Origin of the sequence: Streptomyces sp. NPDC059895 (assembly GCF_042731035.1) — a bacterium.
Classification (GTDB): domain Bacteria; phylum Actinomycetota; class Actinomycetes; order Streptomycetales; family Streptomycetaceae; genus Streptomyces.
Genome location: NZ_JBHWKO010000008.1, coordinates 1 through 57671, shown reverse-complemented (window position 1 = coordinate 57671; position 57671 = coordinate 1). Strand labels below are relative to the sequence as shown.

The following is a 57671-nucleotide window of genomic DNA, read 5'->3' as shown; positions in this document are numbered from 1 at the left end:
CGTTCCTGCTCTTCCTGCCGCTGCGCTTCCCGGCGTGGGTGGTGCTGCCCTTCTGGGCGGCCCTGCAGTGGCTGGCGGCGGGGCGGGCGGGCCCGGGGCCGGGCGTGGCCTACCTGGCCCACCTGCTGGGCTTCGGCCTGGGCTTCGGCTGCGCGTGGGCCGGGCGCAACGGGACGACTAGAGTGAAAGCCGCCCGAGCCCCGGCCCCCGAGGGAGAGAACCAGCCGTGATCACCGCGATCGTCCTGATCAAGACCAGCGTGGACCGGATCCCCGAGATCGCCGAGTCGATCGCCTCGCTGGAGTCCGTGAGCGAGGTCTTCTCCGTCACGGGGACCTACGACCTGATCGCCATGGTTCGGGTGCGGCAGCACGAGGAGCTCGCGGAGGTCATCCCGGGGCGGATCAGCAAGATCCCCGGCGTCGAGGCGACGGACACGCATGTCGCCTTTCGTACGTACTCGCAGCATGATCTCGAGGCTGCGTTCGCCATCGGGCTGGACTCTTAGCGCAGGAGCGCCTGGGGGGCGCGGAGCGTGTGCGCGACCACCGGTCGGTGGTGGCTGGTCGCGCCCACGCGGCGGAGCCGCATGTCGACACGGCCCCGCGCCCCTCAGGTCGCCGGCCCTGACGTCGGCCGCATCACACCGCCGGGACGCAGCGGCCGTCCTCCGTGCGGTACTGCCACTGGGCGCCGCTGCGGACCAGGTCCTTCACGGCGTTCACGAAACGCTCCACGTGCTCGTCCGGCGTTCCCGCACCGAAGCTGACCCGGATCGCGTTGAGGGACTTCTCGCCCGGCGCGGCCTCGGGGGCGCCGCACTCGCCCTGGCTGCGCGGATCACTGCCGAGGAGGGTGCGCACCAGGGGGTGGGCGCAGAAGAGGCCGTCGCGGACGCCGATGCCGTACTCGGCGGAGAGGGCGGCGGCGAAGTGAGAGCTGTTCCAGCCCTCGACGACGAAGGAGATCACGCCGACGCGGGGGGCGTCGTCGCCGAACAGGGACAGCACGCGCACCTCGGGCACCTCGGCCAGACCCGCCCGCACCTTCTCGATGAGGTACCGCTCCCGGGCGACCAGCGTGTCGAAGCCCGCCTCCGTCAGGGCCTTGCAGGCGGAGGCGATGGAGTAGGCGCCGATGACGTTCGGGGAGCCCGCCTCGTGCCGGGCGGCGCTCTCGTGCCACTCCACGTCCACTCCCCCGTCCTCGCGCCGGGTGACCTTGCGGCTGGCGCCGCCGCCGGCCAGGTACGGCTCGGCCGCGCGCAGCCAGTCGGCGCGGCCGGCCAGGACGCCGGAGCCGAACGGGGCGTACAGCTTGTGCCCGGAGAAGGCGACCCAGTCGACGTCGAGGTCGCGCACGGACACCGGGTGGTGGGGGGCCAGCTGGGCCGCGTCCAGGACGATGCGGGCGCCGTGGGCGTGGGCCGCGGCGGCCAGCTCGCGCACCGGCCACAGCTCGCCGGTGACGTTCGAGGCGCCGGTCACGCAGACCAGGGCCGGGCCGTACGGGTCGCGGTCGGCGAGGGCGCGCTCCAGGGTCTCGACGGCCTGGCGCGGGGTGCGCGGGGCGTCGAGGTAGGTGACCCGGGCGTCCTTCCAGGGCAGCAGCGAGGCGTGGTGCTCGGTCTCGAAGACGAAGACCTGGCAGTCGGCGGGGAGGGCGGCGGCGAGCAGGTTCAGGGAGTCCGTGGTGGAGCGGGTGAAGACCAGCTGGTCGTCGTCGCGGCAGTCGAGGAACTCCGCGACCGTCCGGCGGGCGTTCTCGAAGAGGTCCGTGGACAGCTGGGAGAGGTAGCCGGCGCCGCGGTGGACGCTGCCGTAGTACGGGGCGTAGGCCGCCACGTCGTCCCAGACCCGCTGGAGGGCGGGGGCGCTGGCCGCGTAGTCGAGCGCGGCGTAGGTGACCTCTCCGCCGGTGACGAGCGGCACGGTGACATCCCGGCCCAGAACGGGCAGCGGGGCACAAACGGACTGGGCGGAGGCAGCGGTGGAGACGGACATGGCGGAACTCCCGTGAGGACGCGTCGAACCGCCGTGCCGGACAGCGCGTCGACGGCACGGAGGGAAGAGAAAAAGGGGATGCGGAGGCGGGGCTCTGCGGCCCTATCGCATTCGCTTGCTCACGGAAGACTCCTCGACGACCAGGACCCCTGGTGACGCGAGGGGTCCGCGCTTGCCGTGGGCCTTGCTGCCCACGACCTGGTCTTCACCCGGGGCACCCCGCCACGGACGGAGGGTTGCCGGACAGTCGGCCGGGGCCTCATGACTGTCACTCATGACCTGGAGAGGAAAGTACGGGAAATGATCGCGGTCCCGCAACTCCTGTCCGGATCGCGGGACCGCTTCCTCGGCCGTGTCAGGCGTTGCTGGCCGCCACCCAGCGCTCCAGCACCCGCGCGGCCGCACCGGAGTCGACGGACAGCGCCGCCTTCTCCATGCCGGCGCGGATCTGCTCGGCCAGCGGCGCGTCCGTCGGCTCCAGCGCCATCAGCGCCGCCGCGGCGTTCAGCAGGACGGCGTCCCGCACCGGCCCCCGCTCGCCCTCCAGCAGCCGGCGCGCGACCCGCGCGTTGTAGGAGGGGTCGGCGCCCCGCAGCGCCTCGACGGACACCAGCTCGATGCCGACGTGCCGCGGGTCGAAGGTCTCCTCGGTCACCTTGCCGTCGCGGACGATCCACACCCGGGAGGTGGAGGTGGTCGTCAGCTCGTCGAAGCCGTCGTCGCCCCGGAACACCAGCGACGAGTGGCCGCGCTCGGCGAAGACGCCGGCGACGATCGGCGCCATGCGCGGGTCGGCGACCCCGACCGCCTGGGCGCGTACCCGGGCGGGGTTGGTGAGCGGGCCGAGGGCGTTGAACACCGTACGGACGCCCAGCTGCTTGCGGGCGGCGCCCGCGTGACGCAGCGCCGGGTGGAACTTGACCGCGAAGCAGAAGGTGATCCCGGCCTCCTCGGCCACCTCGGCCACCCGCTGCGGCGTCAGGTCCAGGTTGACGCCCAGCTGCTCCAGGACGTCCGAGGCCCCGGACGCGGAGGAGGCGGCCCGGTTGCCGTGCTTGACGACCTTCGCACCGGTGCCGGCGACGACGATCGACGCCATGGTGGAGATGTTCACCGTCTTCGCGCCGTCGCCGCCGGTGCCGACGATGTCGACGGTGGGACCGGGCACCTCGATCAGGTTGGCGTGCTCGTACATCGTGCGCACCAGACCGTTGATCTCCGCCACGGTCTCGCCCTTGGCCCGCAGCGCCACCACGAAGCCGGCGATCTGGGCGTCGGTCGCCTCACCGCGCATGATCAGGTCCATGGCCCAGGCGGTCTCCTCCGAGGAGAGGTCCCGGCCGTCCAGCAGACCGTTCAGCAGGACGGGCCAGGAACGGCCCGCCGCGGTGTCGCCTCCAGCGGGGGTCACAGCGCTCATAAGCCGCTCCTGGGTGTCATGGGGTCCCGCTCTGCCGGGACACGCGTCTCAACGGGTCCACCCTATCCAGCCACGAGGAACGGCGAAGGGCCCCGTCCGAACACCGGACGGGGCCCCTCAGCGGTTGCGTGGCGACGCAGTGATCAGTGGTGGCCGTGGCCGCTCGTGATCTCCCTGTACTCCTCGACGGTCGGCTTGGCGATCTGGCTCTCCTCGCCGTAGTACGCCTTGCTCAGCTTGGCGCGGACCTTCTCGGTGCCCTTCACCTTGCGCTCGACGCCGTTCTCGTCGACCGTCGGGCCGATCTCGGCCGGCGCGTACTGCTCGTGCGCGGTGAGCGTGTAGAGCTGCTCCTGGCTGAGCGGCTCGTGCACCTCGATGAACTCACCGTGCGGCAGGCGCTTGATGGTGCCGGTCTCACGACCGTGCAGCACCTTGTCCTTGTCGCGGCGCTGGAGGCCGAGGCAGATCCGCTTGGTCACGACGAAGGCGACGACCGGTCCGACGAAGAAGCCGATCCGGACGAACCAGGTGACCGCGTTGATCGACAGGTGGAAGTGGGTGGCGACGATGTCGTTGCCACCGCCGATCAGCATGATCATGTAGCCGGTGACCCAGGCGACACCGAAGGCCGTACGGGTCGGGGCGTTGCGCGGCCGGTCCAGGATGTGGTGCTCGCGCTTGTCGCCGGTGACCCAGGACTCGATGAACGGGTAGAGGGCGATCACACCGAGGAACAGACCGAAGAGCACCAGCGGGATGAACACACCGAGGACCAGCGTGTGACCCCAGAAGTTGATCTCCCAGCCCGGCATGGCGCGGACCAGACCCTCGGCGAAGCCCATGTACCAGTCGGGCTGGGCGCCGGTGGACACCTGGTCCGGACGGTACGGGCCCAGGGCCCAGATCGGGTTGACGGACGCGATGCCGGCGAGGGCCGCGATCAGACCGAAGACCAGGAAGAAGAAGCCTCCGGCCTTGGCCATGTAGACCGGCAGCAGCGGCATGCCGACGACGTTCTTGTTGGTCCGGCCGGGACCCGCGAACTGCGTGTGCTTGTGGTAGAAGACCAGGATCAGGTGGCCGACCACCAGACCGAGCATGATGCCCGGCAGCAGCAGGATGTGGATCGAGTAGAACCGCGCGACGAAGTCGCCGCCCGGGAACTCCCCGCCGAACAGGAACATCGAGATGTACGTGCCGACGATCGGCACGGACAGGATCGCGCCCTGGGTGAAGCGGACACCGGTGCCGGAGAGCAGGTCGTCCGGGAGCGAGTAGCCGGTGAACCCGGTGAACATGCCGAGGACGAACAGCAGGAAGCCGAACAGCCAGTTGATCTCACGCGGCTTGCGGAACGCGCCCGTGAAGAACACGCGCATCATGTGCACGAACATGCCGGCGAGGAAGATGATCGCCGCCCAGTGGTGGATCTGCCGGATGAGCAGACCACCGCGGACGTCGAAGGAGATCTCCAGCGTCGAGCTGAACGCCTCCGACATCAGCTGGCCCTGGAGCGGGACGTAGCTGCCGTGGTACTCCACCTCGTTCATCGACGGGTGGAAGAACAGCGTCAGGTACACACCCGTGAGGATGATGATGATGAAGCTGTACAGGCAGATCTCACCGAGCATGAAGGACCAGTGGTCCGGGAAGATCTTGCGCATGTTGGCCTTGGCCAGGGAGTAGATCCCCAGCCGGCCGTCGGCCCAGTCGGCGACCCGCTCGCCCGCGGGTGCCTTGCGGCGGTCGTCGTTGTTACTCATCCGCGCTCCCAGAAGGCAGGACCGACGGGCTCTTCGAAGTCGCCGAGCGCCTCGAGGTACCCCTCGTCGTTCACGCCGATGCGCAGCTGCGGAAGGGCGTGGCCGGCCGGGCCGAAGATCACTCGGGCACCGTCGGACAGGTCGAAGGTGGACTGGTGGCAGGGGCACAGCACGTGGTGCGTCTGCTGCTCGTAGAGCGAGATCGGGCAACCGACGTGGGTGCAGATCTTCGAGTACGCCACGATGCCCTCGTGCGACCACTCGAGCTCCTGCTTGTCCTTGATGTCGTCCGGCTCGATCCGGACGATCATCAGGGCGGCCTTGGCGATCTCGTTCTGGAAGTCGTGGTCGGTCTCCTCCAGGCCCTCCGGCTTGGCGAAGGTGAGGGAGCCGACCGCGACGTCCGAGGGACGCAGCGGCTCGTTGGTGTTCATGTTGACGAGCAGCTTGCCCTTGGACCACAGCGTGTGGCGCAGCTTGTCCTCGGGCAGCGGGCCGAGGTCGCGCAGCAGCACGACGCCGGAGAGCGGGAACAGGGCCAGCGCACCGAACATCGTGTTGCGGATCAGCTTGCGGCGGCCCAGCGCGGACTCCTGCGCGCCGTCCCTGAAGTCGGCCATGACCTTGGCCTTGACCTCGGGCGACGCCTCGATCGCGTGCCGCTCGTCGGCGACCTCCACGTCGGACATCAGGGTGCGGGCCCAGTGGACCGCGCCGGCACCGATGCAGAACAGGGCGGCGCCCAGCGTGAGGCCGAGCGCGAAGTTCAGCGCGTTGATGTGCCCGAGCGGGAAGATGTAGACCGACTCGTCGTGCGGGATCGCCACGTACGCGGCGATGAAGCCGACGGTGGCCAGCATCGACAGCGTGAACAGGAAGGCGACCGTGCGCTCGGACCGCTTGGCGGCCCGCTCGTCGATGTCCTGGATCCGGTGCTCGTGGGGCGGCATCCCCGGGTCGGCGAACGGGTGCTGCTCGTCCGCCACGTCCACCGCACCGTGCGCGCGGCCCTGCTCAGCGGGCAGGTTCTCTTCTGGAATGTCTTGGCTACTCATGACTTCTTGGCCTTTGCGGTCCGGGCGGCGACCCACACGGCGACGGCGATCAGTCCGCCGAGACCGAAGATCCAGCCGAACAGACCCTCGCTGACCGGCCCGAGGCCGCCCAGCTCGAGGCCGCCGGGGCTCTCCGTCTCATCACCGTTGACCGCGTTCAGGTACGCGATGATGTCCTTCTTGTTCTGCTCCGACAGCGTGGTGTCGGGGAAGGAGGGCATGTTCTGCGGGCCGGTCTGCATGGCCTCGTAGATGTGCTTCGGGTCCACGCCCTCGAGGGACGGCGCGAACTTGCCCTTGGTCAGGGCACCGCCCTTGCCGGTGAAGTTGTGGCACTGCGCGCAGTTGGTGCGGAACAGCTCACCGCCCTTGGCGATGTCCGCTCCCTCGTCGCCGTACTCGGACTCGGTCGGGATGGACGGGCCGGCGCCGAGCGAGGCGATGTACGCGGCGAGCTGGTCGATCTCGGCCTGCGTGTAGACGACCTTCTTCCGCGGGATCTGGGCCATCTGGGAGGTCGAGGCCGGCATGCGGCCGGTGCCGACCTGGAAGTCGACGGCCGCGGCGCCCACGCCCACGAGGCTGGGACCGTCGGAGGTGCCCTGACCGCCGGTGCCGTGGCAGCTGGCGCAGCCGACGGCGTAGAGCTTCTTGCCCTCGTCGATGGCGAGGGACTGGGCGGTTTCGTCTGCCTGCGCCTTGCTCGCGGGTGCGAACGCGGCGTACAGCCCCCCGGTGCATGCCAGCGCGAGGAGTAGGACGACGAGCGCCGCCATCGGATGGCGTCGTCGTGCGGAGAGCTTTTTCACGGATTACCCCGGTGTCAGGATCTTCTGCGTCGATGCTTCTGGGATGGGTGCGGGAGCGGGCCCGGCTACTTGATCATGTAGATCGTGGCGAAGAGGCCGATCCAGACGACATCGACGAAGTGCCAGTAGTAGGACACGACGATCGCGGCGGTCGCCTGCTCGTGGGTGAACCTCCTGGCCGCGTAGGTGCGCCCGAGGACCAGCAGGAAGGCGATGAGGCCGCCCGTCACATGCAGGCCGTGGAAGCCGGTGGTCAGGTAGAAGACCGACCCGTAGGGGTCGGAGGAGAGCGAGAGCCCGTCCTTCTTGACCAGCTCGGTGTACTCGTACACCTGACCGCCGATGAAGATCGCACCCATGATGAAGGTGACGATGAACCAGCCCCGGAGCTTCTTGACGTCACCGCGCTCGGCGGCGAACACGCCGAGCTGGCAGGTGAGGGAGGAGAGCACCAGGATCGTGGTGTTCGTCGCCGAGAACGGGAAGTTCAGGGCGTGCGCCATTTCCTTCCAGTGCTCGGGACCCGTCACCGATCGCAGGGTGAAGTACATCGCGAAGAGGGCCGCGAAGAACATCAGCTCGGAACTCAGCCAGATGATGGTTCCGACGCTGGTGAGGTTCGGCCGGTTGACCGACGGGTGCGCGTGCCCGGTTTCTACTGTCGTTGCTGTCGCCACGACCGACATTATGTCGGTCGCTTATCCCGCCCTCACTCCCGGGGGTGCCGTTCGGGGTGTCCGCACCCCGTGGACTGCCCGTATGGCCCATCGCGGCCGTGTTCCGACAGGTGTTGACAGGGTGTCCGGGGGAGTAGCATCCGCACCGTCGGTACCCGGAAGTTCCCGAGCAGTGCTGTGTCTTCTGAGGAGCGTGGAGGAACCATGCAGGCGACCGCGACGGTGCTGGTCTACAGCGATGACGCCAACACCCGCGAGCAGGTGCGGCTGGCCTCCGGCCGGCGGCCGGCGCCCGACGCGCCCCTGGTCGAGTTCGTGGAGTGCGCGACGCCGGCCGCCGTGCTGACGGAGCTGGACAGGGGCGGCATCGACGTCTGCGTCCTGGACGGCGAGGCCGTGCCCATGGGGGGCATGGGGATGTGCCGGCAGATCAAGGACGAGGTGTTCCGGTGCCCGCCGGTGCTGCTCCTCATCGCGCGGCCCCAGGACGCGTGGCTGGCGACCTGGTCCCGGGCCGACGCGGCGGTGACGCTGCCGGTGGAGCCGGTGGAGTTCGCGGGCGCGCTGGCCGCCCTGCTGCGGGACAGGCAGGCTCTGAGCGTCTGACCCGCCCGGGGAGCCGGGGACCGCGCGGAAGGGCTCCCCCGGTGGCTGCTCACGCGGCCGTCGGCCACAGCCTCGACGGGTCCTGCTCGGGCCGCTGCTGCCCGGTGGTCAGCGCGCTGCCCGTGCGCCATGCCGTCCAGTCGATGTTCCAGTCGCCGAAGCCGTTGCCGAAGGTCTCCATCGTGTGGCCGTAGCTGTTGACGACCTGGACGACGTCGCCCTCCCGGACGTTCTGGAAGAACCACGCCGCGTTCTGGGTGCTCATGCCGGTGCAGCCGTGGCTGACGTTGGCGTACCCCTGGGAGCCGACGGACCAGGGGGCGGCGTGGACGTACTCACCGCTCCAGGTCACCCGGGTGGCGTAGTAGACCGGCAGGTCGTAGGACTCCGAGGAGCCCTCGGCGATGCCGATGCTGGTGCCGCGCATCCGTACGAAGTACTCCTTGCCCAGGACGACCTTGACGCCGTTGCGGGTCTCGAAGCCGGGCTTGCCGGTGGTGACGGGTATCCGTTTGATCTCCTCACCGTTCTTGAAGACGGTCAGGGAGTGCGCCGAGGCGTCGGTGACGGCGATGACGCGGTCGCCGATGGTGAGGGCGACGTCCTTCGCCGGCCCGCCCCAGAGGCGGTCGCCGACCTTGATGCCGTCCAGGGTGCTGTGCATGCGGACCGCGGTGCGGGCCGGCCAGTAGTCCTTGGGCCGGTAGTGGAGCGACTTGTCGTCGACCCAGTGCCAGGCGCCCTCGACGGAGGGCTTGGAGTCGACCTTGAGGGAGCGCTCGACGACCGCGCGCTGGGCGGGGTCCTTGACGGGCCGGTTCAGTTCGGCCGTGAGCGGCTGGCCGACACCGTAGGTGCCCGCCTTGGGGCCGAACGTCACCGTCAGCAGCGTCTTGGTGGTGGGCTTGCCGGTGTCGACGGTGAGGACCCGGCGGCCGGGGGCGCCGTCCTTGTCCTCGGTGCTCACGCGGACCGTGTAGTGGGCGTTGGCGGCGAGCGGCTCGGTGCTGCGCCAGCGACTGCCGTCGGCGGAGAGTTCGCCGGCCACGTGGCGGCCCGTGGCGTCCACGGCGGTGACGTCCGTGATGCGGTCGTCGGAGTCCTCCGCGGTGATCTCCAGGGGCTTGTCCGGGTCGGCCTTCGCACCGTCGCCGCGCTGGCCGTTGAAGGAGATCCGGTCGGTGGCGTCGTAGGGGCGTGCGGAGAGGGGGTGGCCGTCCGAGCCGCAGGCGATCGCGCCCTCGGCCAGGGCGATCACCAGCAGGGTGCAGCCGACGACGGTGCGGGGGCGCAGGCGCGGCGGGGCCGCGGGGGTGAGCGCGCGCAGGCCCGAGGGGCGGGGTGCGGTCACCCCCTCGGCACCGGTTCGGGCGCCGCGGGAAGGCTCGGAGCGGTTCATGGCTTCACGCTAGGGAGCCCTGTCAACGGCGGCGCGCCGGGAGACACGGATGGACGACCGGTTTTGCGGCGAAAGCGTGAGCCCGGACCCTCCTGACGGAGTGTCCGGGCTCGTGCCGTGCTCGGTGCGTGCTACTGGGTGCGGTTCTCACCGCGGTAGTACTCGAAGACCCAGCCCCACAGGCCGATCATGACCAGCGGTGCGGAGAAGTACAGCAGCCACCAGCCGACCGCGACGGACAGGAAGGACAGGGCGCCGCCGATGGCCAGGGAGAGCGGCTGCCAGCTGTGCGGGCTGAAGAAGCCCAGCTCGCCGGCGTCGTCCGCGACGTCCGCCTCCTTGTTGTCCTGGGCACCGGTGTCGACCCGCCGGGCGGTGAAGCCCAGGTAGAAGCCGACCATGATGCACAGGCCGAAGGCCAGGAAGAGGGCCGTGGTACCGGCCGGCTCCTTCGACCACACGCCATAGACGACCGCCATGGCGAGGACGAAGACGCTCAGCCAGATGAACATCTTGCCCTGGATCTTCACTTGCCGGCCTCCTTGCTGCCCGCGATGGCACCGGCGCCGTGGCCGGCGTGCTCCAGCTGCTCGAGCGCGGCGATCTCCGGGTGGTGCAGGTCGAACGCCGGGGATTCGCTGCGGATCCGCGGCAGGGTGAGGAAGTTGTGCCGCGGCGGCGGGCAGGAGGTCGCCCACTCCAGGGAGCGGCCGTAGCCCCACGGGTCGTCGACGCCGACCGGCTTGCCGTACTTGGCCGTCTTCCACACGTTGTACATGAACGGCAGGATCGACAGGCCGAGCACGAACGAGCTGATCGTGGAGATCGTGTTCAGGGCGGTGAAGCCGTCGGCGGCCAGGTAGTCGGCGTACCGGCGGGGCATGCCCTCGGCGCCCAGCCAGTGCTGGACCAGGAAGGTGCCGTGGAAGCCGATGAACAGCGTCCAGAAGGTGACCTTGCCGAGGCGCTCGTCCAGCATCTTGCCGGTCCACTTCGGCCACCAGAAGTGGAAGCCGGAGAACATCGCGAAGACGACAGTGCCGAAGACGACGTAGTGGAAGTGCGCGACCACGAAGTACGAGTCGGAGACGTGGAAGTCCATCGGCGGCGAGGCCAGGATGACACCGGTCAGACCACCGAAGGTGAAGGTGATCAGGAAGCCGGTCGCCCAGAGCATCGGGGTCTCGAAACTCAGTGACCCCTTCCACATCGTGCCGATCCAGTTGAAGAACTTCACACCGGTCGGGACGGCGATGAGGAACGTCATGAAGGAGAAGAACGGCAGCAGCACACCGCCGGTGACGTACATGTGGTGGGCCCACACGGTCACGGAGAGGCCGGCGATCGCGATGGTCGCGGCGATCAGGCCGAAGTAGCCGAACATCGGCTTGCGGCTGAAGACCGGGATGACCTCGCTGATGATGCCGAAGAACGGCAGCGCGATGATGTACACCTCTGGGTGTCCGAAGAACCAGAAGAGGTGCTGCCACAGCAGCGAGCCGCCGTTGGCGGCGTCGAAGACGTGGGCGCCGAACTTGCGGTCCGCCTCCAGGGCGAACAGCGCGGCCGCGAGGACCGGGAAGGCCAGCAGGACCAGCACACCGGTCAGCAGCACGTTCCACACGAAGATCGGCATGCGGAACATGGTCATGCCGGGGGCGCGCATGCAGATGATCGTGGTGATGAAGTTGACCGAGCCGAGGATCGTGCCGAAGCCGGAGAAGGCCAGACCCATGATCCACATGTCGGCGCCGATGCCCGGGCTGCGGACCGCGTCCGACAGCGGGGAGTAGGCGAACCAGCCGAAGTCGGCCGCACCCTGCGGGGTGAGGAAGCCGGCCACCGCGATCAGCGAGCCGAACAGGTACAGCCAGTAGGCGAACATGTTCAGCCGCGGGAACGCCACGTCGGGCGCGCCGATCTGCAGCGGCATGATCCAGTTCGCGAATCCGGCGAACAGCGGAGTCGCGAACATCAGCAGCATGATCGTGCCGTGCATCGTGAACGCCTGGTTGAACTGCTCGTTCGAGACGATCTGCAGGCCCGGCCGGGCCAGCTCGGCGCGCATGAGGAGCGCCATCACGCCGCCGATGAGGAAGAACGCGAACGACGTGACGAGGTAGAGCGTGCCGATCGTCTTGTGGTCCGTGGTGGTCAGCCACTTGATGACGACCTCACCGCGGCGCTGGCGCCGGACCGGCAGCTCGTCCTCGTAGTGGGACCCGGCCGCCGCGGCACCCTGGGGTTCGTTGAGGATGCTCACAGGTTGTTCGTCTCCCGGTTCTTCTCATGGGCGGTCTGCTCGATGCCCGCGGGAACGTAACCGGTCTGCCCCTTCTTGGCGAGGTCCTTGAGGTGCTGCTCGTAGCGCTCGGGGGAGACGACCTTCACGTTGAACAGCATGCGCGAGTGGTCGACGCCGCAGAGCTCGGCGCACTTGCCCAGGAAGGTGCCCTCCTTGTTGGGGGTCACCTGGAAGGCATTGGTGTGGCCCGGGATGACGTCCTGCTTCATCAGGAACGGCACCACCCAGAAGGAGTGGATGACGTCACGCGAGGTGAGGACGAAGCGGACCGTCTTGCCCTCGGGGAGCCAGAGGGTCGGGCCGGGGTTGTTGGTCTGCGGGTTCCGCTCACCGGGGGTGCCGCAGGTGTAGACGCCGCCCGCGTTGTCCGGGAACTCGTCCTTGTAGCGGTCCGGGATCGCGTCCAGGTTCTCGTCGGTCTTCGCGTCCCCGCTGGAACCGTCGACGTCCTCGATGTAGTTGAAGCACCAGCTCCACTGGAAGCCGACCACGTTGACCGTGACGTCGGGCTTCTTCTCCAGGTCGAGGAGCTTGGACTCGTCGCGGGCCGTGAAGTAGAAGAGGACCGACACGATGATGATGGGGACCACCGTGTACAGCGCCTCGATCGGCATGTTGTACCGGGTCTGCGGAGGGACCTCCACCTTGGTGCGGCTGCGCCGGTGGAAGAAAGCACTCCACAGGATCAGGCCCCACACCAGCACGCCGACGGCGAGCGCGGCAGCCCAGGATCCCTGCCACAGGGAGAGGATCCGCGGAGCCTCTTCCGTGGTGGGGGTGGGCATACCAAGGCGGGGGAAGTCCTCCCATGTGCAACCGGTGGCGGTCGCCAGGACCAGGCCCGCGGTCATTGCCTGCAGCAGCTTCCGCCGCATCGGGCGCCGCGGCGAGCGGTCGGAGCCGTTGGGACTCACGTAGCGCCTTCCCGAGAGTCTCGCCCGCGCGGATCGGCTGCGGCCTTCTCGCTGGTCGGTCGCCGCCCTGCGTCGGGCAGGGGTTTGGATGTTTATGCGGACCAAACCCTAGCCGACGCCCTCCGGGGGTTCGCGGGGAGGGTGGCATACGCGCCGCGGGTCACCCCGAAGGGGTGGGAACGTGCCGGGTTCAGGCCTCATGAGGCGGGTGTCCGCGACGCGTTCGCGACTGCGGACGCGCGGGGGGCCGGTCGCGCGGTTCCCCGCTCTCGGCAGGGCGCTTAGCGTTGCCGTGTGCCCTACTTCGACGCGGCCTCCGCCGCTCCCCTTCATCCTGTGGCCCGGCAGGCGCTGTTGGCCTCGCTCGACGAGGGCTGGGCCGATCCGGCCCGGCTCTACCGCGAGGGGCGGCGGGCCCGGATGCTGCTCGACGCCGCCCGGGAGACCGCCGCCGACGCCGTCGGGTGCCGGGCCGACGAGCTGGTGTTCACGTCGTCCGGGACGCGGGCCGTGCACAGCGGGATCGCCGGGGCGCTGGCCGGCCGGCGGCGGACCGGACGCCACCTGATCGTGTCATCGGTCGAACACTCCTCGGTGCTCCATTCGGCGGAGGTGTTCGAGGCCGAGGGCGGGACGGTGACGCGGGTGCCGGTCCGGCGGACGGGCGCGGTGACGGTCGAGGCGTACGGGGACGCGCTGCGGGCGGACACCGCGCTGGCCTGTCTGCAGTCCGCCAACCACGAGGTGGGGACCGAGCAGCCGGTGGCGGCGGTGGCCGAGGTGTGCCGGGCGGCCGGGGTGCCGCTGCTGGTGGACGCCGCCCAGTCGCTGGGGTGGGGGCCGGTGGAGGGGCCCTGGTCGCTGCTGACGGCGAGTGCCCACAAGTGGGGCGGGCCGTCGGGGGTGGGGCTGCTGGTGGTGCGCAAGGGCGTGCGGTTCTCCGTCCGGGGCCCCGCGGACGAGCGGGAGTCGGGGCGGGCGGCCGGCTTCGAGAACCTTCCGGCGATCGTGGCGGCGGCGGCCTCGCTGCGGGCGGTGCGCGCGGAGGCGGCGGCCGAGGCGGCGCGGCTGCGGGAGCTGACGCGGCGGATCCGGGCGCGGGTGCCGGAGCTGGTGCCGGACGTGGAGGTGGTCGGGGATCCGGAGCGCCGGCTGCCCGGGACGGTCACCTTCTCGTGTCTCTATGTCGACGGGGAGACCCTGCTGCACGAGCTGGACCGGGCGGGCTTCTCCGTGTCGTCCGGGTCGTCCTGCACGAGCAGCACGCTGACGCCGAGTCATGTGCTGCGGGCGATGGGGGTGCTCAGCGAGGGCAATGTGCGGGTGTCGCTGCCGCCGGGGGCGGCGGAGGAGGACGTGGAGCGGTTCCTCGCGCTGCTGCCGGGCACGGTGGCGGGGGTGCGGGAGAAACTGGGGGCGCCGGTCCCGGTGGCGGACGTGCGGGACGACGTCCTCGTGGTGGACGCCCTCGGCAAGCGCTGCCCGATCCCCGTGATCGAGCTGGCGAAGGTCATCGGGGACGTGCCGGTGGGCGGCACGGTCCGGGTGCTGTCCGACGACGAGGCGGCCCGGCTCGACATCCCCGCGTGGTGCGCGATGCGGGAGCAGGAGTACGTGGGCGAGGCGCCGGCGGACCGCGGCTCGGCCTACCTGGTCCGCCGGCTCGTCTAGGGCGCTTCTGACGGATCTCCGTGGGAGAAGGAGCGGCGTTCGGTGCGTGCCCTCGGCGTGCGGTGTGCGGGGTCGTGTGGCGGAGCCACCTGGCCCTGCACACCGTGCGGTGAGGGTGCGTGCCGGGCGTCGCGACGCCGCGGAGATCCGTCAGCAGCGCCCTGGGGCCTGTCGTTCGGATCAGGTCGCGGGGACCCGACGGTGCCCGCCCTGAGTCAGCTGAGGTGCTTCTTCACCTCGGCGGCGGCCTCGTCGCCGTAGGCCTGGGCGAAGCGGTCCATGAAGTGGCCGCGGCGCAGCTGGTACTCCTGGGTGCCGACGGTCTCGATGACGAGGGTGGCGAGCATGCAGCCGATCTGGGCGGCCCGCTCCAGGGAGACGTCCCAGGCCAGGCCGGAGAGGAAGCCGGCCCGGAAGGCGTCGCCGACACCGGTCGGGTCGGACTTGCGTTCCTCCTGGGGGCAGCCGACCTCGATGGGGTCCTCGCCGGCCCGCTCGATGCGGACGCCGCGCGAGCCGAGGGTGGTGACGCGGTGGCCGACCCGGGAGAGGATCTCCTCGTCGCTCCAGCCGGTCTTGGACTCGATGAGGCCCTTCTCGTACTCGTTGGAGAAGAGGTAGGTCGCCCCGTCCATCAGGATGCGGATCTCCTCGCCGTCCATCCGGGCGATCTGCTGGGAGAAGTCGGCGGCGAAGGGGATGGCGCGGGAGCGGCACTCCTCCGTGTGGCGGAGCATCGCCTCGGGGTCGTCGGCGCCGATCGTGACCAGGTCGAGGCCGCCGACGCGGTCGGCGACGGTCTTCAGCTCGATGAGGCGGGCCTCGCTCATCGCTCCGGTGTAGAAGGAGCCGATCTGGTTGTGGTCGGCGTCCGTCGTGCAGACGAAGCGGGCGGTGTGCAGCGTCTCGGAGATGCGGACGGACTCGGTGTCCACGCCGTGCCGGTCCAGCCAGGCGCGGTACTCGTCGAAGTCGGCGCCCGCGGCGCCGACCAGGATGGGACGGGTGCCGAGCTGTCCCATGCCGAAGGCGATGTTCGCGGCGACCCCGCCACGCCGTACGTCCAGCTGGTCGACCAGGAAGGACAGCGAGACCGTGTGGAGCTGGTCCGCGACGAGCTGGTCGGCGAAGCGGCCCGGGAACGTCATGAGGTGGTCGGTCGCGATGGAGCCGGTGACTGCGATGCGCACGGCGGGGACTCTCCTGTGGGAGGGGGGATTGACAGTTCACGCTACCCGGAAGACGGACGCCACTGAAGCAGTCGAAACTACCCGATAGTAGATCTTTCTTCGCGCGGCCGGACCTGCCTACGGTGCCGCTATGACGAACCTGGACCACGCCCCCGCCCCCGCCCCGGCCGATCCCGACGGAGACCTCGCGTCGCTGCGGGGCGACTGCGCCCGGATGGCTCCGCACTGGGCGGCCCCCGAGCGGGAGCCCGCCCGTCCCGTGCCGCCGTCCCGGATCCACGGCGTGACCGTCCCGGCGGCCTCGGCCCGGATGCTGGAGGAGATGCCGGACTACGGCAACTGAGCGTCCGCCGCTCCGCCGGTCCCGTCCGCCCTCCCTGCCCGCTCTCCCGGCGGGGCGCCCGGCGTGGAACCGTGCGCTCCCCCGCCGCGTCCCATCGCTGTCCCCCGTCGGGGGGATGGGGGGTACGACAGCAGGGCGGCCGAAGGAGCGATGCGGTGAACACCGAGCGACCCGACGACGACACCGCGCGCGGACCCGAGGACCGGGGCGCGCGGGAGGAGACGCGGTCGGAGCAGACCCGGCCGGGGGATCTCGTACGGGAACAGACGCTTCGGGAGGAACCCGTAGGGGAGTCCCCCCGGGAGGCCGTGCGGGAGGAATCCCCTCCGGAGGAGCCCGTGCAGCAGGAGTCCCCCAGGGAGAAACCTCTACGGGAGCGGCCCGACGGTGATGCCGGCGGCGGGGCCGACCGTGGCGGGACCGACCGCGGCAGGGCCGACGGCAGCGGGGCGGACGGCGGCGGGGCGGACGGCGGCGGGGCCGACCGCAGCCAGGCCGACGACGGCAGGGCCGACCGCAGCCAGGCCGACGACGGCAGGGCCGACCGCAGCCAGGCCGACGACGGCAGGGCCGACGGCGGCGAGGCCGACGGCGGCGAGGCCGACGGCGGTCGGTTCGTCGGTGAGGTGACGGGCGACGGTTCGTCCGGTGGCCGTCGCCGCTCCCACCTGTTCGTCGCCTCCGTCGCCGCCGCCGTGCTGCTGGTGGGCGGTGGGGGCGCCTACCTCGCGGCCAGCACGACGGGCGGCGCGGGCGGCGGGTCCGGGGCGGGGGCGCCCTCGGGGGACGGCACTCCCCCGGTCCTCGTCCTCGACGACTACGCCGGCGGCGGCTCCGGCGGGGCCGTGAACGGCATCGCGCCCGGCGAGCCGAACCCCTACGGGGTCACCTACCGGGCCGAGGGCACCCTCCCTGACGGTCCCGGCTCGGCGGCCGTGTACTGGGCGCGGGGCGAGGTCACCGCCGACGAGGTGACGCGGCTGGCGGCGGCGCTGGGCGTCGACGGCACGCCGGTGAGCCAGGGGCAGGAGTGGCGGGTCGGCTCCGTGACGGACGGTTCGGGACCGGTGCTGCGGGTGAACCGGCAGGCGCCCGGCCCGTGGACGTTCAACCGCTACACGCCCGGCACCGACACCTGCGCAAGCGCCACCGGCTGCGACAAGGACAGCGCGGATCCGTCCGCCACCCCGGTGAGCGAGGCGGCCGCGAAGAAGGCGGCGGCGCCGGTCCTGAAGGCGCTCGGCCAGGACGACGCCAAGATCGACGCGAGCCAGGTCGTGGGCGCCCAGCGGGTGGTGAACGCCGACCCCGAGATCGGCGGCCTGCCCACCCACGGGTGGACGACCGGCGTCACCGTCAACGTCCGGGCGGAGGTCGTCGCCGGGGGCGGTCAGGTGAGGACGCCGGTGAAGGGGGACACGTACCCGGTGCTGAGCGCGCGGGAGACGCTGGACCGGATGAACGCGGCACCGGGGACGGACCCGCGGACGGGCATCGGCGGCTGCGCCGACCCGGTGCCCCTGGAAGAGGGTCCGGCGGACCCGTGCGGGACCTCGACGGCCGCCCCGCACCAGCAGTCGCCGACCGTCGCGGACGCGGTGTTCGGGCTCGCCCCGCACGCCTCGGGCGGACGCCAGGTGCTGGTGCCGTCGTGGCTGTTCGAGGTGCGGGACGCCGGGGGCGAGCACACGGTGACGCATCCCGCCGTGGAGCCGGAGTACCTGAGCGCGCCCCCGGCGTCGACCCCGCCGGCGGAGCCGTCCCCGGGCGGGAAGACCAGTGACGTGTCCGTCGACGGCTACACCGCGCAGGGCGACGAACTGACCGTGGCCTTCACGGGCGGGGTGTGCTCCGACTACGCGGCGACGGCGGTGGAGAGCGGGGACGAGGTGAGGGTCACGGTGACGGCCACGTCCTGGCCGGAGCAGGTCTGCATCGCGATCGCCCAGCTCCACCACCGGACCGTCGAGCTGGAGGAGCCGCTGGGCGGCAGGACCGTGGTCGGCTCGGACGGCGGGGAGATCCCGTTGGAGAAGCCCGGGGCGCGACTGCCGTAGGAGCCCCCGCGTCCGTGTGGACACGCCGAAGGCGGCGGCCCCGGGGAGGGGCCGCCGCCTTCACGCCGTCGGGACGGCTCAGCTGAAGGAGTCGCCGCAGGCGCAGGAGCCGGTCGCGTTCGGGTTGTCGATCGTGAAGCCCTGCTTCTCGATCGTGTCCACGAAGTCGATCGTGGCGCCGCCCAGGTAGGGGGCGCTCATGCGGTCGGTGACGACCTTGACTCCGCCGAAGTCCTTCACCACGTCGCCGTCGAGGGAACGCTCGTCGAAGAAGAGCTGGTAGCGCAGGCCGGAGCAGCCGCCGGGCTGGACGGCGACGCGCAGGGCGAGGTCGTCACGGCCTTCCTGGTCGAGCAGGGTCTTGACCTTCGACGCCGCGGCGTCGGTCAGGATGATGCCGTCGGTGACGGTGGTGGTCTCGTCCGATACGGACATCTACATCTCTCCCGGGTTGTACGGAGACTGCTTGCCGACGGTTGCAACCGACGGGGCCGCGGATTCATTCCGGGCCGGGCACGTGTCTTTTCGCCTGTTCCCTTCATGCTCGCACATGCGCCGTGCAGCGGACAGCGGCTCACGACGGCGCGCGGGGCGGGCCGGCAGGGCGCCATCGGGATTCACGTCACATCGACACGATGACCATCGTCAAAGTGACGTGAAGCGGGATATGATAGATAACGTCAGTTCGACGAAAAGTAGAAAGGGTGCGTGCCGTGACCACCGCCCAGACCACGGAGCTCGACGTACAGCCGACTCCGCTCGCCCTGTTGCTGCTCGGCCGCGAGGCCGACCCGAGGAGCGAGCGGGGCGTCGAGTGCCCCGGCGACCTGCCCTCCCCGTCCGACCCGGACCTGGTGGAGCGGGCCCGCGCGGCCAAGGAGAGGCTCGGCGACAAGGTCTTCGTCCTGGGGCACCACTACCAGCGCGACGAGGTCATCCAGTTCGCCGACGTCACGGGCGACTCCTTCAAGCTGGCCCGGGACGCGGCCGCGCGCCCGGAGGCCGAGTACATCGTGTTCTGCGGTGTGCACTTCATGGCCGAGTCCGCGGACATCCTGACCTCCGAGGACCAGAAGGTCGTCCTGCCCGACCTCGCCGCCGGCTGCTCGATGGCCGACATGGCGACGGCCGAGCAGGTCGCCGAGTGCTGGGACGTGCTGACCGAGGCCGGTGTGGCCGAGCAGGTCGTGCCGGTGTCGTACATGAACTCCTCGGCGGACATCAAGGCGTTCACCGGCAAGCACGGCGGCACCATCTGCACCTCGTCGAACGCGCAGCGGGCGCTGGAGTGGGCCTTCCAGCAGGGCGAGAAGGTGCTGTTCCTGCCCGACCAGCACCTGGGCCGCAACACCGCCGTCCGCGACATGGGCATGTCCCTGGAGGACTGCGTCCTCTACAACCCGCACAAGCCGAACGGCGGGCTCACCGCCGAGCAGCTGCGCGACGCGAAGATGATCCTGTGGCGGGGCCACTGCTCGGTGCACGGCCGCTTCAGCCTGGAGTCGGTCGAGGACGTGCGCGCCCGCATCCCCGGGGTGAACGTCCTGGTGCACCCCGAGTGCCGGCACGAGGTCGTGGCCGCGGCGGACTACGTCGGGTCGACCGAGTACATCATCAAGGCCCTGGAGGCCGCCCCGGCCGGCTCGAAGTGGGCCATCGGCACCGAGCTGAACCTCGTGCGCCGGCTGGCGAACCGTTTCGCCCCCGAGGGCAAGGAGATCGTGTTCCTCGACCGCACGGTCTGCTTCTGCTCGACCATGAACCGCATCGACCTGCCCCACCTGGTCTGGGCCCTGGAGTCCCTCGCCGACGGCAAGCTGGTCAACCGGATCGAGGTCGACCAGGAGACCGAGGCGTTCGCGAAACTCGCGCTGGAGCGGATGCTGGCCCTGCCGTAGGGGACGGCCCCGATCTTCCGGGTACGGCGTCGGAGTGCCGGTCACTCCGACGCCGGCCCCCGGTCGGGATGGGCCGGGTCGACGCTGAAGACCGTGCCGTCCGGGGTCGACACCAGCAGCGCGCCCTCATGGACGAACACCCCGGGCGAGGGGAAGCCGCCGCTCGCCACGTGGTCGGCGCGCGGGAAGGACTCCCACAGCAGCGTGCCCGCACGGGCGTCGAGGGCCGCCACCCGCCCGCTGGCGCTGGCCAGGTAGACGGTGCGGCCCCGGCCGTCGGCCACCGGCTCGCCCGGCTGCTCCAGGCTCGTCCGGGTCTGCCACAGCCGCTTGCCCGTGGTGGGCGACACGGCCGTCACCTGGCCGCTGGAGGTGACGAACCAGAGCGTGCCGTTCACCATGGCCGCCGTCCCGCGGAACACCTGGGCCAGCCCGGTCGCCGTACGGGCGCCGGTGTCGGGGTCGACGAGCTGGAGGCGCTCGTACGCCATCTCCATCGCGCCCTCCTCGTCCAGCCACTCCACGAAGACCAGGCGGTCGCCGAGGGAACCCGCGTAGCCCGCGTTCTGCGGCAGGGACGGCAGGCGCCGCTGGGTGCCGTCGGCCGGGTCGAGCGCGAGGAGCCGGGGGTCGCCCGAGTCGTAGGCGGTGCAGTCCGCGTAGGGGCGGCCGCCGATGTCGTGGACGCCGCAGTAGTACCCGGCGGGCAGGGTCGTCGTCCAGCGCTCGGCGCCGTCGCGCGGGGCGCGGGCGGTCACCGAGCGGCCGTCGCCGTCCGGGGTCAGGACCAGCTCCCCGACGACCGCGGGTTCGGCGTTCTCGCCGTTCATCTCGCGGGACCACAGCCGCTTCCCGGTCGCCGCGTCGAGGGCGATCAGACGGTCGCTCTCGGTCTCGCCGGTGGGAGGGTCGGTGAGGGTCTGCCGGACGAGCACCGTGCCGTCCCGCACGCCGAGGATCCAGGAGGCGTACGCGTCGGGCTCCACCGTGGCCGGCACGGACGCGGCCCGCCAGACCGTCGCGCCGGTCAGGGCGTCCACGCGGACCGGGAGGACGGTGTCGCCGCCGCAGAACAGGGCGCCCTCGCCGAATCGGCAGGCCGGTAATCCGTCGGAGGAGTCGCGCAGCGGTTCCCCGCCGCGGGCCGCGGGCTCGAACAGCGTCGTCCGCCAGGGCCGCCAGCCGGCCGGGAGCGCCTCCCAGCGGGAGGCCGGGGACGCCGAGGGGCTCGCCGGCCCCTCCGCCTCCGCGGCCCCGCCGCCCCGCAGCGGGCCGAGGAAGAGGTACGCCGTGAGCGCGACGGCCAGGACGCCGGCCGCGACGGCCACGGCCGGCAGGCGGCGCGGGCGGGTCCGGGGGGCGGGACGGCCCGACGCCCCGTCCACCTCGGTCGGTGTGCGGGACACCCCGGCCGCCGCCGGGGGCAGCCGCAACGTCACCGTGTGCGCGTCCCCCGGCGCGGGTTCGGGCAGGGCGGCCGCGAACTCCCGCGCCAGCTCGTCGAGTCCGGGCCGGTCGGCGATGTCCTTGGCCAGACAGCGGGCCAGGACCGCGCGCAGCGGCTCGGCCACCGACTCCAGCGCCGGCTGTTCGTTCATCACCCGGTACGCCGTGAGGTAGGGGCTGTCGGCGTCGAACGGGCCGCGTCCCGTCGCGGCGAACACCAGCAGCGCCCCGAGCGAGAAGACGTCCGACGCGGGGCCCACCGAGCGGGCGTCGGTGAACTGCTCCGGGGACATGAACGGCGGGGTGCCGATCGCCTTCCCGGTCTCCGTCAGCGTCTGGTTCTCGGCCGCCCGGGAGATGCCGAAGTCGATGACGCGCAGGCCGTCCTCGGCCACCAGCACGTTCGCGGGCTTGAGATCGCGGTGGACGACCCCCGCCCGGTGGATGTCCCGCAGCGCCTCCACGAGCCCCAGCGCGAGCCGCCGCAGCTCCGCGCCCCGCAGCGGGCCGTCGGCCCGGATCCGGGCGGCGAGCGTGGGCGCCGGGACGTACTGGGTGGCCATCCAGGGCCGTACGGCGTCGGGGTCCGCGTCGACCACCGGGGCGGTGAAGGCGCCGCTCACCTTGCGGACGGCCTCGATCTCCTGGCGGAAACGGGTGCGGAAGACCGGGTCCTCGGCGTACTGGGCGTGGACCACCTTGACGGCGACCTCCCGGCCGGATCTCGACCTGCCCCGGTAGACGACCCCCATCCCGCCGGAGCCCAACCGGTCCACGACCCGGTACCCGCCGACCGACCGCGGATCGTCCCTGTGCAGTGGCACCGCCCCGATCCCCCTCCCCCGCAGAGCAGTTCGAGCTCACAGGATAGGTACACCCAGCGGGAGGAGAAGTGCCGAACAGGCCGCCTTGCCCCGACGGCGGTACGACGACGGCCCGGCGCCCTGCCGGGGGGAGGCACACCCGCCAACGCCCTGGGGGCCACCCAGGGGCGCGGGGAACTGCGCGACCAGCCACCGACGGCCCGCGGCCGACCGTCGACGCGCAGCCCCCGCCCCCCGGGGCACCGTACGGGGGCGTCCCCGGGCTACACGCCCGCCGGCTCCGGCGCCCTCTCCGGCTCCGGCCGCCCCTTGGCCGCCCGCTTCGCCGCCCGGCGCTCCTTGCGCAGTTCCAGCATCGCGTAGAGCGTCGGGACGAGGAGGAGGGTGAGGAGCGTCGAGGTGATCAGTCCGCCGATGACGACCACCGCCAGGGGCTGGGCGATGAAGCCGCCCTCCCCCGTGACCCCCAGGGCCATCGGCAGCAGGGCGAACACGGTCGCGAGGGCCGTCATGAGGATGGGGCGCAGACGGTGGCGGCCGCCCTCGACCACGGCCTCGACGACGCCGTACCCCTGGCGGCGGTACTGGTTGATGAGGTCGATCAGCACGATCGCGTTGGTCACCACGATGCCGATCAGCATCAGCATGCCGATCATCGCCGGGACACCCATCGGGGTGCCGGTGACGAGCAGCAGACCGATCGCGCCCGTCGCCGCGAACGGGATGGAGACCAGCAGGATCAGCGGCTGGGCCAGCGACCGGAAGGTCGCCACCAGCAGCATGAAGACGATCGCGATCGCCGCGAGCATGGCCAGGGCGAGGTTGGCGAACGCGTCGTCCTGGTCCTGCGAGACGCCGCCGATCTCGGCCGTCGCGCCCGCCGGGAGCTTCAGCCCGTCGATCCGCGACTGGAGGTCGGCGCTCACCGCGCCCGTGTTGTCGCCGGTGGGCCGGGCGGTGACGGTGGCCGCGCGCTGACCGTCGATACGGGTCATCGAGACGGGGCCGTCGACCAGCTGCACGGTCGCGATGTCACCCAGCTTCACCTTGCCCAGCGGCAGGGCCTTCAGCTGCGCCAGCGTCCGCGCCGGCTTCGCCGACGTGATGACCACGTCCCGCTCGGTGTCGTCCAGGACCGCCTTCGCCGCCGTCGTGCCGCGGACCGCGTGCGCGACCGCCGCGCCGAGCGTCTGCTGGTCGAAACCGGCCGCCGCGGCACGGGCGTTCGCCCGGACGGAGATGCGCGGCACGCTCCGCGACAGGTCGCTGGTGACATCGGTGACGTCGTCCAGCCCGGCCACCGCCTCGCGGACCTGCTCCGCCGCCTTCCGCAGCACGTCGCCGTCGGCCGCCTTCACGACGACGCTCAGGTCCTGGCTGCCGAAGCCGTCACCGGCGGCGACGGTGGTCGAGCCGATGCCGTCGAGCTTCTTGAGCCCCGCCTCGATGCGGTCCCGCACGTCCTCGAACGACGCCGAGTCCTCCAGCATCACCTGGTACGACGCCTGGTTGGTGTCCGTGCCGCCGCCGAAGGCCGCGAGGAAGCCGGAGGAGCCCACGGTGACCTGGTAGTCCTTCACCCCTTCGACGCCGGCGAGCAGGTGTTCGACCTTCGCGGCTTGGGCGTCGGTCGCCGCCAGGCCGGTGCCCGGCGCCAGCTCCTGCTTGACCGTCAGGACCTGCTGCTCGCCCTGGTCGAAGAAGTTGGTCTTCAGCAGGGGCGCCATGCCGAAGGTGCCGATCAGGACGACGACGGCGATGGCCACGCTGGTCAGCCGGCGCCGGGTGGCGAACCGCAGGACGGGGACGTAGAAGCGCTGGAGGCGGCTCTTCGCCTCCTTCTCCTCGGCGGCGCGGCGGGCCTCCTCGGCGTCCTCGGGGGTGCCCTTGGGGGCGCGCAGGAACCAGTACGACAGGACCGGGACGACCGTCAGCGACACCAGGAGGGAGGCCAGCAGGGCCGCCGTCACGGTGAGGCTGAACGAGCCGAACAGCGCGCCCACCATGCCGCCGACCAGGCCGATCGGCAGGAACACGGCGACCGTGGTCAGGGTGGAGGAGGTGACCGCGCCGGCCACCTCGCGCACCGCGGTGAGGATCGCGGCCTGCCGCTCCTCGCCGTAGCCCAGGTGGCGCTTGATGTTCTCCAGGACGACGATCGAGTCGTCGACGACCCGGCCGATGGCGATGGTCAGGGCGCCCAGCGTCAACATGTTCAGCGACAGGTCGCGCGTCCACAGCACGATCAGCGCCAGCACGACCGACAGCGGGATCGACACGGCGGTCACCAGCGTCGAGCGGACCGACGCCAGGAAGACCAGGATGACGAGCACCGCGAAGAGCAGGCCGAGCGCGCCCTCCGTCGTCAGTCCCTCGATGGACTTCGACACCGCCGGGCCCTGGTCGCTGACGACCGTGATCGACGCGCCGGAGCCGAGGTCCTCGCGCAGCCCGGGCAGCTTGTCCTCGACGGCGTCCGAGATCGCGACCGCGCTGCCGTCGTGGTCCATGGTGACGGAGACGGCGAGGCTGGGCCTGCCGTCGGTACGGGTGATCGAGTCGGCCGGGGCCTCCTCCTGCTTCACCGTCGCCACGTCACCGAGCCGCACCGGCTTCGCGCCGGCCGTGCCCGCGATCATCAGGTCCTGGATCTGCTCGATCGAGGTGAAGCCGCCGCCGACCTGGACGGTGCGGTTGGATCCGGCCTCGTCGAAGGAGCCCGCCGGGACGGTCGCGCCGCCCGCCTGGAGCGCCAGGGCGAGGGACTGCGGCGTCAGGGCGGCCCGCGCCAGCTTCGCGTCGTCGGGGGTGACGGAGACCTGGAGGTCGCGCACACCGTCGACGGTGACCTGGCCGACGCCGTCGATGTCCTCCAGCGCCGGGACGACGGTCCGGTCGAGCTGGTCGGCGAGCGCCTGCTGGTCCCGGTCGGAGGTGACGGCGAGGACCACGGTCGGTATGTCGTCCGTGGAACCGGCGACGACCTGCGGGTCCACGGAGTCCGGGAGCTGGGTCCGGGCCCGGTTGACGGCCTGCTGGACATCGGCCACGAGCCGGTCGGTGTCGCTGCCGTAGTCGAAGGACGCCATGACCACGGCATTGCCCTCGCTCGCCGTGGAGGTGACGCCGGTGATGCCGTCGACGGCTTCGAGGGCGGCCTCGACCGGCTCGACGACCTGCTTCTCGACGACGTCCGGGGAGGCGCCCTGGTAGGGGGCCAGCACGGACACCACCGGCAGTTCGATGGTCGGCAGCAGCTGCTGCTTGAGCTGGGGGATCGCGATCGCGCCGAACACGATCGCGATGATGGACATCAGGCCGATCAGGGCCCGTTGCGCGAGGCTGAATCTCGACAGCCAGGACATGGGTGGAGGTTCTCTCTTCTGGGAGCGACAGAAGTGGCCCCTTCACCCTGTGCCATCGGGGCGGGTGGTTCCGTAGGCCCCAGGTCGGTTTCCTTATACGGCGCATACTCCGGGCGCAGTACGGCCGGCGCGGGTCACTCCACCCTCGGACGGACCAGTCCGGACTCGTACGCGATCACCACGAGCTGGGCGCGGTCGCGGGCGCCCAGCTTGGCCATGGCCCGGTTGACGTGCGTCTTCACGGTCAGCGGGCTGACCTGGAGGCGTTCGGCGATCTCGTCGTTGGAGTGGCCGCCGGCGACCTGGACGAGGACCTCGCGCTCACGCCCGGTGAGCGCGTCCAGGCGCCGCGCTCGGGCCGGGTCGCGGTCGCCGTCGGCGTCGCCCTGGGCGAGGAAGCGGGCGATCAGGCCCTTGGTGGCGGCCGGTGAGAGCAGGGCGTCGCCGGCCGCGGCGACCCGGATGGCGTTGAGGAGCTCCTCCGGCTCGCTGCCCTTGCCGAGGAAACCGGAGGCGCCCGCGCGCAGCGACCGCACGACGTAGTCGTCGACCTCGAAGGTCGTCAGGATCACCACGCGGACCCGGGCGAGCGCCGGGTCGGCGCTGATCAGCCGGGTCGCGGCGAGTCCGTCGGTGCCGGGCATGCGGATGTCCATCAGGACGACGTCCGCCTGCCGCTCCTTGGCCAGCCGCACCGCCTGCGCGCCGTCGGACGCCTCGCCGACGACCTCCATGTCGGGCTCGGACTCGACGAGCACGCGGAAGGCGCTGCGCAGCAGCGCCTGGTCGTCGGCGAGCAGGACGCGAATGGTCATGCGGAGTCCTCGGAGGCGCTGGGGGTGTCGACCGGAAGGATGGCATGGACGCGGAAGCCGCCCCCGTAGCGGGGCCCGGTGGTGAGGGTGCCGCGCAGTGCGGTGACGCGTTCCCGCATGCCGAGCAGGCCGTGACCGCCGCCGTCCGGGGGGCCGGTGGCCTCGCCGGTGCCGTCGTCGAGGACGGTGACCTCGATACGGGGTCCCACCCGGACGACGCTGACCTCGGCCCTGGCGTCCGGTCCCGCGTGCTTGCGCACGTTGGTCAGGGCCTCCTGGATGACGCGGTAGGCGGCCAGGTCGACGGCGGCCGGAAGCCGGGTGCCGCGGTCGGCGCGGGCGACCACGACCGGGAGTCCGGCGCTGCGGAAGGTGCCGGCGAGGTCGTCGAGGCGGTCCAGGCCGGGGGCCGGTTCGGTGGGGGCCTCGGGATCGCCGGACTGGCGCAGCAGACCGACGGTGGCCCGCAGTTCGTCGAGCGCGGAGCGGCCGGCCTCGCGGACGTGCGCCAGGGCCTCCTTGGCCTGGTCGGGGCGTCTGTCCATCACGTGGGCGGCGACTCCGGCCTGGACGTTGACCAGGGCGATGTGGTGGGCGACCACGTCGTGCAGGTCGCGGGCGATGCGCAGACGCTCCTCGGCGACCCGGCGGCGGGCCTCCTCCTCACGGGTGCGTTCCGCCCGCTCGGCACGGTCCCGGATGGCCTGGACGACGGCGCGGCGGCTGCGGACTGCGTCGCCCGCGGTGGCGCCGATGCCGGTCCAGGCGAGCAGGGCGAGGTTGTCCTGGGCGTACCAGGGCAGGGGGCCGGCGAGCATCGCCGTGCCGGTGAGGACGGTCATGGTGAGCAGGCCCGCCCGCAGGGTCGTGGGGCGGTCGGTGGTGGAGGCGACCGTGTAGAGGGCGATGACGGCGGCCATCGCGACGGGGGCGCGGGGGTCGCCGGTGACGGACTCCACCACGGAGAGGACGCCGGTGACGGCGAGGACCGTCCGGGGAGCGCGACGGCGCAGGACGAGGGCCGCGGCGCCGAGGACGATCAGCAGCAGGCTGAGCGGGTCCGGGGTGCGCAGTTCCCAGCTGACGTCCTGCTCGTGCGGGTCCACGAAGGAGCCGGCCAGCATGCACAGCAGGACGCCGGCGGCGAGGGTGGCGTCGAGGGCGAGGGGGTGCGCGGTGAGCCGGCGATGGGCTCGGGCCAGGGGGGGTCAAGGTGCCTGCCGTACCTTCTCGGGGTGACCGTCGCTCGGTGCGGGCGCGTGGCCGGGGACTGCGGCGGTGCGGGCGCGTCGCAGGGGGTTGCCGCGGTGCGGGCGCTTCGCCGGGGGAGGGTACCGCGGTGCGGGCGCTTCGCCAGGGGGTTGCCGCGGTGCGGGCGCTTCGCCGGGGCTGCCGCCCCGGGCCCCCGCGTCGGCCCTGGACGGGCCTCGTCCTCAAGCGCCGGACGGGCTGGAATGCCGTGGCCGGAACGGGAGACCCGCCGGCGGACGGCGCCGAACCGCTGCCGGGGACGGAGATCCGCCCGGGGCCCCGCGGCGACGGGGTCTCACCCCGGGATCAGCCCGTCGTCGCCGAGCATCTCCCGAACCTCCTCCAGGCTCGCGTCGGGGGCCGGGAGGATCAGCTCCGAGGGTTCCAGGGAGGCGTCCGGCAGGGGAACACCGAGGCGGCGGACGGCGTCCAGCAGGGCGCCCAGGGTGCGGTGGAAGCCCTCGTCGTCGCCGCCCTCCATCTCCTCGAGCAGTTCGTCGTCGAGCTTGTTCAGCTCGGCGAAGTGGGAGTCGGCCACCGTCCACTGGCCCTCCCCCATGATCCGCACGATCATGTCGCCCTCCTCGGCTCCGGTCCCCGGCGCCGGGCTACTGCTTGTCGAAGCGCGGGGTGTCCTGTGGCTGCTGCTGGGGCTGCGACTGGCTCGTGCCACCTTCGATGGCCTGCTGCCCGGCGGAGCCGCCTCCGGCGAGCTCGGCCTTCATGCGCTGCAGCTCCAGCTCTACATCCGTACCACCGGAGAGCCGGTCCAGCTCGGCCTGGATGTCGTCCTTGGCCAGGCCGGTGGGGTCGTCCAGGGCGCCGGAGGCGAGGAGCTCGTCGAGGGCGCCGGCGCGGGCCTGGAGCTGGGCGGTCTTGTCCTCGGCGCGCTGGACGGCCAGGCCGACGTCGCCCATCTCCTCGGAGATGCCGGAGAAGGCCTCCCCGATGCGGGTCTGGGCCTGGGCCGCGGTGTAGGTGGCCTTGATGGTCTCCTTCTTCGTCCGGAAGGCGTCGACCTTGGCCTGGAGCCGCTGGGCCGCGAGGGTGAGCTTCTCCTCCTCGCCCTGGAGCGTCGCGTGCTGTGTCTCCAGGTCGGTGACCTGCTGCTGGAGGGCCGCGCGGCGGGAGAGGGCCTCGCGGGCGAGATCCTCGCGGCCGAGGGCGAGCGCCTTGCGGCCCTGGTCCTCCAGCTTGGAGGACTGCGACTGGAGCTGGTTCAGCTGGAGTTCCAGGCGCTTGCGGGAGGTGGCGACGTCGGCGACGCCGCGGCGGACCTTCTGGAGGAGCTCCAGCTGCTTCTGGTACGAGTAATCAAGGGTCTCGCGAGGGTCCTCGGCCCGGTCAAGGGCTTTGTTCGCCTTCGCGCGGAAGATCATCCCCATACGCTTCATGACACCGCTCATGGGCTTCGCGCGCCCCCTTCTGACGGACTCCAGCTCACCGGTCTGCGACAGAACCCACAGTACGGGCCCTGCTTCCATTGACGCACTGTTCGGGGGCGGATGCGCTCCTCCCCAAGGACGACTGACCAAGGCCCTGCTCCGGCGTGAGGAGTAGGTGACCTTCCGGGTGGCGTCAGGTCACCGGGTGTCCCCTCTCCCCCGGTCTGTCCCAGGTCCTTCCCCAGTTCCGACGACCGGTGTTGCCGGATCGTTCCCCTTCGGGCTGGGGTCCATGCGGGGGGAGCGCTTACCCTTGGGTTTTGTGTTCCGTAGCCGTGCCAAGGAAGAGAAGGCACCGGTCGCCGACAAGGCGACGGTGACCGACTCCAGGCAATCCCGAGACCCGCAGGCCCCCAAGGGCCGGCCGACGCCCAAGCGCAGTCAGGCCCAGTCCCAGCGCCGCAGCGTGGCCAACACGCCGGTGACGCGGAAGGAGGCCGCCAAGCGGCAGCGCGACGAGCGCCGAGCCCAGCTGGAGCGTCAGCGCCTGGCGCTGGCCGGCGGCGACGAGCGGTATCTGCCGGCCCGTGACAAGGGCCCGGTCCGCAAGTTCGCGCGCGACTTCATCGACTCGCGGTTCAACGTGGCGGAGTTCTTCCTGCCCATGGCCGTGGTCATCCTCGTGCTGAGCATGATCCAGGTGGCGTCGCTGCAGAGCATCGCGCTGCTGCTGTGGCTCGTGGTGATCGTGCTGATCGTGCTGGACTCGATCGTCACCGGGTTCCGCCTGAAGAAGCGGCTGGCCGAGCGCTTCCCCGACCACAACCGCCGGGGCGCGGTGGCCTACGCGCTCATGCGCTCCCTCCAGATGCGCCGGCTCCGGCTGCCCAAGCCGCTGGTCAAGCGCGGGGAGCGGCCCTGAGCACTGCTGCGTTCTCCGGGGGGGCGGCCGAGGCCTGGCTGAACAAGCTGGGCGGGCTGCGTGACGTCGTACGGCAGGAGCTGGTGGCCCGGCAGCTCGACGAGCAGATAGCCGGGCGGTTTCCGGTCGGGCAGCGGCTGCGGGTGCTCGACGTGGGGATGGGCCAGGGCACGCAGGCGCTGCGGCTGGCCCGGCTCGGTCATCAGGTGACCGGCCTGGAGCGGGACGCGACGATGATCGCGGCGGCCCGCGAGGCGCTGTCCGGGGAGCCGGAGGGCATCCGGGAGCGGATGCGGATCTTCGAGGGCGACGGCCGCGACACGGGCGTGCACTTCCTGCCCGGCAGTTTCGACGTGGTGCTCTGCCACGGCGTGCTCATGTACGTGGAGGAACCGGACCCGCTGCTGGCGGGTCTCGCCCGTGTCCTCGCCCCGGGCGGGCTGCTGTCGCTGCTGGTCCGCAACGCCGACGGGCTGGCCATGCGGCCCGGTCTGTCCGGCGACTGGGCGGGCGCGCTGGCCGCCTTCGACAGCGTCGCCTACCTCCCCCATGCTCGAATTCCCTCGAACGGGGGGACCCCCACCCGGCTGGGCCCGGACGTGCGCGCGGACCGGCGCGAGACGCTGACCGCGACGCTCGCCGGTATCGGCGCGCCCCTTCAGGCCTGGTACGGCGTGCGGGTCTTCACCGACACGGCGGCCGACGATGTGCGGCCCCCGGACGACATGGAGACGCTGCTGGCCGTGGAGGAGCGGGCGGGGCGGACGGATCCCTACCGGGGTGTGGCGGCGCTGCTGCACCTGTGCGGGGTACGGGGCTGAGGGCCGGCTGCCTGCGGCGGGGCGGCGCGCACGCCGTTCCGCGCGCTGCGGGGCGCCGGCCGCCGAGGCGCACCGGGCACGGTCGAGGCAGGCCGCGGCAGGTCGAGGCAGGCCGCGGCCCAGGTCGCGGCGCGGTGGTCGGAGGCCGGTGCCGGACACGGTCGGCGGCGCTCGTTCGGGTGAGCAGGACGAGCCGGGCGTCCGCCCCGCGGGAAGACTCGGGGCATGGATTCCTCCCTTCCGTGTGTCCTTCGGCGGGCCCCGGCCGTGTGGGTGTGCGCCCTCGCGCTGGTCGCCGGCTGTTCCGTCGCCGGGTCCTCGGGCGGGGAGACGGTGCCCCGGCAGGCCGTACGGCGTGAGGTCGTCACGCGGGCGGACGACCTGGAGGACGCCTACCAGAAGGTGATCAAGGACGTTCTGCCGTCGGTCGTGCAGTTGCGGACCGGCGGCGGTCTGGGCTCGGGCGTCGTCTACGACGACCGGGGACACATCGTCACCAACGCGCACGTGGTCGGCGACGCGCGCACGCTGGAGGTGACCACCGCCAACAGCCGGGCGGCGCTCACCGCGACCGTCGTCTACTCGTACCCGGAGCAGGACCTCGCCGTCGTCAGGCTCGACCGGGCGCCCGACGGGCTGCGGCCGGCGGTCTTCGGGGACTCCGCGAAGGTCGAGGTCGGGCAGATCGTCCTCGCGATGGGTTCGCCGCTGGGACTGTCGTCGAGCGTGACGCAGGGCATCGTCTCGGCGACCGGACGGACCGTCACCGAGGGCGGCGCCGAGGGGGGTACGGGGGCGACGCTCACCAACATGGTGCAGACGTCCGCGGCCATCAACCCCGGCAACAGCGGGGGCGCGCTGGTCGGTCTGGACGGGCAGGTCATCGGCATCCCCACGCTCGCGGCGGTCGACCCGGGGTTCGGCGACAGCGCGGCGCCCGGCATCGGGTTCGCGATCCCTGCGTCGACGGTGCGCTCGCTCGCCGACCAGATCGTCAAGGACGGCAGGGTGACCGCGTCCGGCCGGGCGGCGCTCGGCATCGTCGGACGGACCTACGTGGACGCGGAGTTCCGGCCCGCCGGGGTGGCCGTCGTGGAGGTGAGCGGCGGGGGCGCGGCCGACCGGGCCGGCCTCCGGGCCGGGGACGTCATCACCGCGCTGGGGGACACCGGCATCACCACCATCACCTCGCTGTCCGAGGCGCTGGCCGCGCAGCGGCCCGGACAGCGCACGACGGTGACGTTCACGCGCGACGGCCGGGAGCGGACCGTGGAGGTCACGCTGGGCGAGCAGCAGGGGCCGCCGGACTGACGGGACGTGGCGGAACACCGGACCGGGGTGTGGCCGCCCCGGTCCGGTCCGCCCCGGTCCGGTGCTAGGACGCCTCGGCCGCGCGCAGGCTCATCGGGCCGTAGATCTCGGTGGAGTCCTCGAACAGCCGCACCTGGTCCGCGCCGCCTTCGAGCAGGTCCTTCCAGTGCTCCCCGATCCAGGACTCGGCGTCCCCCTGCGTGGTGAACTCCTCGGGCTGCACCGCGGGCTCGACCTCCGTCCCGTCGGCCTTCTCGAAACGCCACGTCCATGCCGCCATGTACGCCTCCAACGCGTCGGCACCAGCAGAGCGGAAGCCGGATCTCGGTCCGGCTCCTGCTCAGAGCCTATGCGCTCGGGCGGTGCGCCGTGCGGGAACGGGCCGCCATGATCGGGGGTACCGGGCGCGCGGGGTGGAGGGCGAGCGGCGAAAATCGGTTCGTGGAAGTGACGCTGCTCGGTACCGGTGCCCCCGCGGGTCTGCCCCGCCCCGACTGTCCCTGCGCGGCCTGTGCGGCCTCGCTCGGCGTGGACGCGCGGGCGGCGACCGCCGTGCTCGTGGACGGCTCGCTGCTGCTGGACCTGACGCCGGGTGCGGCGTTCGCCGCCGCGCGCGCCGGGCGTTCGCTGGCCGGTGTACGGCAGGCGCTGCTGTCGCATCCGCACGACGGGCCGCCCGTCGAGGTGCCGGCCGGGCTGCCGCAGCCCGGGCGGGTGCCGGACGGGCGGGAGTTGGCACCCCTGACGGGGCATCGGGTGCGGGCGGTGGCGATGGACGCACCGGGCACGGGGTACGCGGTGACGGGGCCCGACGGGCAACGGCTGCTGTATCTGCCGCCGGGGGGCGCGCCGGCCGGTCTGGAGGACGGTACGGAGCCGGCCGAGCGGTACGACATGGTCCTCCTGGACGTCGTGGGGCGGCCGGACGCGCTGGCGAAGCTGCGGGCGGTGGGCGCGGTGGGGCCGACGACCGACGTCCTCGCCGTGCACCTGGACCACGACGTGCCGCCGGGGCCGGAGTCGCGGCGCCGGCTCGCGGCGGCGGGGGCCCGGGCGGTGCCGGACGGGTCGACGCTGGCGGTGGGGGCGTACGAGGACGTGCCGGACGTGCCCCGGCGGACGCTGGTGCTGGGCGGGGCCCGGTCGGGCAAGTCGGTGGAGGCGGAACGGCGGCTGGAGTCCTTCCCCGGCGTGCTGTACGTCGCGACGGGCGGTTCGCGCGGCGGGGACACCGAGTGGGCGGTACGGGTCCTGGCGCACCGGGAGCGGCGGCCGGGCTCGTGGCGCACGGCCGAGACGTGCGACCTGGTGCCGCTGCTGGGGACGGACGGGCCCGCGCTGCTGATCGACTGCCTGTCGCTGTGGCTGACGGACGCGATGGACGCCGTGGGGGCGTGGGACGACGCGCTGTGGGCGGACGGGGGCGAGCGCGCGCTGCGCTCCCGGATCGCGGAGCTGACGGCCGCCGTGCGGGCGACCCGGCGGACGGTCGTGCTGGTCTCCAACGAGGTCGGCTCGGGCATCGTCCCGGCCACGGCGTCGGGGCGGCGGTACCGCGACGAGCTGGGGCGGTTGAACGCGGCGGTCGCGGCGGAGTGCGAGCAGGTGGTGCTGGTGGTGGCGGGGCAGGCGGTGGTGCTGCGGGGGTGACACGGGCGGGCCGGGGGGTGGGTGGTCGCGGGGTGGGGTGTGCCGCGGTGTTCCGTCGCGCGCTCACCGCTTCCGGGCGATGAGCCGGTACGCGTTCGAGAAGCGGGTGCGGCACAGGACCGGGGCCAGGGTGTGGTCGAGCACGGTCGCCGTCCTCACCAGGGCGGTCGCCGCGCGCAGGAGGCCGGGGCGGCCCGGCGGGAGGGCGCGGGCCAGGGACAGGGAGAGCGCCGCCGACAGGTCGTAGGGCAGGTGCGGGGCGCGGCGGTCCGCGGCGAGGACGGTGCAGCCCTGGCCCTCCAGTTCGGTGCGGAGGTTGGACAGCGGCATCAGGTGGAGGTGGCGGGGCTGGCCGTGCGGCAGCCACCACTTTCCGAGGAGCGCGGCGAACGCGCTGCACGGGTCGGGGACTTCGAGGAGGAGGTGGCCGCCGGGGCGCAGGGCGGTGAGGGCGGCGCGGAGTTCCTCGCGGGGGTCGTGGGTGTGCTCCAGATGGTGGAGCATGCTGACGACGTCGTAGCGGGCGCGCAGGCGCGCGGTGACGCCCGGGGTGGTGAGGTGCCCGACGTGGGCCTCCTCGACGCGGCCCGCCAGCCGCGCCCGTTCCACCCTCGGGGTGGGGTCCAGGCCGTCGAACGCCGTGTACGGGAACGTCTTCCGCGCGGCCTCCGGGAACAGGGCGTGGCCCGTGCCCACGTCCAGCCAGCTCTCCGGCTCCCCGAACGGCAGCATCGTCCGGGCGACGGCCCGCAGACGGCGGCGGCGGGTGCGGACCGCGAGGACGCGGTCGGTGAGGGCGCGGTGGGTGAGGACCGACGGGAACTCCTCGTCCGGGCCGCGCCGGTAGAGGGCGAGCCCCTCCGGGGTCAGGCGGGGGTTCTGGAAGGCGTGGGCGCAGTCCCGGCACTCGTCGACGATGAAGGTGCCCGGTCTGTGGTGCAGCAGGTCCGGGGCGCGCAGCCGGGTGCGCAGGCGTTTCGAGCCGCACCAGGGGCAGTCGTCGCGGCGCGGCTCGTGGATGGGCCTGGGGGGCATGAGCGGCTCCGGTGGGAGGGCGGGAGAACCGTGCGGCAATCCGTAGCAAAACGGAACGTATGGGATCCCGATTGTGGGTGCAAAGACGCCGTGCGGACGGGGTGGCGATGTGGCGCGGAACCGTTCGTTCGGTGCCGGTACTGTTCGGCGAATGAGCTCGCTTAATCTCGACGACTTCACCGATCTGATCGAGCGCCCCGACGGCGGGGTGCGGCGCGACGCGGAGGCGTACCGGGAACGTCGGATCGTCCCGACCGGGGCGCTGGGGCGCCTCGACGACCTGGGTGAGTGGCTGGCGGCGGCGCAGGGCGCGGTGCCGGTGCGCCCGGTGGAGCGGCCGCGGGTGGTGCTGTTCGCCGGCGACCACGGCATCGCCGCGCTCGGCGTCTCGGCCCGGCCCGCGGGCGGCGCCGGGCAGCTGGTGCGGGAGGTGCTGGAGGGCGGCCGTCCGGCGGCGGTGCTGGCGCGCCGGCTCGGGGTTCCGGTGCGGGTCGTGGACATGGCGCTGGACTGCGAGCCGGACGCGTTCCCCGAGGACGTCGTACGGCACCGGGTACGGCGCGGCAGCGGCCGTATCGACGTCGAGGACGCGCTGACCGCGCAGGAGGCCGAGGCCGCCTTCCTGGCCGGGGTCGCCGTCGCCGACGAGGAGGCGGACTCCGGTACGGATCTGGTCGTGCTCGGCGATGTGAGCGTGGGCGGCACCACGGTGGCGGGCGTGCTGGTCGCCGCGCTGTGCGGGACCGACGCGTCCGTGGTGACCGGGCGGGGCGGGGAGGCGATCGACGACCTGGCCTGGATGCGCAAGTGCGCGGCGATCCGCGACGCGCTACGGCGGGCCCGGCCGGTGCTCGGGGACCAGTTGCAGCTGCTGGCGACCGTCGGGGGCGCCGACCTCGCCGCGATGACGGGCTTCCTGCTCCAGTGCGCCGTGCGGAAGGTGCCCGTGGTCCTGGACGGGGTCGTCACGGCGGCCTGCGCGCTGGTCGGGCAGCGGATCGCCTTCCGGGCGCCCGACTGGTGGCTGGCGGGGCAGCGCAGCGGCGAGCCGGGGCAGGTCAAGGCGCTGGACCGGATGGCGCTGGAGCCGTTGCTGGACCAGGGCGTGACCGTGGGCGAGGGCGCGGGCGCCCTGCTGGCGCTGCCGCTGGTACAGGCCGCGGCGGCGCTGGCCGCCGAGCTGCCGGAGAGGCGGGCCGAGCCCGGGACACCGGACGAGCCCGAGGAGTCGGAGAAGTCGGAGAAGTCGGAGGCGTCGGAGGAGACGGAGAAGTCGGAGGAGACGGAGGAGACGGAGAAGTCGGAGAAGTCGGAGGCGTCGCAGGAGTCGGGGGCGTCCTGACCGGAGCGGTGCGGGGCGTGGGCCGGACGGCCGACGGGGCGGCACCGACGGAGGCGACAAAAGGGCTTTTTACCGTATTGACGCCCATATGATCACCTGTCATGGGAGATGTCCGGATCACTTCCCGTCGGGCCGCCGCCTTCACCGTCTGGTACCTGCGGTCCGTCGCCTTCGTCAACCTGCTCAGCGCGGTGTGGGTCTCCCTGGGGCAGGACGTGCGCCGGCACAACCAGGCCGACTTCTTCACCCCCTACCTGCTGACGGCCGGGTTCGCCCCCGGTGTCTTCGCCGCGTTCCTGGCCGTCACCATGCGGCGCCGCAAACGGGCCGCGTGGATCCTGAACCTGGGGCTGAGCGGCGCGTTCCTCGCACTGCTCGGACCCGCCATGGCGTTCCCGGAGATCCGGCGGTATCCCCAGAACTGGGTCTCCCTCGCCCTGACCGCCGCCTTCGTCGCCGCGCTGCTCGCCGGACGCGCGGAGTTCTACGCCAAGGGCGACCGCGCCAATCCGAGGCTCGCGGCCGCCGTCGGCGCGGGCGGGCTGCTCGGCGCCTCGCTGCTGGCCGCGCTGCTGGTGACCGTCACCGACCGGGCCCCCGGCCCGTCCACGTTCCTCGACCGGTGGCGCTACGGCGCGCTGCGGCTGGTCTCGGTCGCCGACGACCACCTGTTCCCCGGTATCTCCCCGCCCACCTGGGTCGACGTCGCCGTGAACGTCCTCAGCACGGTCCTCGTCCTCGCCGTCCTGTACGCCGCCTTCCGCTCCCGGCGGGCCGTCGACCCCCTCACCGCGGACGACGAGAAACGGCTGCGGGAGCTGCTCGACCGGCACGGGGAGCGGGACTCGCTCGGCTACTTCGCGCTGCGCCGGGAGAAGAGCGTGCGCTGGTCGCCGACCGGGAAGGCCGCCGTCGCCTACCGGGTGGTCGGCGGGGTGTCGCTGGCGTCCGGGGACCCGCTCGGGGACCCCGAGGCCTGGCCGGGGGCGATCGAGCCGTGGCTCGCCGAGGCACGCTCGCACGGCTGGATCCCGGCGGTGATGGGGGCGAGCGAGGAGGCCGGGACGGTCTACGCCCGGCACGGGCTGGACGCCCTCGAGCTCGGTGACGAGGCGGTCGTGGAGGTCGCCGAGTTCACCCTGGAGGGGCGGGCCATGCGCACCGTCCGGCAGGCCCACAACCGGGTGCGGCGGGCCGGGTACGCCGTGCGGATCCGGCGGCACGGGGACATCGCCGCCGACGAGATGGCGTCCCTGGTGCGGCGCGCCGACGACTGGCGGGACGGGGCCACCGAGCGCGGGTTCAGCATGGCGCTGGGGCGGCTCGGGGACCCGGAGGACGGGCGGTGCGTGATGGTCGAGTGCACCGACGCCGAGGGCCGGCTCAGGGCCCTGCTGTCCTTCGTGCCGTGGGGGCCGCACGGGCTGTCCCTCGATCTGATGCGGCGGGACCGGGACTGCGACAACGGGCTGATGGAGTTCATGGTCATCGAGCTGCTGCGGCGCGCCCGTGGCCTCGGCATCACCCAGGTATCGCTGAACTTCGCGATGTTCCGGTCGGTGTTCGAGCGCGGCTCCCGCCTGGGCGCCGGGCCGGTGCTGAGGCTGTGGCGGTCGCTGCTCGGCTTCTTCTCCCGGTGGTGGCAGATCGAGTCGCTGTACCGCGCCAACGCCAAGTACCGGCCCGCCTGGGAGCCCCGTTTCCTGCTCTTCGAGAAGAGCGCGGACCTGCTCCGCATCGGCCTGGCGTCGGCGCGGGCGGAGGGCTTCCTGGAGGCACCGGTGCCGGCCGGGCGGCCGCACCGCACGCGCCTGGGGGCCCACCGGTGAACCCGCTCGCCCGCTGGGCCCGCGCCGAGTGGGGGCCGCTCGGCGCCGCCGTGCGCGGGCCCCTCGTGACGCTGCGGTGGCGGGCGGTGCCGATGACGCTCGGCGCGGTGTGCCTGACGGCGGCCCTGCACGTCGTGCAGAACCAGTCCTGGGGCCACGGGTTCGTGCGGGCCGTGGGCGTGGTGCGGGCCGGGGACCCGCTGGGGGCGGCCCTTGCGCGCACCCCGCTGTCGCTGTTCGTCCCCGCGCCGGACCTGCCGGTCTGGGGCGCCCTCGCGCAGGTCCTGTGCGTCTTCGGCCTCGCGGAGATCTGCCTGGGCCGGCGGCTGACCCTCGTCGTCGCGTACGCCGCCACCCTCGCCGGCTCGCTCTACGCGCGCGTGGGCGTCGCCCTCGGCCCGGACTGCCCCCTGGGCCTGCCCGCCTCCGACGCCCAGGTGGTCGACACCGGCCCCTCGGCGGCGGTGGTGGGTCTCGCGGTCCTCCTCGGCCACCGGTACCACGCGCACGCCACGGCCGGCGCGGTCGTCGTGGCGATGGTCGTCGAGGTGCTCCTGAAGGCGAACCTGGCGGGCAAGGAGCACCTGGCCGCCATCGCGGGCGTGGTGGTGGGGTACGGGGTCATGGAGGCGGGGCGACGCGGACCGCGGGCGGTGCCTCCGGAGCGCGGGGTGGCGCAGCGCCGCCTCCGAGGCGTGGGCCCCGCGGGAACGGGCTCCGAGAGGGCGTTGCTCCGCGAGGGCGTGTCCCCGCGCACCGGCCGCCCGGCGAGCGCTCACCCCCGCCCGGCCGAGCGCAGCTCCGCGTCCGTCTTGCCGCCGAGCCAGTCCCCCACCACCCGCCGGGGCCGCGCCCACCGCCGGTCGTGCCGGTAGGCGCGCAGCGCCGCCCTCGCGCGCGCCCGGGGCCGTCGGCGGTAGAAGCGGCGGGCCCACCAGGAGCCGGGGCGGGCCAGGCGGACGAAGCCGATCAGGCCGACGAACGGGACGATCACGCTGAAGACCGCCATCCGGCCCTTGCCCTTGCTCAGCACCACCAGGGCGAACAGGAAGTTGAGCACCACGGTCGAGATCACGCTCCCCCGGTCCTGCCGCTCGTCCGGGCCGACGTCGTTGACGCCGAACGGCGAGAAACCCACCAGGACCAGCCCGACCAGGGCGGCCGTCAGGACGACGACCTCCACGCTCTTGCGGCCCGCCTCCGTCCAGTACACGTCGTCGAGGTGGAGGACCAGCGCGAACTCGTCCAGGACGAGCCCGGCGCCGACGCCGAAAACGATCGCGAAGGCGGCCGAGCCGAAGCCGTACCGGCCGCTCGCCACCGCGCCGAAGCCGCCGAGCACGGTCAGGACGACGCCCGGGACCACGTGGTGGACATGCAGTCCGCCCGCGCTGACGTTGCCGAACGGGCCCCGGCCGGCGCGGATCAGACGGGTGACGGCACGGGTGATCAGGAAGGTCAGGACGAAGGCGGCGAGGGCGAGGAGCAGCGGGAGTTTACCCGGCTCGACGATGTTCCGCTGCACCCAATGTCCCATAAGCGCATTCTCATCCCCGTCTCCCGGGGGTGCCCGTCCGACCGCCGGGTAACCTGCGCCGGTGTCCACGACCCCGCCTCCCCCGCTTCCCGCGCCCTCCCGTCTCGACGGACTCCGTTTCGCCTTCGGCACGCTCACCGTGCTCCCGGTCCGGGTGACCCGGTGGGACCGGCGGGCCGCGCGCGGCGGCATGCTCGGCGCCCCGGTGGTGGGGCTGGTCGTCGGCGGCTGCGCGGCCGGGGCCGGACTGGCGGCGCTGCTGCTGGGCGCGGGCCCCCTGCTCGCCGCCGTCGCCTCCGTCGCCGTACCCGCCGTGCTCACCCGTGGGCTGCACCTCGACGGGCTGGCCGACACCGCGGACGGGCTGGGCAGCGGCAGGCCCGCCGAGGACGCGTTGCGGATCATGAAGCAGTCGGACATCGGGCCGTTCGGCGTGCTCACCCTGGTCCTCGTCCTGCTCGCCCAGGCGGCGGCGCTGGCACAGCTGTACGGCGCCTCCTGGGCGCGCGGCGCGCTCGCGGCCGTCGTCGCGGCGGTCGCGGGACGGCTGGCGCTCACCCTGGCCGCCCGGGCGGGGGTCGGGGCCGCCCGGCCGGAGGGACTGGGGGCGGCCGTGGCCGGGGTGGTGCCGGTGCGGGCGGTGTCGGCCGCGGTGGCCGCCGTCACCGCCGCCGCGGCGGCCGCCGGCGCGCTCCTCGGCCCGTACGACGCCGTCCGCGCGGCCCTCGCCGTCGTCCTCGCCCTGGCCGGCGCCGAACTCCTGCTGCGCCGCTGCGCACGGCGGTTCGGCGGGGTCACCGGCGACGTCTTCGGCGGCCTGGCGGAAACGGCGACGACGACGGCGCTCGTGGCGCTCTGCCTCGGCGGCTGAGACGCCTCCCGGCGGACCACCCCGCCCCGCGAACCCGCCGCGAGACCGGAGACGGGCGCCGGACCGGAGGGCGGACCACAGACCGGAAACGGCCGTCGGGCCGGGGGGCGGACCACAGACCGGAAACGGCCGTCGGACCGGGGGCGGACCACAGACCGGAAACGGGCCACGGACCGGAGGGTGGACCACAGACCGGAGGGCGGGCCACAGACCGGAGGTGGGCCACAGACCACAGCGGGCCGGCGTTTCCGTCGCCGCCATGCCGACCCGGCGCGTGTGACTCGGGTCATGGGGTGCGAGGATCGGGCCGTGGCCACGACGCCAACCGACAGGTGAGGACGCGTGTGCGTGAGCGATTGCACACGCGCGCGTACGCTCGTTGCGGGGTTCGCCGTGCCGGTTCGCCGCGCCGGTGCGGCCGGCCCCGGTTGCGACCGCACCCTCGACCCGGATCCAGGGTCGGCTGTCGGGTCCGGTCGACCCACACATTTCCGGCCACAGCAACTTCACATCGGAAGCGAGAATTCACCACCGTGACTGCTCTCACTCTCAGCACCGCCGCGGCGCCCGGCCTGCGGGCCGACGCGATCGTGATCGGTGTCGCCAAGGGCACTGCACCCGGCTCCGGGGGCCTGGTCGTCGCCCCGGGCGCCGAAGCCGTGGACAAGGCCTACGACGGCCGGCTCGCCGGCGTCCTGGAGACCCTCGGCGCCACCGGCGCCGAGGGCGAGGTGACGAAGCTGCCCGCCCCGGCCGGCTTCAAGGCACCGCTCGTGCTGGCGGTGGGGCTGGGCGGGGAGCCCGGGAAGGACACCTCCTACGACGCCGAGGCCCTGCGCAGGGCGGCCGGTGTGGCCGCCCGCACCCTGAGCGGGAACAAGAAGGCCGCCTTCGCCCTGCCGCTGGCGGACGGCGCCGGTGTCGGCGCGGTCGCCGAGGGCGTCGTGCTCGGCGCGTACTCCTTCGACACCTACAAGGACAGCGCCGGGAACGCCGCGAAGGCGGCGAAGGGCAAGGGGCCGCTCGCCGAGGCCGTCCTGCTCGGCGGCAAGCCGCGCGACGCCGCCCACAAGGCCGCGCTCGCCCGCGCCGCCGCCGTCGCCGAGGAGCTCAACCGCGCCCGCGACCTGATCAACATGCCGCCGAACGACCTCGACCCGCAGGCCTTCGCCGCCATCGCACAGGCCGCGGCCAAGGAGCACGGCATCAAGGTGCAGGTCTGGGACGAGAAGGCCCTCGCCAAGGGCGGCTACGGCGGCATCCTCGGCGTCGGCGCCGGCTCCGCGTCGGCCCCGCGCCTGGTGAAGCTGTCGTACACCTCGTCCAAGGCGAAGAAGCACCTCGCCTTCGTCGGCAAGGGCATCACCTACGACTCGGGCGGCATCTCGCTGAAGCCGGCCGGTCACAACGAGACGATGAAGTGCGACATGAGCGGCGCGGCCGCCGTCTTCGCGGCCGTGGTCGCCGCCGCGCGCATCGGCCTGGAGGTGAACGTCACCGGCTGGCTGGCGCTCGCCGAGAACATGCCGTCCGGTTCCGCCACCCGCCCCGGTGACGTGCTGCGCATGTACAGCGGCAAGACCGTCGAGGTCCTCAACACCGACGCCGAGGGCCGGCTGGTGCTCGCCGACGCGCTGTGGGCCGCCTCCCAGGAGAGGCCGGACGCCATCGTGGACGTCGCCACGCTGACCGGCGCGATGATGCTGGCGCTGGGCAACCGCACGTTCGGGATCATGGCGAACGACGACGCGTTCCGCTCCACGGTGTTCGAGGCCGCGGAGGAGGTCGGGGAGCCGGCCTGGCCCATGCCGCTGCCCGAGCACCTGCGCAAGGGCATGGACTCCTCCGTCGCCGACATCGCCAACATGGGTGAGCGGATGGGCGGCGGGCTGGTCGCCGGCCTCTTCCTGCGGGAGTTCGTGGGCGAGGGGATCACCTGGGCGCACCTGGACATCGCCGGCCCGGCGTTCAACGAGGGCGGTCCCTTCGGCTACACGCCCAAGGGCGGCACCGGTACGGCCGTGCGGACGCTGGTGCGGCTCGCCGAACTGACCGCCGCGGGCGATCTCGGCTAGTTCCTCCGGAGCGGGGGACTGTGCGCCTGATCACTCGGCTCGTGTCCGTTGTGCAGCGGGTGCGGACCGTATGTGGCTGGTCGCGCGGTTCCCCGCGGCCCCGGGCGGGACCGCTTCCCGCCGTCACAGGTGAGCGTGGGGCGTCTCACACCCCGGCCCCGCGTCCCGTACGCCTCCCACAGGTGCGAAGATGGGGCTCGGCAGGACAGGGCCCCACCACAGGGCCGAACGTAGAGCGGCCGGACACCAGCCGCCGACCGGTCACCGACGACCGGCGTGGCGCACATGCATGGAGGACGTGACGTGGCGAACGACGCCAGCACCGTTTTCGACCTAGTGATCCTCGGCGGTGGTAGCGGTGGTTACGCCGCGGCCCTGCGCGGGGCCCAGCTGGGCCTGGACGTCGCCCTGATCGAGAAGGACAAGGTCGGCGGCACCTGCCTGCACCGGGGTTGCATCCCCACCAAGGCCCTGCTGCACGCGGGGGAGGTCGCCGACCAGGCCCGCGAGAGCGAGCAGTTCGGCGTGAAGGCCACTTTCGAGGGCATCGACATCGCCGGGGTCCACAAGTACAAGGACGGCGTGATCTCCGGCCTGTACAAGGGCCTCCAGGGTCTCGTCGCCTCCCGCAAGGTGACGTACATCGAGGGTGAGGGCCGGCTGTCCTCCCCCACCTCCGTCGACGTGAACGGCCGGCGGATCCAGGGCCGCCACGTGCTCCTGGCGACCGGCTCCGTGCCGAAGTCGCTGCCGGGCCTGGAGATCGACGGCAACCGGATCATCTCCTCCGACCACGCCCTCGTCCTGGACCGCGTGCCGAAGTCCGCGATCATCCTGGGCGGCGGTGTCATCGGCGTGGAGTTCGCCTCCGCGTGGAAGTCGTTCGGCTCGGACGTCACCGTCATCGAGGGCCTGAAGCACCTCGTCCCGGTCGAGGACGAGAACTCCTCCAAGCTTCTTGAGCGCGCCTTCCGCAAGCGCGGCATCAAGTTCAACCTGGGCACCTTCTTCTCGAAGGCCGAGTACACCGCCGACGGCGTCAAGGTCACCCTGGCCGACGGCAAGGAGTTCGAGGCCGAGGTGCTGCTGGTCGCGGTGGGCCGCGGGCCCGTCTCGGCCGGTCTCGGCTACGAGGAGCAGGGCGTCGCGATGGACCGCGGCTACGTCCTGGTCGACGAGTACATGCGGACGAACGTCCCCACCGTCTCCGCCGTCGGCGACCTGGTCCCGACGCTCCAGCTCGCGCACGTCGGCTTCGCCGAGGGCATCCTGGTGGCGGAGCGCCTGGCCGGTCTGAAGACCGTCCCGATCGACTACGACGGTGTCCCGCGGGTGACGTACTGCCACCCCGAGGTCGCCTCCGTGGGCATCACCGAGGCCAAGGCCAAGGAGATCTACGGCGCGGACAAGGTCGTCGCTCTGAAGTACAACCTGGCGGGCAACGGCAAGAGCAAGATCCTGAACACCTCGGGCGAGATCAAGCTCGTCCAGGTCAAGGACGGTGCCGTGGTCGGCGTCCACATGGTCGGCGACCGCATGGGCGAGCAGGTCGGCGAGGCCCAGCTGATCTACAACTGGGAGGCGCTGCCGGCCGAGGTGGCCCAGCTCATCCACGCCCACCCGACGCAGAACGAGGCGCTCGGCGAGGCCCACCTGGCCCTGGCGGGCAAGCCCCTCCACTCGCACGACTGACTGACCCTCGGTCGAAACACGTCGAAGCGACGACACAGACTTCCGCAATTCGTAAGGAGCAACCGAAACCATGGCGGTTTCCGTAACCCTTCCGGCGCTCGGCGAGAGCGTCACCGAGGGCACTGTCACCCGCTGGCTGAAGGCCGAGGGCGAGCGCGTCGAGGCTGACGAGCCGCTGCTGGAGGTGTCGACCGACAAGGTCGACACCGAGATCCCCTCGCCCGTCGCCGGCATCCTGGCCTCCATCAAGGTCGCCGAGGACGAGACCGTCGAGGTCGGCGCCGAGCTGGCCCTCATCGACGACGGCACCGGTGCCCCGGCCGCCGCTCCCGCTCCGGCCGCCGAAGCGGTGGCCCCGCCGGCTCCCGAGCCGGCCCCGGCCGCCCAGCCGTCCGCCGAGCAGGCCGCCCCGGCCCCGGCTCCCACCGCCGAGGCCGCCGCCGGCGCCGGTTCCGCCGAGGGCACGGACGTCGTCCTGCCCGCGCTCGGCGAGTCCGTCACCGAGGGCACCGTCACCCGCTGGCTGAAGTCGGTCGGTGACAGCGTCGAGGCCGACGAGCCGCTGCTCGAGGTCTCCACCGACAAGGTCGACACCGAGATCCCGGCGCCCACCTCCGGTGTGCTGCTCGAGATCACGGTCGGCGAGGACGAGACCGCCGAGGTCGGCGCCAAGCTCGCCGTCATCGGCGCTCCGGGTGCCGCTCCGGCGGCCGCCCCGGCCCCCGCGGCTCCGGCTCCGGCCCCCGCGGCCCCGGCTCCGGCGCCCGCCGCCGCTGCCCCCGCCCCGGCCGCCCCGGCGCCCGCTCCGGCCGCTCCGGCCCCGGTCACCCCGGCTCCGGCCGCTCCGGCGCCCGTCGCCGCGCAGGCCACCGACGAGGGCGCCTACGTCACCCCGCTGGTGCGCAAGCTCGCCGCCGAGAACGGCGTCGACCTGGCCTCCGTCAAGGGCACCGGCGTCGGCGGCCGCATCCGCAAGCAGGACGTCGTCGCCGCCGCCGAGGCCGCGAAGGCCGCCGCCGCCGTCCCGGCTCCGGCCGCGGCCGCTCCGGCCACCGCGAAGAAGGCGCCGAAGCTCGAGGCCTCCCCGCTGCGCGGCCAGACCGTCAAGATGCCGCGCATCCGCAAGGTCATCGGCGACAACATGGTCAAGGCCCTGCACGAGCAGGCCCAGCTGTCCTCGGTCGTCGAGGTGGACGTCACCCGCCTGATGCGCCTGCGCGCCCAGGCCAAGGACTCCTTCGCCGCGCGCGAGGGCGTCAAGCTCTCCCCGATGCCGTTCTTCGTGAAGGCGGCGGCCCAGGCGCTGAAGGCCCACCCGGTCATCAACGCCAAGATCAACGAGGCCGAGGGCACGATCACCTACTTCGACTCCGAGAACATCGGTATCGCGGTGGACTCCGAGAAGGGCCTGATGACCCCGGTCATCAAGGGCGCCGGCGACCTGAACATCGCCGGGATCGCCAAGGCCACGGCCGACCTCGCGGGCAAGGTCCGGGCGAGCCGGATCAGCCCGGACGAGCTGGCCGGCGCGACCTTCACCATCTCCAACACCGGTTCGCGCGGTGCGCTCTTCGACACGATCATCGTGCCGCCGGGCCAGGTCGCGATCCTGGGCATCGGTGCCACGGTCAAGCGTCCGGCCGTCATCGAGACGGAGGAGGGCACGGTCATCGGCGTCCGCGACATGACGTACCTGACCCTGTCCTACGACCACCGTCTGGTGGACGGCGCCGACGCCGCGCGTTACCTGACCGCGGTCAAGGCGATCCTGGAGGCGGGCGAGTTCGAGGTCGAGCTCGGCCTCTGACCCGTCGGCCCTCCCCGGGCCGGGACCCCGACGACGTCGGGATCGCGCGGCACGCCTCCTGGCCGTACGGCTGTACGTCTGTACGGCGCCCCCGTTCGGAGCCCTCGGGCCTCCCGGACGGGGGCTCCGCGCGTTTCGGGGGCGTGTAAGTCTCGTCTCACCTGCGGGAAAGCGCCGCCGGCGCCCCTCCGGGAGCAGCCGTCGGCCGTATTGTCTAAACGTCAAACGCCCTAGGGGCCGATGGGCGGCCCCTCCCTAAGGAGCCCTCATGACCGCGCCCGTCGTCCACTCGCTGCGCGAACAGATCCGCGAGCACATCGTGGAGGGGATCGTCAGCGGGCGCTGGAAGCCGGGCGAGCGGATCGTGGAGCGGCGGATCGCCACCGAGCTGGAGGTCAGCCAGACGCCGGTGCGGGAGGCGCTGCGCGAGCTGGAGTCGCTGCGGCTGATCGAGTCCGCGCCGAACAAGGGCGTACGGGTGCGGAACCTGACCGCGGCCGACCTGGAGGAGAGCTATCCGGTCCGGGCCGGTCTGGAGGCGATCGCGGCGGAGCTGGCGGCCCAGCGGCTGGCGCAGGACTGCTCGGCGCTGGAACCGCACGTGGCCGCGCTGTACGAGGCGGACCTCGCGTCGGACGGCACGGCCCAGGTGCGGCACACCGTGGCCTTCCACCGCGAGCTGGTCCGGGCGGCGGGCAACTCCGTCCTGCTGCACACCTGGGAGGGCCTGGGCATCGAGGTCTTCACCGCCCTGTCGATCCGCTGGCTGGGGACGGTCCAGCAGTCGTACGCGGAGGAGCACGAGGAGCTGGTGCAGGCGTTCCGCCGGCGCGACCCGAGGATCGCGGAACTGGTGAAGGCCCACGTCCTGGGCTGCGCACCGCGGCACGGGGGCGAGTAGGCGGGGCCTTGGACGCCCCCGGGGAACCCCGGGACACCCCGGGGAACCCCGGGACACCCCGGGGAACCCCGGGACACCCCGGGGAACCCCGGGACACCCCGGGGAACCCCGGGACACCCCGGGGAACACCGGAGCGCGCCCGCGCTCAGACGGCGCCCCACCTGCGAAAACAGCCGATTTCGGCGTCACCCGGTGCCACCGCGGAAGGCACCGCGTGCCTATTTTCTCGTTATCGAGAGATTTTGTCCCTCAACCCTTTGATCGATCATCGATCAGGGGGTTACAGTCACCGACGGGCTTGCCACCCAAGCCCCAGCCCTGTCCTGCCAAAGACCTAGGGCACCCCCGAACCCTTGCAGATGAGGGAACCCCCTTCGACTGAGGAAGGCGGCGACATGACCGACCCCAACGCCATCCAGCCGAGCGCGCTCGACCAGCTTCCCGACCGGGACCCGGAGGAGACCGCCGAATGGCAGGCCTCACTGGACGCGGTCGCCAAGGCGGCAGGGCCGCACCGTGCCGCGTACCTGATGCGCCGCACGCTGGAGCGTGCCGAGGGCAACGGCATCGCGCTGCCCAAGCTCCTCGAGACCGACTACGTCAACACCATCCCCACCGCCGCCGAGCCCGCCGTACCGGGTGACGAGGCGATGGAGACCCGGATCACCGCCTGGAACCGCTGGAACGCGGCCGCGATGGTCACCCGCGGCTCCAAATACGGCGTCGGCGGCCACATCGCCACCTTCGCCTCCGCCGCCTGGCTGTACGAGACCGGCTTCAACCACTTCTTCCGGGGCAAGGAGGCCGACGGTTCGGGCGACCAGCTCTACATCCAGGGCCACGCCTCCCCCGGCATCTACGCCCGCGCCTTCCTCGACGGCCGGCTGAACGAGAGCCACCTGGACAACTTCCGCCGGGAGGCGGGCGGCAACGGCCTCCCGTCGTACCCGCACCCGCGGCGGCTGCCCTGGCTGTGGGAGTTCCCGACGGTGTCGATGGGCCTCGGCCCGCTCTCCGCGATCTACCAGGCGCGCTTCAACCGCTACCTGACCAACCGCGGCATCAAGGACGTCTCCGCCTCCCACGTGTGGGCGTTCCTCGGCGACGGCGAGATGGACGAGCCCGAGTCGACGGCGGCCCTCGCGCTCGCCGCCCGCGAGGAACTCGACAACCTCACCTTCGTCATCAACTGCAACCTCCAGCGCCTCGACGGCCCGGTCCGCGCGAACTTCAAGATCGTGCAGGAGCTGGAGGCGCAGTTCCGCGGCGCCGGCTGGAACGTGGTCAAGACGCTGTGGGGCACGGCCTGGGACGAGCTGTTCCGGCTCGACACCACGGGCGCGCTCGTACGCCGCCTGCGCGAGGTACCCGACGCGCAGGTGCAGACGTACCAGACCCGTGACGCCGCCTACATCCGCCAGGACTTCTTCGGCGCCGACCCGGCGCTCGTCGAGATGGCGAAGCTGCTGAGCGACGACAAGATCCTCGAGTGCTTCCACCTCTCCCGCGGTGGCCACGAGGCGCGCAAGGTCTACGCCGCCTACCGTGCCGCCCTGGCGCACAAGGGCGCGCCGACCGTGATCCTGGCGCAGACCGTCAAGGGCCACACCCTCGGCGAGGGCTTCGCGTCGAAGAACGCCAACCACCAGATGAAGAAGCTGACGGTGGACGAGTTCAAGACCATGCGCGACCTGCTGGAGCTGCCGATCTCGGACAGCCAGTTCGTCGACGGCGTGGTCCCCTACGGCCACCCGGGCGCCGACTCCCCCGAGGTCCGCTACCTCCAGGAGCGCCGCGCGGCCCTCGGCGGCCCGGCCCCGGCCCGCCGCGTGCACCCCGTCGCCCCGCTGCCCGCCCCGGCGGAGAAGGCCTTCGCCTCCTTCGACAAGGGCTCCGGCTCGCAGAGCGTGGCGACCACGATGGCCTTCGTCCGCCTGGTCAAGGACCTGGTCCGCGACAAGGAGACCGGCAAGCGCTGGGTGCCGATCGTCCCCGACGAGGCGCGCACCTTCGGCATGGAGAGCCTCTTCCCGTCCCTGGGCATCTACTCGCCCAAGGGCCAGACGTACGAGCCGGTCGACCGCGACCAGCTGATGTACTACAAGGAGGCCAAGAACGGCCAGATCCTCAACGAGGGGATCACCGAGGCCGGTTCGATGGCCGACTTCATCGCCGCCTCGACGTCGTACGCGACGCACGGCGAGACGATGATCCCGTTCTACATCTTCTACTCGATGTTCGGCTGGCAGCGCACGGCCGACCAGATGTGGCAGCTCGGCGACCAGCTCGGCCGCGGCTTCCTCGTCGGCGCCACCGCCGGCCGCACCACGCTGACCGGTGAGGGCCTCCAGCACGCCGACGGCCACTCCCCCGTCATCGCCGCGACCAACCCGGCCTCGCTGACGTACGACCCGGCGTTCGCGTACGAGATCGCCGTCATCGTCAAGGACGGTCTGCGCCGCATGTACGGCGAGGCGGCCCCGGGCGAGGACCCGAACGTCTTCTACTACCTGACCGTCTACAACGAGCCGATGCCGCAGCCGGCGAAGCCGTCCGGCCTCGGCATCGACGAGGGCATCGTCAAGGGCCTGTACCGCTTCAACACGGCGGAGTCGGCGGCGCTCGCCCCGGCCGCCAACGCCCCGCGGATCCAGCTGCTGGGCTCCGGTACGGCGATCCACTGGGTGCTGGAGGCGCAGAGGCTGCTCGCCGAGGAGTGGGGCGTGGCCGCCGACGTGTGGTCCGCGACCTCCTGGACCGAGCTGCGCCGCGACGCGCTGGAGGCCGACGCGGCCCTGCTGCGCGGCGAGGAGCGGGTGCCGTACCTCCGTCAGGCGCTCCAGGGCGCCGAGGGCCCGGTGCTGGCGGTCTCCGACTACATGCGGCAGGTCCCGGACCAGATCGCGCAGTGGGTCGAGCAGGACTACTCGTCGCTGGGCGCCGACGGCTTCGGTCTGTCGGACACCCGTGAGGCGGCCCGCCGTCACTTCGGCGTCGACGCGCAGTCGGTCGTCGTCGCGGCCCTGGCCCAGCTCGCGAGGCGCGGCGAGGTCAAGGCGACGGCGGTGAAGGAGGCCCGGGAGAAGTACGGGCTGTAGTCACTGGGATTCCCGGGAACCTCGGGATTCCCGGGAATCCCGAGGTTCCCGAGGTTCCCGAGGTTCCGGGGAAGGGGTACGGCGGCCGCCGTACCCCTTCCCCGTTTCCGTGTCGGTGGGCCCCGGCATCATGAACCCATGCGTGCGGCCCGGCTGATCAAGATGGTGCTCCTGCTCCAGTCCCGGTCCTCCCTGACCGCCGCCGAGCTGGCGCGCGAGCTGGAGGTGTCGCAGCGGACGGTCGCCCGGGACGCCCAGGCGCTGTCGGAGGCGGGCGTACCGGTGTACGCCGAGCGGGGGCGGGCCGGGGGCTACCGGCTGGTGGGGGGTTACCGGACGGGGCTGACCGGGCTGGCCCGCGGTGAGGCCGAGGCGCTGTTCCTGAGCGGGGTGCCGGGGGCGCTGCGGGAGATGGGGCTGGGGGACGCGGCGTCGGCCGCCCGGCTGAAGGTGTCCGCCGCGCTGGTGCCCTCCCTCCGCGACGCCCCGCGCACGGCCGCGCAGCGGTTCCACCTGGACGCGCCGGGCTGGTTCCAGGAGCCGCGCACACCCGAGCTGCTGCCGGTGGTCGCGGAGGCGGTCTGGGACGACCGGCGGATCCGGGCCCGGTACCGGCGGGGTGAGGGGGAGCGTCGGCGGGAGGTGGCGCGGGAGCTGGAACCGTACGGGCTCGTGCTCAAGGCGGGCGTCTGGTACCTGTGTGCGCGGGTCGCGGGCGCCGGGTCCTTCCGGACGTACCGGATCGACCGGTTCACCGGGGTGGAGCCGCTGAAGGCGCCGGAGGATCGTTTCGCCCGGGACGAGGGCTTCGATCTGCCGGCCCACTGGGCCGACCAGGCCGAGCGGTTCGCCCGGTCGATCCTCCGGACGGAGGTGGTCGTACGGCTGTCGGAGACCGGCGTACGGAGGCTGCCGCACGCCGTGGACCCTGCGGCGGCCCGGGACGCCCTGGCCGGCACCGGGGAGCCCGACGCGGCCGGCCGGGTGACGGTCGTGCTGCGCGTGGAGTCCGAGGAGGTGGCCCACGCCCAGCTCACCGCGCTGGGCCCGGAGGCCGAGGTGCTCTGCCCGCCGTCCCTGCGGCACCGCTTCACCGAGGACGCGGCACGGTGGGCACGGCTGTACGACTGACGGCGCGTCCGCGCGGGTGCGCCGCCCCACGGGCCTGCGGATCAGCCTGAGCGGTCCGGCCGGGCGGGTGGCGGCCGGCGGATCTGGCAGAGGGGCCCCGCTGGGCGGGGGGGCGGCCGGAGGATCCGGCGGAACGGCCCCGCTGGGCGGGGGGGCGGCCGGAGGATCCGGCGGAACGGCCCCGCTGGGCGGGGTGGTTCCGGGTGCGGTGGGTGTGGGCACTCCGGGTGCGGGGTGCCCGTGCAGGCAGGATGCTGGGACGCGTGATGGACGAGACGGAGTTCTGGGAGCTGGTCGACGCCACGCGTGAGAACGCCGAGGGTGACCCCGAGGAACAGGCCGACCTGCTCGTGGACCGGCTCCTGCGGCTGGAACCGGACATGGTCCTGGACTTCGCCCGTCACTTCGAGGCCCGTTACAACCGCGCGTACACCTGGGACCTCTGGGGCGCCGCCTGGGTGCTGCTCGACGGTGCCAGCGACGACGCCTTCGACTACTTCCGGTGCTGGCTCATCGGGCAGGGCCGGGAGGTCTACGAGGGGGCCGTGCACGATCCGGACGCGCTCGCGGACCTGCTGGGCGACTTCGACGAGGAGATCGACGGCGACGGCGAGGAGCTGGGCTACGCGGCCGACGAGGCCTACGAGCAGCTCACCGGGACCGTCGCCCCGGACCTGGGGATCGCGCCCGCCCCGGCGGAGCCCGAGGGCACGCCGGTCGACTTCGAGCAGGAGCGGGCGCTCGCCGAGCGGTATCCGCGGCTGTGGGAGCGCTTCAAGGAGTGAGTCCCCGGGCGGCCGGGCGGGGCCGGTTCAGGCCGCGGCGCGGCGGCGGGTGGTGGTGTCCGCCGGGATGTACGCCTGCTGCTGGGTGGCCTCGGCGGTGTGGTGCAGCGGCGCCTTGTTGGCCTGCTCCAGGGCGGACGCGGTGGCCGCGGCCGGCCCCAGGACGACCGCGGCGACGGCGCAGACCACCGTCCAAGGGCTGCGGACGGCCCGGGTCCAGGCGGTGTCCCGCGCGACGGTCCCGGCGGTCGTCCGCGTGGCGGTCGTCCGCGTGCTGTCCGTGTGACCGCCGTCCGTGCGACTGCTGTTCATGTTCCCCGCCTCCAGTCGGTTCGGTTCGTGTCGTACTCGACGGTAGGGGGCGGTGATGGGAGGAGTCTGAACGCCGTCTAAGGCATTCCTGTGAACGTGCGGGCCGTGCGGGCCGCCCTGGCCGTCCTGCCCTGCAACCGGGCGGCCGTCTCCCGGATCTCCGGCAGGCGGGCGCTGAGGGCCGCGCCGGGGCAGCTCGTCATGAAGCCGTCCTTGTGCCCGGCGAGGGCGGGCAGGGCCGCGGTGGCTCCGGCGGCGTACCGGCTGTGGCTGTTGCTGGAGGTCAGACGGACGTCGGCGCGCGGGTCGACGCCGGAGAGGCCGAGTTTCCAGGCGGCGACGGCGGCGATCGCGTCGACCATCGCCTGCGGGACCGGCATGCCCGCGGTGAAGGTGCCGAGCGCGGCGATGCCGGCCGTGCGGTGGTTGAAGCCCTGGGTGTGCGCGCCGGTGACGGGGCGGTCGAGGCCGCCGGCCCGGCCCTCGTAGACGGTGCCGCAGCGGTCGACGATGAAGTTGTAGCCGATGTCGTCCCAGTCCCGGACGCCGGTCTGGCCCGCGTACAGGTGGCGGATGATGCGGGGTGCGTCGGCGCAGTCGTAGCCGTTGGGCGAGTCGGTGTGGTGGACGAACACGGCGACGACCCGGTCGTCGTAGCGCGGGGGCGGCTGCGCGCGCCGTGCGAGCTCGGCCAGCCAGGCCGCGCGGGGCACGATGCGGGGCCGGGCGGCGGTGTGCGGGTTCGCGGGGCGGTTCCCGGCCGGCTGTGCGGTGCGGGTGGCCAGGGCCGTCGTGGCGGCGTGCTCCACCCCGTGCGCGCACAGCGCCAGGGCCGCGCCGGCGGAGAGGCCGGGCAGGCAGGCCAGGAGCACGAGCAGGGGGCCCGGCACCACTACCGGGCGCCGGGCCCGCGTCTCCCGCGCGCGGCGGAGGACCTGTCGGAGGGCACGCATGGTCCCCACTGTCGGCCGGTTCCGCCGCGCCCGCGATGTGTGCTGTGCCACCTGGCGGAACCGACGTCCCGTTCCGCGGCGTTCTCGGGGTACGAGCACGCGGGGCCGGTCCGGCCGGTCACGCGGGTGCGGGCGACGCACAGCTGATCACCGGGGCCGTCCCGTACGTACTGGAGGGTCCGAGAGGAAGGCGGCCGAGTGGACCTGCTCGACATCCTGCTGGTGCTGGTGGCCCTGGCGTACGCCGGCTCCGGGTACCGGCGCGGTCTGGTGGCCGGCTGCGTCTCGCTGGCCGGGTTCGTGGGCGGCGCGGTGGTCGGCGTGTGGGTGCTGCCGTGGGTGATGGACCTGGTGACGGCCGGGACCACGGCGGCCACGGTCACCGCGGTCCTGACGGTGCTGGCCCCGGCGGCGGTGGGGCACGAACTGGCGGGGCGGCTGGCGCTGCGGCTGCGCCGGGAGCTGGACCGGGGGCCGCTGCGGGTGGCGGACGGGGTCGGCGGCGCGGCGGCCAACGCGGTGGCGGTGCTGATCGTGGCGTGGGTGGCGGCGAGCGTGCTGGGCGCGTCCTCGTCGGCCGTCGTGACGTCGGCGATCCGGGACTCCCGGCTGCTGGGAGCGGTGCAGGAGACGATGCCGGAGACCACTCCGGGGTGGTTCTCGCGGGCCACGTCCGCGCTGACCGAGGCGGGTTTCCCGCAGGTCTTCAACCCCTTCGAGAACGAGTCGACGGCCCGGGTCGCCGAGCCCACCGGCGACAGTGTCACGGCGAGCGCGACGAACGCGGCCAGGCTGAGCACGGTGAAGGTCGAGGGCGTCTCGGGCGGTCAGGGCCGTGAGGGCAGCGGGTTCGTGTACGCGCGGGAGCGGGTGATGACCAACGCCCATGTGGTGGCCGGCATGGACGAGCCGACCGTGCGGGTCGGCGGCGTGGGCCGGTCCTACACGGCGCGGGTGGTGCTGTTCGACCCGGACAGGGACGTGGCCGTGCTGTACGTGGCCGGGCTGCGTGCGCCGGTGCTGCGGTTCGACGACACGGCCTCCCGCGGGGACGCCGCGGTCGTCGCCGGGTATCCGCAGGACGGCGACCTCGACCTCAGGGCGGCGACCGTCGCGGGCCGGGTCGAGGCGACCGGCCGGAACATCCACAACGACGCCACCGTCACCCGGGAGATCCACACGATCCGTTCCCTCGTCCGCCCCGGCAACTCCGGCGGTCCGCTGCTGACCACCGACGGCCGGGTGTACGGCGTCGTCTTCGCCCGCTCCACCTCGGACGACGAGACGGGTTATGTGCTGACGGCCGCCGAGGTCGCCGGCGACGCGGAGCGGGCGGCGACGGCGACGGCCGCGGTGGACACGGGCGAGCCGGTCACGTCGTAGCCCGTCGTGGCACGTCATAGCCCGTCGATCAGCCCGTCGGTCACGTCGTAGCCCGCCGTAGGCCGCCGTAGGCCGCCGTAGCCCGCGTAGGCCGCCGTAGCCCGCGTAGGCCGCCGTAGCCGTGGGCGGGTCACAGGGCCGGCATGAGTGTCACCCCACGGCCCGGGCCGCGGGTCCCGGCCGGGGTTCGCCGGGGCCGGCGGGCAGGATGGCGGCATGGAACGTTCGCGAATCGCGGTGGCCGGCGCGTCCGGTCTCATCGGCAGCGCCCTGGTGCGGTCCCTGACCGCCGACGGGCACGAGGTGGTGCGCCTGGTGCGCCGGGCGGCCCGGGGCTCCGACGAGGTGCGGTGGGATCCCGAGCGGGGGCGGGTGGACACGGCCGGGCTCGCCGGGTGCGACGCCGTGGTGAACCTGGCGGGCGCCGGGGTGGGCGACCGGCGCTGGACGGAGGAGTACAAGAAGCGCATCCACGACAGCCGGGTGCACGGGACGGCGGCGCTCGCACGGGCGGTCGCCGCGCTGGACCGGCGGCCGCGGGTGTTCGTCAACGGCAGCGCGATCGGCATCTACGGCGAGACCGGCGACCGGGTCGTCGACGAGAGCGCCCCCGCCGGGAGCGGCTTCCTGCCCGAGCTGTGCGTGGAGTGGGAGGCGGCCGCGGCTCCGGCGCGGGAGGCGGGGGTGCGGACGGTGTTCCCCCGGACCGGGCTGGTCGTGGCGCGGGGCGGCGGGGCGTGGGGGCGGCTGTTCCCGCTGTTCCGGGCGGGCCTGGGCGGGCGGATGGGTGACGGGCGGCAGTTCTGGTCGTACATCTCGCTGCACGACGAGGTCGCGGCGATCCGGCACCTCCTGGACCGCGACGACCTGTCGGGGCCGTTCAACCTGACCGCTCCCGAGCCGCTGAGGAACCGCGAGATCACCGCCGCGATGGGGCGGGTGCTGCACCGTCCGACCCTGTTCCCGGTGCCGGCGCCGGTGCTGCGGACGGTGCTCGGCGAGATGGCCGGGGATGTGCTGGGCAGTGCGCGGGTGGTGCCCGAGCGACTGCTGGCGTCGGGGTTCACCTTCGCGTTCCCCGGGATCGAGGACGCCCTGCAGGCCGCCTGACACCCCACCGGGACCGCATGCGACCGCTGTGCGACCGTGCCCTGCCCATGCGCGACTGTTCCCGACCGATCACGGCCCTACCCTCGATCCGAACTCGGGTATTCCGGACGCCCGATGGGGGCATCACGTCTCCATCGGCCGCGCAACCTCGAGGCGAGGAGGGGCACGTGCTTGAGCCCACGTACCAGGCAGACGTCGTCGTGGTGGGAGCCGGGGTCGCCGGCCTCTCCGCGGCCCAACGGCTGAACAGCGCAGGAGTGACGACGGTGGTCCTGGAGGCCGCCCCCTGCGTGGGGGGCCGGATGGCGACCGAGAAGGTCGACGGCTTCCGGCTCGACCGCGTCGGACAGCTGCTGTCCACGGCGTATCCCGAACTGGCGCTGACCCCGGGACTGGACGCGCTCGTCCTGCGCCCGTTCGCCCCCGGGGTGCTGCTGCACAGCGACGGGCGCCACCACCGCGCGGGCGCACAAGCGGGCGCGGGAGGCGCGAGGGGCGCACTCCATGCCGTACGCGCTCTCGCGAGCGCCCCTCGGCCGGGGGCGCTGCCCAGGTCGCGCGCCGGAGCCTCCCGCGCGGTCGCGCTGCCCGGCAGGCGGCCGGGCGCACCCTGGCAGACGGGGGTGCCGCCGCGCGTCCGGGCGGGCGCCCCGCTGGGCACCGCCGTGGACCAGGCCCGGCTCGGTGCGGCACTGACCCGGCTCGCGGCCACCCCCGCCGAACGGCTGCTGCGCCGCCGCGAGGTGCCGGCCGCCGAGGCCCTCGCCGCCCGCGGGCTGCCCGCCCGCACGATCGACGGCTTCCTGCGGCCCCTGCTCGCCGCCCTGCTCTGCGACCCGGACCTCACCACCTCGAGCCGGTGCGCGGACCTCGCGCTGCGCGCCTTCGCGGCCGGGCGGCTGTGTCTGCCGGAGGGCGGGGCCGAGGTGCTGCCGGAACTGCTCGCGCGGACCCTGCCGCCGGGCACCGTGCACACCGGGGTGCGGGTCACCTCGGTCTCCACGACCTCGGTGACCACCGCCGAGCACGGCACGTTCCGCTGTCGCGCGGTGTTGGTCGCCACCGACGCGCGCACGGCCGCCGAACTGCTGCCCGGGCTGCGGGTGCCCGACTTCCACCCGGTGACGGTCCTGCACCACACCACCGACGAGCCGCCGTCGACCGGCGCCTCGCTGCTCCTGGACGCCGACCGCGGCGGCCCCGTCGCCCACACGACGGTGACCAGCCGCGTCGACCCGAGCCGCGCCCCGGCCGGCCGCACCCTGGTCTCGTCCACGGTCCTCGGCACCCCCCCGCCCGGCGTGGACACCGCGGTCCGTATGCACCTCTCCCGCCTCTACGGCACCTCGACCACCCGCTGGGAGACGCTGGCCGTGCACCACACCCCCGAGGCCGTCCCCACCATGCGCGCCCCGCACGACCTGCGCCGCCCGGTACGCCTGCTGGCGGGCCTCTACGTCTGCGGCGACCACCGCGACACCAGCACCGTGCAGGGCGCCCTCCACTCGGCGCACCGCGCGTCGGCGGCGATCCTGTCCGACCTCGGCGCCGCAAGCCCGATGCACGCCGCGGATCCCCTCCCGACCGTGCGCAGGGCGGCGTGACGGCCGGGGGTGGCGTGAGACGGCCGGGGGTGGCGTGAGGCGGCTGGGGGTGGCGTGAGACTGCTGGGGGTGGCGTGAGACTGCTGGGAGGGAGCGGCGTGGGGCCGCCAGGGGGTGACCCAAGGCGACCGGGGGTGGCGTGAGGCCGCCAGGGAGCGGCCGTGGGACCGCCCAGGGGGCCCAAGGCGGCCGGGGGCGGCGCAAGGCCGCCGGGGGCGGCGCAAGGCCGCCGGGGGCGGCGCAAGGCCGCCGGGGGCGGCGCAAGGCCGCCGGGGGCGGCGCAAGGCCGCCGGGGGCGGCGCA

Annotated in this window: 47 protein-coding genes, 1 pseudogene and 1 riboswitch (1 of these 49 running past the window's edge); of the genes and pseudogenes, 25 read left to right on the top strand and 23 right to left on the bottom strand. The window is 73.0% G+C overall.

What is annotated here, in order from left to right:
• Together ACFV9M_RS12065 and ACFV9M_RS12060 are read left to right on the top strand one after the other, a co-directional pair.
• A protein-coding gene (locus ACFV9M_RS12065) for a rhomboid family intramembrane serine protease (protein WP_385072471.1) crosses the window boundary here: on the top strand, nt 1-230 show its 3' portion. It extends 517 nt beyond the left edge of the window; 230 of the gene's 747 nt are visible here — the last part of the coding sequence; the start codon falls outside the window, past its left edge; the stop codon is at nt 228-230.
• Nucleotides 227-508 (top strand): Lrp/AsnC family transcriptional regulator, encoded by a 282-nt coding sequence (locus ACFV9M_RS12060; protein ID WP_385072474.1) that lies wholly within the window; start codon nt 227-229, stop codon nt 506-508. The genes ACFV9M_RS12065 and ACFV9M_RS12060 overlap by 4 nt, the downstream gene beginning before the upstream one ends.
• A gap of 133 nt (nt 509-641) precedes the next feature.
• Here ACFV9M_RS12060 and ACFV9M_RS12055 read toward each other — a convergent pair whose 3' ends face one another.
• The 6 genes from ACFV9M_RS12055 to ACFV9M_RS12030 form a co-directional block, all read right to left on the bottom strand.
• Nucleotides 642-2003 carry an aminotransferase class V-fold PLP-dependent enzyme gene (locus tag ACFV9M_RS12055; RefSeq protein WP_385072476.1) on the bottom strand — a complete coding sequence of 454 codons (1362 nt, stop codon included), beginning with the start codon at nt 2001-2003 and terminating at the stop codon, nt 642-644.
• A 163-nt stretch (nt 2004-2166) separates the two neighbouring features.
• Nucleotides 2167-2283, bottom strand: a riboswitch (SAM riboswitch).
• 75 nt (nt 2284-2358) lie between these two features.
• The gene (trpD, locus tag ACFV9M_RS12050; RefSeq protein WP_385072479.1) at nt 2359-3423 is read right to left on the bottom strand and encodes an anthranilate phosphoribosyltransferase; all 1065 of its coding nucleotides are present in this window, start codon (nt 3421-3423) and stop codon (nt 2359-2361) included.
• Nucleotides 3424-3566: 143 nt separating this feature from the next.
• Nucleotides 3567-5189, bottom strand: a complete 1623-nt coding sequence (locus tag ACFV9M_RS12045) for a cytochrome bc complex cytochrome b subunit (RefSeq protein ID WP_385072481.1) — start codon at nt 5187-5189, stop codon at nt 3567-3569.
• Nucleotides 5186-6244 carry a Rieske 2Fe-2S domain-containing protein gene (locus ACFV9M_RS12040; protein ID WP_385072484.1) on the bottom strand — a complete coding sequence of 353 codons (1059 nt, stop codon included), beginning with the start codon at nt 6242-6244 and terminating at the stop codon, nt 5186-5188. The genes ACFV9M_RS12045 and ACFV9M_RS12040 overlap by 4 nt, the downstream gene beginning before the upstream one ends.
• A complete protein-coding gene (locus ACFV9M_RS12035; protein ID WP_385072487.1) occupies nt 6241-7053 on the bottom strand; it encodes a c-type cytochrome in 813 nt (270 codons plus the stop codon). The genes ACFV9M_RS12040 and ACFV9M_RS12035 overlap by 4 nt, the downstream gene beginning before the upstream one ends.
• 65 nt (nt 7054-7118) lie before the next feature.
• Nucleotides 7119-7739 (bottom strand): heme-copper oxidase subunit III, encoded by a 621-nt coding sequence (locus ACFV9M_RS12030; RefSeq protein WP_385072490.1) that lies wholly within the window; start codon nt 7737-7739, stop codon nt 7119-7121.
• Between the two features lie 195 nt (nt 7740-7934).
• Between ACFV9M_RS12030 and ACFV9M_RS12025 the strand changes: the two genes are divergently transcribed.
• On the top strand, nt 7935-8336 hold the full coding sequence (locus ACFV9M_RS12025; protein ID WP_385072492.1) for a hypothetical protein: 402 nt from the start codon (nt 7935-7937) through the stop codon (nt 8334-8336).
• A gap of 49 nt (nt 8337-8385) precedes the next feature.
• On the opposite strand, the gene ACFV9M_RS12020 is transcribed toward ACFV9M_RS12025, so the two are convergent.
• From ACFV9M_RS12020 to coxB, 4 genes are all read right to left on the bottom strand, one after another.
• Nucleotides 8386-9735: an Ig-like domain-containing protein gene (locus ACFV9M_RS12020; RefSeq protein WP_385072495.1), complete on the bottom strand. Its 1350-nt coding sequence runs from the start codon at nt 9733-9735 to the stop codon at nt 8386-8388.
• A 131-nt stretch (nt 9736-9866) separates the two neighbouring features.
• Nucleotides 9867-10265, bottom strand: coding sequence for a cytochrome c oxidase subunit 4 (locus ACFV9M_RS12015; RefSeq protein WP_385072498.1), 399 nt, complete (start codon nt 10263-10265; stop codon nt 9867-9869).
• The gene (gene ctaD, locus ACFV9M_RS12010; RefSeq protein WP_385072501.1) at nt 10262-11998 is read right to left on the bottom strand and encodes a cytochrome c oxidase subunit I; all 1737 of its coding nucleotides are present in this window, start codon (nt 11996-11998) and stop codon (nt 10262-10264) included. The genes ACFV9M_RS12015 and ctaD overlap by 4 nt, the downstream gene beginning before the upstream one ends.
• The gene (coxB, locus tag ACFV9M_RS12005) at nt 11995-12954 is read right to left on the bottom strand and encodes a cytochrome c oxidase subunit II (RefSeq protein WP_385072504.1); all 960 of its coding nucleotides are present in this window, start codon (nt 12952-12954) and stop codon (nt 11995-11997) included. The genes ctaD and coxB overlap by 4 nt, the downstream gene beginning before the upstream one ends.
• Before the next feature lie 294 nt (nt 12955-13248).
• On the opposite strand from coxB, the gene ACFV9M_RS12000 reads away from it, so the two are divergent.
• A complete protein-coding gene (locus ACFV9M_RS12000) occupies nt 13249-14625 on the top strand; it encodes a cysteine desulfurase/sulfurtransferase TusA family protein (protein ID WP_385072507.1) in 1377 nt (458 codons plus the stop codon).
• A gap of 215 nt (nt 14626-14840) precedes the next feature.
• On the opposite strand, the gene ACFV9M_RS11995 is transcribed toward ACFV9M_RS12000, so the two are convergent.
• Nucleotides 14841-15815 carry a carbohydrate kinase family protein gene (locus tag ACFV9M_RS11995; protein ID WP_385072510.1) on the bottom strand — a complete coding sequence of 325 codons (975 nt, stop codon included), beginning with the start codon at nt 15813-15815 and terminating at the stop codon, nt 14841-14843.
• Nucleotides 15816-15945: 130 nt separating this feature from the next.
• On the opposite strand from ACFV9M_RS11995, the gene ACFV9M_RS11990 reads away from it, so the two are divergent.
• A complete protein-coding gene (locus ACFV9M_RS11990; protein WP_385072511.1) occupies nt 15946-16158 on the top strand; it encodes a hypothetical protein in 213 nt (70 codons plus the stop codon).
• A gap of 155 nt (nt 16159-16313) precedes the next feature.
• Nucleotides 16314-18215, top strand: coding sequence for a hypothetical protein (locus ACFV9M_RS11985; protein ID WP_385072514.1), 1902 nt, complete (start codon nt 16314-16316; stop codon nt 18213-18215).
• 78 nt (nt 18216-18293) lie between these two features.
• Here ACFV9M_RS11985 and erpA read toward each other — a convergent pair whose 3' ends face one another.
• Entirely contained in the window at nt 18294-18650 is a 357-nt protein-coding gene (gene erpA, locus ACFV9M_RS11980; protein WP_385072516.1) for an iron-sulfur cluster insertion protein ErpA, read from the bottom strand.
• Between the two features lie 278 nt (nt 18651-18928).
• Between erpA and nadA the strand changes: the two genes are divergently transcribed.
• Nucleotides 18929-20113 (top strand): quinolinate synthase NadA, encoded by a 1185-nt coding sequence (gene nadA, locus ACFV9M_RS11975; RefSeq protein ID WP_385072519.1) that lies wholly within the window; start codon nt 18929-18931, stop codon nt 20111-20113.
• A gap of 41 nt (nt 20114-20154) precedes the next feature.
• Here nadA and ACFV9M_RS11970 read toward each other — a convergent pair whose 3' ends face one another.
• The 6 genes from ACFV9M_RS11970 to ACFV9M_RS11945 form a co-directional block, all read right to left on the bottom strand.
• Nucleotides 20155-22383: a PQQ-binding-like beta-propeller repeat protein gene (locus ACFV9M_RS11970; RefSeq protein WP_385072522.1), complete on the bottom strand. Its 2229-nt coding sequence runs from the start codon at nt 22381-22383 to the stop codon at nt 20155-20157.
• A gap of 263 nt (nt 22384-22646) precedes the next feature.
• Nucleotides 22647-25748 carry an efflux RND transporter permease subunit gene (locus ACFV9M_RS11965; RefSeq protein ID WP_385072526.1) on the bottom strand — a complete coding sequence of 1034 codons (3102 nt, stop codon included), beginning with the start codon at nt 25746-25748 and terminating at the stop codon, nt 22647-22649.
• A gap of 134 nt (nt 25749-25882) precedes the next feature.
• Nucleotides 25883-26563 (bottom strand): response regulator, encoded by a 681-nt coding sequence (locus ACFV9M_RS11960; protein WP_385072529.1) that lies wholly within the window; start codon nt 26561-26563, stop codon nt 25883-25885.
• Nucleotides 26560-27687: a sensor histidine kinase gene (locus ACFV9M_RS11955; protein ID WP_385072532.1), complete on the bottom strand. Its 1128-nt coding sequence runs from the start codon at nt 27685-27687 to the stop codon at nt 26560-26562. Before ACFV9M_RS11955 ends, ACFV9M_RS11960 begins: the two co-directional genes overlap by 4 nt.
• A gap of 422 nt (nt 27688-28109) precedes the next feature.
• Nucleotides 28110-28388: a hypothetical protein gene (locus ACFV9M_RS11950; protein WP_385072534.1), complete on the bottom strand. Its 279-nt coding sequence runs from the start codon at nt 28386-28388 to the stop codon at nt 28110-28112.
• Nucleotides 28389-28422: 34 nt separating this feature from the next.
• Nucleotides 28423-29220, bottom strand: coding sequence for a PspA/IM30 family protein (locus ACFV9M_RS11945; RefSeq protein WP_385072537.1), 798 nt, complete (start codon nt 29218-29220; stop codon nt 28423-28425).
• Between the two features lie 271 nt (nt 29221-29491).
• Here ACFV9M_RS11945 and ACFV9M_RS11940 point away from each other — a divergent pair, with 271 nt between their 5' ends.
• The 3 genes from ACFV9M_RS11940 (at nt 29492) to ACFV9M_RS11930 (ending at nt 32253) form a co-directional block, all read left to right on the top strand.
• Nucleotides 29492-30121 carry a DUF3043 domain-containing protein gene (locus ACFV9M_RS11940; protein WP_385072540.1) on the top strand — a complete coding sequence of 210 codons (630 nt, stop codon included), beginning with the start codon at nt 29492-29494 and terminating at the stop codon, nt 30119-30121.
• An 83-nt stretch (nt 30122-30204) separates the two neighbouring features.
• A complete protein-coding gene (locus ACFV9M_RS11935) occupies nt 30205-30942 on the top strand; it encodes a methyltransferase domain-containing protein (RefSeq protein WP_385072542.1) in 738 nt (245 codons plus the stop codon).
• Between the two features lie 225 nt (nt 30943-31167).
• On the top strand, nt 31168-32253 hold the full coding sequence (locus ACFV9M_RS11930; protein ID WP_385072546.1) for a S1C family serine protease: 1086 nt from the start codon (nt 31168-31170) through the stop codon (nt 32251-32253).
• Between the two features lie 64 nt (nt 32254-32317).
• On the opposite strand, the gene ACFV9M_RS11925 is transcribed toward ACFV9M_RS11930, so the two are convergent.
• Complete coding sequence (locus ACFV9M_RS11925; protein WP_385072549.1) at nt 32318-32533, bottom strand: hypothetical protein; 216 nt, start codon at nt 32531-32533, stop codon at nt 32318-32320.
• A gap of 161 nt (nt 32534-32694) precedes the next feature.
• Here ACFV9M_RS11925 and ACFV9M_RS11920 point away from each other — a divergent pair, with 161 nt between their 5' ends.
• On the top strand, nt 32695-33903 hold the full coding sequence (locus ACFV9M_RS11920) for a bifunctional adenosylcobinamide kinase/adenosylcobinamide-phosphate guanylyltransferase (RefSeq protein WP_385072552.1): 1209 nt from the start codon (nt 32695-32697) through the stop codon (nt 33901-33903).
• Nucleotides 33904-33966: 63 nt separating this feature from the next.
• Here the strand turns inward: ACFV9M_RS11920 and ACFV9M_RS11915 are convergent, their stop codons facing one another.
• The gene (locus tag ACFV9M_RS11915; RefSeq protein WP_385072555.1) at nt 33967-34938 is read right to left on the bottom strand and encodes a class I SAM-dependent methyltransferase; all 972 of its coding nucleotides are present in this window, start codon (nt 34936-34938) and stop codon (nt 33967-33969) included.
• Nucleotides 34939-35089: 151 nt separating this feature from the next.
• Between ACFV9M_RS11915 and cobT the strand changes: the two genes are divergently transcribed.
• The 3 genes and pseudogenes from cobT to ACFV9M_RS11900 form a co-directional block, all read left to right on the top strand.
• Complete coding sequence (cobT, locus tag ACFV9M_RS11910; protein WP_385072557.1) at nt 35090-36280, top strand: nicotinate-nucleotide--dimethylbenzimidazole phosphoribosyltransferase; 1191 nt, start codon at nt 35090-35092, stop codon at nt 36278-36280.
• A 101-nt stretch (nt 36281-36381) separates the two neighbouring features.
• Entirely contained in the window at nt 36382-38109 is a 1728-nt protein-coding gene (locus ACFV9M_RS11905) for a phosphatidylglycerol lysyltransferase domain-containing protein (RefSeq protein ID WP_385072560.1), read from the top strand.
• Nucleotides 38106-38759 (top strand): annotated as a pseudogene (locus ACFV9M_RS11900) (hypothetical protein); the annotation flags it as partial. The gene ACFV9M_RS11905 and the pseudogene ACFV9M_RS11900, both read left to right, overlap by 4 nt.
• Before the next feature lie 125 nt (nt 38760-38884).
• On the opposite strand, the gene ACFV9M_RS11895 reads toward ACFV9M_RS11900, so the two are convergent.
• Nucleotides 38885-39646, bottom strand: coding sequence for a hypothetical protein (locus ACFV9M_RS11895; RefSeq protein ID WP_385072563.1), 762 nt, complete (start codon nt 39644-39646; stop codon nt 38885-38887).
• A gap of 61 nt (nt 39647-39707) precedes the next feature.
• Between ACFV9M_RS11895 and ACFV9M_RS11890 the strand changes: the two genes are divergently transcribed.
• The 8 genes from ACFV9M_RS11890 to ACFV9M_RS11855 all read left to right on the top strand — a co-directional run bounded on the left by ACFV9M_RS11890 (nt 39708) and on the right by ACFV9M_RS11855 (nt 52006).
• Complete coding sequence (locus ACFV9M_RS11890; RefSeq protein ID WP_385072566.1) at nt 39708-40517, top strand: adenosylcobinamide-GDP ribazoletransferase; 810 nt, start codon at nt 39708-39710, stop codon at nt 40515-40517.
• Between the two features lie 533 nt (nt 40518-41050).
• Entirely contained in the window at nt 41051-42592 is a 1542-nt protein-coding gene (locus ACFV9M_RS11885; RefSeq protein WP_385072569.1) for a leucyl aminopeptidase, read from the top strand.
• A gap of 303 nt (nt 42593-42895) precedes the next feature.
• Nucleotides 42896-44284, top strand: a complete 1389-nt coding sequence (gene lpdA / locus ACFV9M_RS11880; RefSeq protein WP_385072572.1) for a dihydrolipoyl dehydrogenase — start codon at nt 42896-42898, stop codon at nt 44282-44284.
• Between the two features lie 70 nt (nt 44285-44354).
• Nucleotides 44355-46091, top strand: a complete 1737-nt coding sequence (sucB, locus tag ACFV9M_RS11875) for a 2-oxoglutarate dehydrogenase, E2 component, dihydrolipoamide succinyltransferase (RefSeq protein WP_385102405.1) — start codon at nt 44355-44357, stop codon at nt 46089-46091.
• A 268-nt stretch (nt 46092-46359) separates the two neighbouring features.
• Nucleotides 46360-46992, top strand: coding sequence for a GntR family transcriptional regulator (locus tag ACFV9M_RS11870; protein WP_385079681.1), 633 nt, complete (start codon nt 46360-46362; stop codon nt 46990-46992).
• A 395-nt stretch (nt 46993-47387) separates the two neighbouring features.
• Nucleotides 47388-50090 carry a pyruvate dehydrogenase (acetyl-transferring), homodimeric type gene (aceE, locus tag ACFV9M_RS11865; protein WP_385079678.1) on the top strand — a complete coding sequence of 901 codons (2703 nt, stop codon included), beginning with the start codon at nt 47388-47390 and terminating at the stop codon, nt 50088-50090.
• 138 nt (nt 50091-50228) lie between these two features.
• Nucleotides 50229-51221: a helix-turn-helix transcriptional regulator gene (locus ACFV9M_RS11860; RefSeq protein WP_385078247.1), complete on the top strand. Its 993-nt coding sequence runs from the start codon at nt 50229-50231 to the stop codon at nt 51219-51221.
• Between the two features lie 266 nt (nt 51222-51487).
• Nucleotides 51488-52006, top strand: a complete 519-nt coding sequence (locus tag ACFV9M_RS11855) for a DUF4240 domain-containing protein (protein ID WP_385078253.1) — start codon at nt 51488-51490, stop codon at nt 52004-52006.
• Nucleotides 52007-52033: 27 nt separating this feature from the next.
• On the opposite strand, the gene ACFV9M_RS11850 is transcribed toward ACFV9M_RS11855, so the two are convergent.
• Nucleotides 52034-52318: a hypothetical protein gene (locus tag ACFV9M_RS11850; RefSeq protein ID WP_385078245.1), complete on the bottom strand. Its 285-nt coding sequence runs from the start codon at nt 52316-52318 to the stop codon at nt 52034-52036.
• A gap of 77 nt (nt 52319-52395) precedes the next feature.
• Nucleotides 52396-53190, bottom strand: coding sequence for a peptidoglycan recognition protein (locus tag ACFV9M_RS11845; RefSeq protein ID WP_385078250.1), 795 nt, complete (start codon nt 53188-53190; stop codon nt 52396-52398).
• A 279-nt stretch (nt 53191-53469) separates the two neighbouring features.
• On the opposite strand from ACFV9M_RS11845, the gene ACFV9M_RS11840 reads away from it, so the two are divergent.
• From ACFV9M_RS11840 to ACFV9M_RS11830, 3 genes are all read left to right on the top strand, one after another.
• On the top strand, nt 53470-54654 hold the full coding sequence (locus ACFV9M_RS11840; RefSeq protein ID WP_385078242.1) for a MarP family serine protease: 1185 nt from the start codon (nt 53470-53472) through the stop codon (nt 54652-54654).
• A 216-nt stretch (nt 54655-54870) separates the two neighbouring features.
• On the top strand, nt 54871-55764 hold the full coding sequence (locus ACFV9M_RS11835; RefSeq protein WP_385078239.1) for a TIGR01777 family oxidoreductase: 894 nt from the start codon (nt 54871-54873) through the stop codon (nt 55762-55764).
• Between the two features lie 167 nt (nt 55765-55931).
• Entirely contained in the window at nt 55932-57368 is a 1437-nt protein-coding gene (locus ACFV9M_RS11830; protein ID WP_385078237.1) for an NAD(P)/FAD-dependent oxidoreductase, read from the top strand.
• Nucleotides 57369-57671 lie beyond the last annotated feature (303 nt).

Coding starts and splice junctions, on each gene's coding strand:
- ACFV9M_RS12055 (WP_385072476.1), bottom strand. CDS start 2,003: ATGTCCGTCTCCACCGCTGCCTCCGCCCAGTCCGTTTGTGCCCCGCTG.
- ACFV9M_RS12045 (WP_385072481.1), bottom strand. CDS start 5,189: ATGAGTAACAACGACGACCGCCGCAAGGCACCCGCGGGCGAGCGGGTC.
- trpD (WP_385072479.1), bottom strand. CDS start 3,423: ATGAGCGCTGTGACCCCCGCTGGAGGCGACACCGCGGCGGGCCGTTCC.
- ACFV9M_RS12040 (WP_385072484.1), bottom strand. CDS start 6,244: ATGAGTAGCCAAGACATTCCAGAAGAGAACCTGCCCGCTGAGCAGGGC.
- ACFV9M_RS11905 (WP_385072560.1), top strand. CDS start 36,382: ATGGGAGATGTCCGGATCACTTCCCGTCGGGCCGCCGCCTTCACCGTC.
- ACFV9M_RS11895 (WP_385072563.1), bottom strand. CDS start 39,646: ATGGGACATTGGGTGCAGCGGAACATCGTCGAGCCGGGTAAACTCCCG.
- ACFV9M_RS11925 (WP_385072549.1), bottom strand. CDS start 32,533: ATGGCGGCATGGACGTGGCGTTTCGAGAAGGCCGACGGGACGGAGGTC.
- ACFV9M_RS12020 (WP_385072495.1), bottom strand. CDS start 9,735: ATGAACCGCTCCGAGCCTTCCCGCGGCGCCCGAACCGGTGCCGAGGGG.
- ACFV9M_RS11870 (WP_385079681.1), top strand. CDS start 46,360: ATGACCGCGCCCGTCGTCCACTCGCTGCGCGAACAGATCCGCGAGCAC.
- ACFV9M_RS11850 (WP_385078245.1), bottom strand. CDS start 52,318: ATGAACAGCAGTCGCACGGACGGCGGTCACACGGACAGCACGCGGACG.
- ACFV9M_RS11835 (WP_385078239.1), top strand. CDS start 54,871: ATGGAACGTTCGCGAATCGCGGTGGCCGGCGCGTCCGGTCTCATCGGC.
- erpA (WP_385072516.1), bottom strand. CDS start 18,650: ATGTCCGTATCGGACGAGACCACCACCGTCACCGACGGCATCATCCTG.
- sucB (WP_385102405.1), top strand. CDS start 44,355: ATGGCGGTTTCCGTAACCCTTCCGGCGCTCGGCGAGAGCGTCACCGAG.
- ACFV9M_RS12030 (WP_385072490.1), bottom strand. CDS start 7,739: ATGTCGGTCGTGGCGACAGCAACGACAGTAGAAACCGGGCACGCGCAC.
- ACFV9M_RS11915 (WP_385072555.1), bottom strand. CDS start 34,938: ATGCCCCCCAGGCCCATCCACGAGCCGCGCCGCGACGACTGCCCCTGG.
- ACFV9M_RS11990 (WP_385072511.1), top strand. CDS start 15,946: ATGACGAACCTGGACCACGCCCCCGCCCCCGCCCCGGCCGATCCCGAC.
- ACFV9M_RS11965 (WP_385072526.1), bottom strand. CDS start 25,748: ATGTCCTGGCTGTCGAGATTCAGCCTCGCGCAACGGGCCCTGATCGGC.
- ACFV9M_RS11945 (WP_385072537.1), bottom strand. CDS start 29,220: ATGAGCGGTGTCATGAAGCGTATGGGGATGATCTTCCGCGCGAAGGCG.
- ACFV9M_RS11855 (WP_385078253.1), top strand. CDS start 51,488: ATGGACGAGACGGAGTTCTGGGAGCTGGTCGACGCCACGCGTGAGAAC.
- ACFV9M_RS11960 (WP_385072529.1), bottom strand. CDS start 26,563: ATGACCATTCGCGTCCTGCTCGCCGACGACCAGGCGCTGCTGCGCAGC.
- ACFV9M_RS12025 (WP_385072492.1), top strand. CDS start 7,935: ATGCAGGCGACCGCGACGGTGCTGGTCTACAGCGATGACGCCAACACC.
- cobT (WP_385072557.1), top strand. CDS start 35,090: ATGAGCTCGCTTAATCTCGACGACTTCACCGATCTGATCGAGCGCCCC.
- ACFV9M_RS11860 (WP_385078247.1), top strand. CDS start 50,229: ATGCGTGCGGCCCGGCTGATCAAGATGGTGCTCCTGCTCCAGTCCCGG.
- ACFV9M_RS11955 (WP_385072532.1), bottom strand. CDS start 27,687: ATGCTGGCCGGCTCCTTCGTGGACCCGCACGAGCAGGACGTCAGCTGG.
- aceE (WP_385079678.1), top strand. CDS start 47,388: ATGACCGACCCCAACGCCATCCAGCCGAGCGCGCTCGACCAGCTTCCC.
- ACFV9M_RS11940 (WP_385072540.1), top strand. CDS start 29,492: ATGCGGGGGGAGCGCTTACCCTTGGGTTTTGTGTTCCGTAGCCGTGCC.
- ACFV9M_RS11930 (WP_385072546.1), top strand. CDS start 31,168: ATGGATTCCTCCCTTCCGTGTGTCCTTCGGCGGGCCCCGGCCGTGTGG.
- ACFV9M_RS11950 (WP_385072534.1), bottom strand. CDS start 28,388: ATGATCGTGCGGATCATGGGGGAGGGCCAGTGGACGGTGGCCGACTCC.